Here is a 54,307-nt window from a genome sequence, read left to right as displayed (position 1 = left end):
GTTACATTCCGAACCCGGAAGCTAAGCCTCACAGCGCCGATGGTACTGCAGGGGGGACCCTGTGGGAGAGTAGGACGCCGCCGAACAATTCTTCTGAAGAACCCCCATCCGGATTCCGGATGGGGGTTCTTTGCGTTTGGGCATAGCCCCCTCGCCCGCTCGCCGTGCTGGCGAGCGGGCGAGGCTCAGGTGAGGTGGTCGAACTCGCCGGCCTTGGCGCCGCGGAGGAAGGCGCGGAGCTTGGCAGCGCTAGTGGTGATGACGACGGAGGGATCATCGGATTCGCGGAGGTGGCGATCGTCGGCGCCTCCGGTGGCCAGCTCAACGCAGGTGCTGCCGCCGTCGGCATCGCTGAAGGAAGACTTCTGCCAGGCCAGGTGGGACATGGGATGCCTTTCAGTGCTGGAGCTCGTAAAGAAGGTGTTGAAGTAGCCCCCAGGAGTCGCGAGAGCTGTCACGCCGGGGCTTGCTGGTGTCGACAGCGGGCAACGCGAGATCCCGGGCCTCCTGAAACTTCTGATGGTAGGCCGCGATGTCATCCGGGTCGCCGAGGTGAATCGCCCGTTTCGGTCCGTCCAGGATGATGGTTGAGAGATCCGCGCATCCCGGGTCGCAGATCAGGAATGCGCCAGCGTATGGGGCCCTTCCTGGAGCATCGAACGGCAAGATCTCGATCGTGACATTGGGGAGTTCTGCCATGTCTACGAGGTGGTGGAGCTGGTCGCGCATCACGTGCTTGCCGGCGAACTGCATTCGAAGCGCTGCCTCGTGGATGACATACCGAAACTGCCGCTGCTTGCGGTCGGTCATGATGCGTTGGCGCTGCAGACGGAACTCAATGGCCGTGGCGGTGTCCCAACGGCCGTCCTTGTAAGCGTTTTTGTAGATGGCCTCAACGTAGCCTGGAACCTGGAGCGTTCCAGGGATGTATAGGGCATCGAAGACGGCGAAGGACTCTGCGCGGTCCTCTGCTTCGGCCAAGTCCAGGGCGAGCATGGGGACTTTGCCCTTGAACTCGCTCCACCAGCCTTTGCCGTTGCTCGCGCCGAGATCATGCAGGAGCTTGGTATAGGTCTCATCCGTGCACCCGTAGGCGGCAAGCAACGTCGTGAGCCGTTCCGGGTCGAGCGCCGTTCGAGCGGCCTCGATGTGGCTGAGCTGCGGGCCGAGCATGCCGATGAGAGCACCGGCATCCTTGACCGACAAGCTCGCGGCCTCGCGCAACCTTCTCAGCTCAGCGCCGAACCGCCGCTGCCGCTCGCTGATTTGGGTCCTGAGTGCCAAGGCGGATTCCTTCCGTGTCGGGCCAGTCTCCACCCACACGAGTGAGCTTAGCCAAACTGGGTGGGGTTTCTCCGCGAGCAGGTTGCACGCGTAACACCTACGGCCCTACTCTCAGTGTTGCACCGATCACATGACGGGACGTCAGTGATTCCCCTTCTCCCTCCTTCGGGGGTCTCATGCGTGCTTGCAACCCTCCTGACTGGTCCACGGCTCGTGCCGAGCTCTCCGGCCTCCTCACCTCCGCCGGGTGGCGACCCTCCGTCATCTCCGATGCCGAACTCGCCCTCCACGAAGTCTTCTTCAACGCCTGGCGGCACGGTGACACCGTTGCACCCCTGGTCGTCTTCGCCCTCGCCGACCGCCTCCTCCGGGTCTCGGTCTCGGACAACAGCCCGGTCCTCCCCGAGGCCTCCCTCCCCACCGACCTGCTCGCCCTCTCCGGCCGGGGCCTCTTCCTCGTCCGCGCCCTCACCCACCGCTTCGGCGCCGAGCCCCGCAAGCAGGGCAAGGTCGTCTGGTTCGAGCTGATCAAGGAGTCCGCCGCGTGAAGCCCCGCCGTCGCTACCCCATGCAGCCCACCGACCCGCGGATCCGGGCCTACACCGACGCCCAGGTCCGCAGCCTCCTCGGCGAACTCCACGAGCGCGGCCGTGAGTTCGGCCTGATCTTCCCGTCCGCCACCACGGACAAGACCCTCGACGGCCGAGTCCTCGTCCGCTTCAACACGGCGCCGGCCTCGACCCTCTTCAACCTCCTCACCCTCCTCTTCGACGCCGGCCACAACCCCGAGCACCGGTGACCGCCGCGCTCAACCTTGCAAATCCCCGACGAAGAGGAGCCCTTCCCGTGAGCACCCCCAGTCCCGACCCGGCCGACGACCCCGACGTCAGCAACGCCCTCGCCGCGGCCAACTACGCCGTCGCCGCCGCCTTCAACGCCCTCTTCGGCGTCGCCGTCGCCCCGCCCGTCCCCGACGACTTCGACTGGCCGAAGCTGGACGCCTTCGTCCACCACCTGGGCTTCGCCGCCGACGACTCCGACACCGCCCTCAACCTCTACCGCCTGCTCTTCGCCGTCCAGCGCATCGCCTACCGCGAGGCCGCCGGCCGTAACTCCCCCTGGTCCGCCACCCGCCTCAACCCGCTCCCCCAGTAGCCCCCAGACGCGTCGGAGATTCTTGACGCGTCGGAAATTTCCGACGCATACTGGTCTCATGCCAACGGATGTGTTCGGCGCGCTGGCCAACCCGGTGCGGCGCAGACTGCTCGAAAGCCTGCGGGACGGCCCCCGCTCCACAGGCGAACTGGCCTCGATGTTCGAGCTCGGAAGGCCCGCGGTCTCCGAGCACCTGGCAGTGCTCCGTTCCGTCGGGCTGGTGCGCGAGGAACCGCGCGGCCGGCACCGCTTCCACCACCTCGAACCGGCTCGACTGGCCGAGGTGAGCGAGTGGCTGCATCCGTTCGAGCACTACTGGAAGCAGCGCCTGGACGCGCTGTCCGACCTCCTGGACGAGGACAAGGGGACATGACCGAGAACAACACGATCACCTGCGAGAAGTTCCTGCCCCGCCCGCCGGCGGCGGTGTGGAAGGCCCTCACCGATCCCGAACTGCACGCCCGCTGGTGGGCCGCCGGGGACATCAAGCCCGTCGTCGGGCACCGCTTCACCCTCGACATGGGCAACTTCGGCAGCCAGTCCTGCGAGGTGACCGAGGTGGACGACCAGCGGCTGCTGGCCTACCGGTTCGCCGAGGGCTCGCTCGACACCACCATCACCTGGACGCTCCACCCGGAGGGAACGGGCACCCGCCTCGTCCTCGTCCACGCGGGCTTCGACCTCGACTCCCCGATGGGCCGGCAGGCGTACGACGGCATGGGCAGGGGCTGGCCCCACGTCCTCGACCGCCTCGACTCCGTCCTGGGCGAGACCGCCTAGGGAGAGCACAGGAAGCCCGGCGGGCCGTTCGGCCGCAACCCTCGTTCGGGCGCGTACGGTTGTCGGCCGGGCACGGCCCGTCGAACCTGCTGGTGTGCGACCCCGCACTGACAGCAAGGGAGACCCTCATGTCCGTCCGACGCCTCATCGCCTCCGCGGCCACCGCTGCACTGGCGCTCGTCCCGGTGGCGCTCGCGGCACCCGCCGCCCACGCCCAGGGCACCCCGGCCTACACGTGCGACGTGGTCCAGGAACCGATCGCCGGCCTCGGCCACTGCGTCGCCTCGGACGGTGCTCCCGCGCAGGGGCCGTTCAGCAACGCCCTCATCTCCTCGCGGCTCGGGCCCATCCCCATGAGCTTCTTCTGTGCCGAAGGCTTCGCGGAAACCCCGGAGTCCGTGATCTGCGGCGTTCCCGGGTGATGAGCGCGCTGCGGCCGGAGTTCCTCAACACCCTCGACCGTTAGAGCAGGAAGTCGGCCCGCCCGACTTCCTGCTCCACGTGGCCCCGAAAACCGCAGGACACCCGGGCCCGGTTTCCGGTACGACAACCGGGTGAGACTGCGAACGAAGATCCACCAGGTCCGCCTCGGCCGGGACGAGTACCGGGTGGTCACCCCGCTGCGGCAGACTCCCGGCGCCTTCCTCTCCGCGAGCCCGGGCAGCTGGTTCATGGACATGCACCTCGACCGGCAGGGCGCCGAGGACCTCGCCACCGCCTGGGCCCTGGCCGCCCGCTCCCGGCGCTCGCTGATCCACCTGCCGCTGCGGGCCAACACCGGCCCGGCCGGACTGTACGACGTCCCGCCGGAGGACCGGCTGGACCTCCTGCTCGTCCACCACAGCCTCGGCTTCCCGCCCTCCCGGTGGAAGAAGGTCCGCGCCCGGCTGGGTGGCGGCGGGATCCCGCACACCGTGGACCTTCCGGCCACCGACTTCGACGGTGAGGACGCCGACCGCTCCTTCGCCCACCGGCGCGACGAGCTCCGCTTCGCCGGCGCCGCCCGAACGTTGGTCGTCACCGGCAGCCCCACCGCCTTCCGCCGGACGGGGGCCCGGCTCCACGAACTCAGCCGCGAAGCCCCCGGCCGGCGCTTCGGATGGCGCCCGGACGCGCACCAGTGCGTGACCCTCACCCACGAGGGCTGGGGCTCGGCCCGCGCGGCCAAGGGCGTCCCGGCGAGCCTGCACGTCGTGTACGACCACCGCTGGCGCGCCGCGTGAACAGGAAGTCGGCCCGTCCGACTTCCTGCGCAGCGGCCCCTTACTCCTTCGGTGCGAGCGGCGTCAGCGGCAGGGCGACCCGGCTCTCCCAGGCCTGCTCCAGTGCCCGGGTGAACGTCTCCGCGGGCTGGGCGCCCGAGACGCCCAGCCGCCGGTCCAGGACGACGAACGGCACGCCCGTCGCGCCCATGGCGCTCGCCGTGGCCTCGTCCTCGCGCACCGCCTCCGCGTAGGCCTCCGGGTCGGCCAGGACGGCCGCGGCCGCCTCGCCGTCCAGCCCGGCCCCGACGGCCAGCTCGACCAGCCGGCCCGCCTCGAAGGCCGAGCGCTCCTCGGCGAAGTTCGCCCGGTACAGCGCGTCCAGCAACTGCGCCTGGCGGCCGTGCTCCTTGGCGAAGTGCAGCAGGCGGTGCATGTCGAAGGAGTTCGCGGCGTCGCGGCCCTCGCGCAGGTACGGCAGGCCCTCGGCGTGCGCGTTCTCGGCGATCCGGGCCTCCGCCGCCTCGGCCTGCTCCAGGCTCATCCCGTACTTGGCGGCGAGCAGCGGCACGACCGGACGGGCCTCGTGCGGCGCCCGGGGGTCCAGCTCGAAGGAGCGGTGGACGACCTCCACCTCCTCGCGGTGCGGGAATGCCGCCAGCGCCTGCTCGAACCGGGCCTTGCCGACGTAGCACCACGGACAGTTGATGTCGCTCCAGATCTCCACGCGCACGGCGCCGCACTCCTTCCAGCCTCGCGCGGACCTCCCGCGCCAACGCCCACCGGAACGCCTTCGGGCACCTGGATATTTCTCGCACTGAAACATTCAGGCGAGCCGGTCGGCGGCCTCCCGCCTCAGCGCCGCTCCCACGCCTCGCGTTGCGCGGACACCGTGGGGATGGCGGCGACCGCCTCGGCGAAGCGGCCCTGCCTGCCGAGGATCATGGCCATGGTTCGGAAAGCCTCGTGTTCGGTGGACGACCGGAGCACGTCGAGGGCCTCGTCCTCCCGGCCGTCCCGGGCCAGCATCCAGGCCAGCGTGCTGTCCCAGAGACCGGGCTCCCGCTCGCTCAGGGCCTTCGCCTCCGCGGCGCCCTCGGCGTAGCGCCCCGCCTTCCCGAGCAGGTAGAACCGCGTGTGGTGTACGACGTCGGGATGCCCGTCGACGTACGCGGCGCCGAGGCCGTCCAGGAGCTCCAGCGCCTGGTTCGGGCGGTCGCCGCGGACCAGCAGGTCGATCGCCTCGTGGAGGAGGTTCCCTTCGTCGTCCTCGTACGTGGGCCGTCCGACGTCGACGGCCTCGTCGAGGCGCCCCTGGCGGCCCAGGAACTTCATGAGGCGCGGGCGAGCGAGCCTGCCGTCCGCTTCGAGGGCCTCGCGCAGGACGGCCTCGGCCTCCAGGATCCGCCCCTGTCCCTCCAGCGCGTCCACGTACGCGGTGAGGGCGGCCTCCGCGTGCTCGCCGGCGGCCAGCTCGCGCAGCTGCTCGAACCGGCCCTGGCGGGCGAGGAGTTCCGCGTACAGCCAGGCTATGCGGGGCAGTTCGGAGACGACCGGGCCCAGTACCCGGATCGCCTCGTCCGCCCGGCCCATGCGTTCCAGGACCCTGGTGTACAGCACCAGCACCTCCGACGGCTGGTGCCGGCACCCGCGCTCACCCCCGGCCGCCGGGCACCGGCAGTCCGCCGTGCCGCCCAGGGCGCGCTCGGCGCACGGGGCGAGCAGCTCCAGGACGCGGGCGTCGCGGTGCTGCCCCCTGGTCAGATCGACCAGTGACTCCAGGATCCACGGCTCCCCGAGGTGGGGCGTGAGCACCTCGACGGCCTCGTCCACCCGCCCGGCCTCCACCAGCGCGTCGGCGAACCACCGGCAGTCGAACGGCGACTCCAGGCCGGCCGCGTCCGGGCGCACCAGTGCCAGCCCCTCCTCGATCCGGCCCAGCCGGACCAGGATCGCGGCGGACTCCCGTACGGCGAACGGCCAGCCGACCGCGACGAACGGCTCCAGGACCGCCAGGGCCCGCTCGAGCTCCCCTGCCGCGCACAGCTCACTGACCGCCACCTTGGCGCAGAACCACTCACCGCGGTCCCGGGCGGTCTCGATTAGCAGCTCCAACTGCCCCTGCTCGAGCAGGTACTCCGCCATGGGAGGGTCGATTCCGCCGTCGAACTGCCGCTGCCACGCGAGATCGTCGAGATTCACCGGGGCAGGCTATGCGAGGAGGCCGACGCCCCGCTCGGAGATAGTCGGCGGATGTCCGGAACCTTCGTAGACCTGGGATTCGTCACCGCGCCCTCCGGGGTGGCTGACGGGGGCGAGGGCGTGGAGGAGGCCCGAGGCACCGGGCTACGAGGGCGCCCATCGCCGCCACCCCTTCGTTGGTGTTCGCCGTCGGTCGGCAGTGAAGCAGGCGGCGCTGACGGGGAGTGGGAAGTCGGACCGGCCGACTTCCCACTCCCCGCCGGGGAACCGGTCAGCAGGAGATGTTGCCGCCACCCACGTCGGTGCCCAGGACGCCGACGAACTGCTTGTAGAGGTTGATGCGGCTGTTGCGCTGGTCGGGGTTCTTGCCGTCGCACTCCAGCGCGCCGTTGATGCTGCGGATGGTCTCGCCGAAGCCCTTGTTGTTGACGATGGCGTCGTGCGGGGTCGTCCTCCCGGCGCCGCTCTGGGTGTTCCAGAACCAGAGGGCCGTCTTCCAGGACGTCGCCGGGTTCTTCTCGACCTGGTACGGGTCGTGCAGCAGGTCGATGTGCAGGGCGTCGCCGGCCGCCTTGTAGTTGAAGTTCCAGCTCAGCTGGAGCGGTCCGCGCCCGTAGTAGGCGGACTTCCCGGCCGGGCACCCGTACGCCTGCGAGGTGTCGCAGTAGTGCGGGTAGTTGGCGGTGTTCTGCTCGACCACGTACCGCAGGCCGCCGGTCTCGTGGCTGACGTTGGCGAGGAAGGCCGCCGCCTCGCGCCTGCGGGTGGCGTCGTTGCCGGTGGTGGCGAACTTCGGGAAGGCGCTCAGGGCGTCGGTGAGGCCCTTGTAGCTGTAGAAGGGGTTGCGGCTCGGGAACATCTTGTTGAACTGGGCCTCGCTGACCACGAAGGAGCCGGCGGCGGAGGCCGGGGCGCTCTGGCCGGCGATGGCGAGGGTGCTCAGCACGGCGGCGGAGGCGGCCAGGGACAGGGTGCGAGAGAGCTTCATTGGTCTCCTCGATCTGATTGGCAGGATTGGCACTTCGCTTGCGAAGAACCCCGGCCATCGTGGTGCGCGCCGGCCGTCGGCTGAAGCCCTCGGAGGTCTAAACCACCCGTACGAGTCGTATCCGATCCGAAGGGTGGACGGCGCCGCCGCCGGGGTGATCATCGCGCTGTCGGTGGCACCGGATAGCCTCGTTCGGAGCGGGACGGGACAGGGCGAGGCCGGCGGGGGAGCAGGGGCGAATGAGCGGTCACACCGACGACGAGGGCGCCGAGCGCCTGGCCGCCGAGGGCGAGGTCGCGGTCGCCCGGCTGGCGATCGACTCCGGAGACCTGACGCACGCCGCCGAGCACCTCGGCGACGCGATCCTCGCCGACCCCCAGCTGCCCGAACTGCACGAGGCCCTCGCCGAGTTGTGCGCCGCGGCGGGCGGCCCGGCGGCGGCCCGCGAGCTGTTCCCGCTGGAGGGCCAGGTGTACCTCGGCACCGTGGTCTGCCGGGCCCACGTGGAGGCCGCCGCCGGGGACTGGGACAGCGCCATCGGCCTGCTCGCCTCCGCCGTCCAGTACGAACCGGCCCGGCCCTGGGCGCACGCCGCCTGGCTCGCCCGCGAGGACCTGCCCGGCCTGGTCGACCCGGACGCCGTCGCCCAGGCGGTGGCCCGCGCCGCCGGCGCGCTGCCCGACCCGCTCCCGGCCGAACCGGCGGACGCCGTAAAGCCGTTCCACGACTTCGTGCAGGCCGTGCTGGCCCGCCACCCCGACCACGTGCTGCTGCTGGCGATGGCCTCCGGCCTGACCCGCCGGCTCGGCGACACCGCCCGCGCCGTCGAACTCGCCGACCGCGCCCACCGGTTGGCTCCCGGCTACCTGCCCGCCGTGATGCTCGGCAACGCCCTGCGCTCGGCCGGCCGCCCGGAGCAGGCGCTCGCCGTCTGGGAGGCCGAGCTGGCGAGGACGGCACCCGGCCGCGACGACTCCAGCAGCTACCTCGCCGTCGACGTCGCCGAACTGTACGGCGCCCTCGGCCGCCCCGCCGAGGGCCTGGCCTGGCTGGACAAGGTGCTCGCCGCCGAGCCCGACCACCCCAAGGCGGGCCCGGCCCGGCACGGGCTGCGCCACGCCCTCGACGGCGACCCGGCCCACCTGCTCGCCCTGGCCGACCACCACCGCGCCCACCCCGAGCACGAGTACGCCCTGGAGCTGCTGGAGCGGCTGAGCCACCGGCAGCCCTGGCTCGGCCTGGTCTCCGGCGCCACCGAGGCCACCGTCAACGTGCTGCACCAGGTGCTCTCCGCCCCCGACACCGGCCGCGACACCGAGATCGACTGCACCGCCTCCACCCTGGAGCCGCCCAGCTCGGTGCTGGCCGTCCGGCTCGCGCTGCCGCGCTCCACCGTCGGCTACCAGGCCGTGGGCGAGCCCGACCCCCGGCTGCCGCTGACCGAGCCGACCACCCGGATCTGGGCCTGGGACGGCACCGACCCGCGCCCGGCCGTCGCCCCGCCCGCGCCGCAGAGCGCCGAACTCGTCCGCGCCACCGCCGAGATCTTCTGGCCGACCGTCCCCGCCGCCTACGACCACGCCGTCCGGCTCGCCGGCCTGCCGCTGGACGACCTGCTCGGCGTCCTGGTCCACCCGCCGATGCCGCGCGAGGACGAACTCGGCCGCGCCCTGCTCGCCCACCAGCCCGAACTCTGGGTGCGGGCCGTCCAGGTCTTCGCCTGCCTGGGCATCGCCCACCACCGCACCGACCAGCCCTGGGAGGGCTCCGAGCGCCGCCGGGTGCTGCGCGACCTGCTGCTCGGTCCGGAGGACTGGGTGGTCGAGGCGGCCGGCTTCGCGCTGGTCGCGATCGGCTGGACCGAACCGCAGACCCGGGCCGACGTCGCCGAGCTGCTCCGGCAGCGGCTGCACCACGGCGCCCGGGCCCGCCGCACCCGGGTGGTGACGATCCTGCGCTCGCTCTGCGCGCTGGTGCTCGCCGCGCCCTGGACGTCCGACGAGGACCGGGCGCTCGCCCGGCACCTGACGGCCCGGGAGGACGTCGCCGACGCGGGGGCCGAACCGGAACAGGCGGCGGAACGGGAGCAGACACGGGAGCAGCCGAAGGAGACGGCGCGGGCTCCGAAGGAGGAGCCCCGCCCCGGCCGGCTGCGCCGCCTCTTCGGCCGGGGGCAGGGCAGGTCCTAGACCTCGTCCCGGACCCGTCCTAGACCCCGGGCAGCGGCTCCTGGTCGACGTCGAACCGGGCGACCCGTTCCGCCGGGTCCCGGCACTCCGGGCCCAGCCGCAGCATCCGCGACTCCGGGTCGTGCAGCGGCCGGTGGCAGCGGCGGCAGGTCACCCGCGGGCGGAGGGTCTGCGCGGTGTCCGTCCCGGGCAGCGGTTCGTGGCCGGTCGGGCCGGCCGCGCCGATCGCGCCGGGGGGATTGGTCGGGCTGGTCATGCTGAGACGGTAGCCGCCCGCTCCGTCCGGGCCGCCGCCGGTGCGTGAAACGATGGCCCCATGGCCACCGACCGCAGCAGCGCAGGAGACCCGGCACGCACCCTCGCCCTGCTCTGGGGGCTCACCGCCGAGGAGAAGCCCGGCCGGCGCGGGCCACGCCAGGCGCGTTCGACCGGTGAGATCGCCGCCGCCGCGATCGCCCTCGCCGACGCCGAGGGCGTGGACGCCGTCACCATGCGCCGGGTCGCCCAGGAGCTGGGGCTCTCCCCGATGGCGCTCTACACCTACGTTCCGGGCAAGGCCGAGCTGCTCGACCTGATGCTGGACACCGTCTACGCCACGATGCCCCGCAGCGCCCCCGCCGACGAGGGCTGGCGCGCCCGGGTCACCGCCGTCGCGGACGACAACCGGGCCCTGCACCGCGCCCACCCGTGGGTCGCCGCCGTCTCCACCAGCCGTCCGCCGCTCGGTCCCGGCCTGATGGCCAAGTACGAGTACGAGCTGCGCGCCCTGGAGGGCACCGGGCTGCCCGACGTCGACCTGGACGCGGCGCTGACCCACCTGCTCGGCTTCGTCCAGACCTGCGCCCGGATGGCCGCCGACGAGCGCGCCGCCCGGCAGGACAGCGCGATGACCGACGAGCAGTGGTGGTCCGCCAACGCCGAGCTGCTGGCCCGTGTCTTCGACCCCGAGCGCTACCCGGTCGCCGCCCGGGTCGGGGCCGCGGCCGGTGAGGCGCACGGCGGCGCGTACAGCCCGGACCACGCCTACGACTTCGGCCTGGCCCGGCTGCTCGACGGGCTCGGCGCCCTCATCGCGGGGCGGTAGCCGGGCCGGCGCGCCCTCCCCGGCGCGCGGGGCGCAAGCTCACCGCGCGGCGGCCCGCCCGTCGTACTCCCCGCGCGCCGCCTCGACCTCCGGCACCCGCCGCTCCGACCAGTGGGCCAGGGCCGCGACCAGCTCCGCCGCCTCCCGCCCCAGCGGGGTGAGGCTGTAGTCGACCCGCGGCGGGATCACCGGGTGCGCCTCGCGCAGCACGAAGCCGTCCCGCTCCAGCGTCTGGAGGGTCTGGGCGAGCATCTTCTCGCTGACCCCGGAGACCCTGCGGCGCAGTTCGCTGAACCGGTAGCCGCGCTCGTGCAGCGCGCCCAGCACCAGCACGCCCCAGCGGCTGGTGACGTGCTCCAGCACGCCCCGGGAGGGACACATCCGGTCGAAGACGTCGGCGGGGGGCAACCCGCCGGCCTTTATCTCGCTCACCTTCATGTCAGTACCGTACTTTGAAGTGCGTACTTTCGAAAGGTTAGTGCCGGGCCTAGGGTGAGCTTCGAGGTCGGACCCGCACGGCAATCCCCCTGGCGGTCCCCGCGTAGCAACCCTGAGGAGCACACCATGTACGTCGTCACCGGTGCCACCGGCCAGCTCGGCCGTCTCGTCGTCGAGCGCCTGCTGGCCGAGGTCCCCGCGAGCGAGGTGGCCGTCGCCGTCCGCTCCGCCGAGAAGGCCGCCGACCTGGCCGAGCGCGGCGTGACCGTCCGCGTCGTCGACTACGACGAGCCGCAGACCCTGGCCGGCGCCTTCGCCGAGGGCGACCGGGTGCTGCTGATCTCGGGCAGCGAGGTCGGCCGCCGGATCCCGCAGCACCGGGCCGTGGTGGAGGCCGCCAAGGCCGCCGGGGTCGCGCTGCTCGCCTACACCGGCATCCTGGGGGCGGCCACCTTCCGGCTGGCCGACGAGCACAAGGCGACCGAGGAGCTGATCCTCGCCTCCGGGCTGCCGTACGCGTTCCTGCGCAACGGCTGGTACACCGAGAACTACCTGGGCGACGCGGCCGGCACGGTGGCCCGCGGCGTGGTGCTCGGCAGCGCCGGGGAGGGCCGGATCGCCACCGCCCCGCGCCGGGACTACGCGGACGCGGCGGTCGCCGTCCTGGTCGGCGAGGGTCACGAGGGCGGGGTGTACGAGCTGAGCGGCGACGCCGCCTGGAGCCTGCCCGAGCTGGCCGCCGAGCTGGCGAAGGCCTCCGGCGAGCCGGTCGAGTACCGGGACGTGACCCCGGCCGAGCACCTGGACGCGCTGGTCGGCGCCGGCCTGCCGCAGGGCTTCGCCGAGGCCCTGGTGGACGTGGACGCGGGCATCGCGCGCGGCGAGCTGGCCGGTACCACGGGCGACCTGGCCCGGCTGATCGGCCGTCCGACCACCCCGCTCGCCGAGTCCGTCCGCGCGGCCCTGGGCGCCTGAAACGCCGCAGCTCAGGGCCCCGGAACGGCGGGGCCGTCCGGCATCCAGGCAATGTCATGACCAAAATCCGGAAACGGAGATGACAGTCGCCCCTCCCGCCCGCTACCGTCGCCTCGACACACGCGCGCGGGAGGGCACCAGGCCATGGCGGGAACAGACCAGCAGGACAACGGCCGGGGCCTCTGGTACGGCGTCGCCGCATACGGCATCTGGGGCCTGTTCCCCCTGTTCTGGCCGCTGCTGGAACCGGGCGCCGCCGACGACATCCTGGCCAACCGGATGGTCTGGTCCCTGGTCGCGGTCGTCCTGCTGCTGATAGCCCAGCGGCACTGGGGCTGGATACGCCCGCTGCTGCGCCAACCCCGCCGGCTCGCCATGCTGGCCGGCGCCGCCACCGTGATCTCGGTCAACTGGGGCGTCTACATCTGGGCCGTCAACGCCGGGCACGTGGTCGAGACCAGCCTCGGCTACTTCATCAACCCCCTGGTCACCATCGGCTTCGGCGTCCTGGTGCTCAAGGAGCAGCTGCGCACCGCGCAGTGGACGGCGGTGGGCATCGGCGCCGCCGCCGTCGTGGTGCTGACCGTCGCGTACGGGCAGCTGCCCTGGATCGCGCTCACCCTGGCGCTCTCCTTCGCCACCTACGGCCTGCTGAAGAAGCAGGTCGGGCTGAGCGGGCTGGAGAGCCTGGCGGCCGAGAGCGCCTTCATGTTCCCGTTCGCCCTCGGCTACCTGGTCTACCTGGAGGTCAGCGGGCGCGGCACCTTCGGGCACACGGTGGCCGGCTCGTACGGCTGGGGGCACTCCGGGCTGCTGATGCTCAGCGGGGTGATCACGGCCGTCCCGCTGCTGTTCTTCGGCGCGGCCGCCGTCCGGGTGCCGCTGACCGTGCTCGGCCTGCTGCAGTACCTGGCGCCGGTGTTCCAGTTCCTGATCGGCGTCGCGGTGTTCCACGAGTCCATGCCGCCCGCCCGCTGGGCCGGCTTCGGCCTGGTCTGGGCCGCGCTCGCGCTGCTCACCTGGGACGCGCTGCGCCAGGTGCGGGCCGACCGCGCGGCGCGGGCCGCGGCCGTGCCGCAGCCCGCACCGGTGGCGGCGGCCGCCCCGGGGTCCGTCCCGGAAGCCGCCACCGAGGCCGTCACGCGCTGATGTCCCGGCTGGTGAAGCGGGACCAGGCCGCCGAGCCGAACACGGCGACGTAGGCGGCCTGGAGACCGAGGTCCTTCAGCACCCCGTCCCAGTACATCGGCGCCCGCAGCAGGTCCGCGAAGCTCAGCCAGTAGTGGGAGAACAGGAACGGGCTGACGGCGTCCAGCTGCGGGAAGGCGTCCAGGATCTGGACGGTGACCACCAGCCCGACGGTGGCCGCCATCGCCGCGATGCCGCTGCCGGTGAGGGTGGAGACGAACAGCCCGATCGCCACCAACCCGGCCAGCGAGGCCGCGACCACCAGGGCCACCAGCAGCGCGCGCAGCAGCGCGTCGCCGAGGCCGATGGTGTCCCCGGAGATCAGCGTGACCGGGCCCAGCGGGAACAGCGCGGCGCCCGCGGCGAGCGCCGTCACCGCCACCGCCGCCGTGGCGGCCGCGCAGAACACCAGCCCGGCGGTGAACTTGGCGGCCAGCAGCCTGGTCCGCCCGGCCGGGGCGACCAGCAGGTAGCGCAGCGTCCCGGCGGCCGCCTCACCCGCCACCGCGTCCCCGGCGACCACGCCGACCGTCATCGGCAGGAAGACCGGCAGCGCCACCGCGAGCGCCGTGAAGACCAGGAACAGCCCGTTCTGCGTGGTCTGCGCGATGAAGCTCGGACCGCCGCCGCCCTCGTGCGGACCGTCCGTGTTGAGCTTGACCACCACCCCGATCAGGATCGGCAGCACCGCCAGGATGGCCAGCAGCACCTTGGTGCGCAGCCGGCGGAAGGTCAGGTGCAGCTCGCTGCGGAACAGCGCCAGGAACCCGGCCGCCGTTCGCGGCCGCCGACCCGCCACCGGTGCGAGCGCCTCGGCCGGCGGCAGCGACTCGGCCGGCAGTGACTCAGCCCGCGACATCGAAACCCTCCCCGGTCAGCGCCACGAAGGCGTCCTCCAACGTGCCCCGCTCCAGCCCGAAACCCTGCACCCGCACCCCGGCCCCGACCAGCGCCGCGCACAGCCTGGGCAGCGCCTCCTCGTCCAGGACGCCCGGCTCGCCGTCCACCCGGTCCTCGCCGGGCACCAGCGCGGTGACCCGGTGGGCCGCCAGCACCTCGGCGGCCCGCGCCACGTCCGGGGTGCGGACCACCAGCCGGCCCTGGGCCCGGGCGGCCAGCTCGGCGACGGTGCCCTGCACCACCAGCCGGCCCCGGGACATCACCGCGGCATGGGTGCAGACCTGCTCGATCTCGTCCAGCAGGTGCGAGGAGAGGAACACCGTGGTGCCCTCCGCCGCGACCTCCCGGACCAGCGTCCGGATCTCCCGCATGCCCTGCGGGTCCAGCCCGTTGGTCGGCTCGTCCAGCACCAGCAGCTCGCGCGGCTGCAGCAGGGCGGAGGCCAGGCCCAGGCGCTGCTTCATACCCAGCGAGTACGCGCGGGCCTTCTTGCCCGCCGCTGCGCCCAGGCCGACCCGCTCCAGCGCCGCGTCCACCCGCCGCCGGCGGGTGCGCGGGTCGGCGGTCGGGTCGGCGGCGTCGAAGCGCACCAGGTTGTCCCGTCCGGAGAGGAAGCCGTACAGGGCAGGGCCCTCGATCAGCGCGCCCACCCGGGGCAGCACGGTGGCGACGGACTGCGGCATCGGCTCGCCGAGGACGGCGGCCACGCCCGAGGTGGGGGCGATCAGGCCCATCAGCATGCGGATGGTGGTGGTCTTGCCGGAGCCGTTGGGGCCCAGGAAGCCGAAGACGGAGCCGCGCGGCACGGCGAGGTCCAGGCCGTCCACGGCGAGCTGGCCGCCGCGGAAGCGCTTGGTCAGGCCGCGGGTCCGGATGACGTCGTCGGAGCCGGCCGAGGAGGCGTCGGGGGCGGCGGGGGAAGCGGATGGGACGGGAACGGGGGCCGGGCGCGGCGCGGCGCCCGGACCCCCGGCCGACTCCGTAACGTCCCCCGTTACGGGAGTCTTGGTCATCCGTCAGTTCACCCCGGCGGCGTGCTGGAGGACCGGCAGGGTCACCGCGCCGGCGAAGACCCGGCCGTCGTCGGTGAGCAGGACGTTGAGCACCTTGGTGCTCACCAGGGTGCCGCCTTCGACCGGCTTGCCGAGCGACTTCACCAACGCCTGCGGGTTCATCGACCGGGCCGCTTCGCCTCCGCGGCCGCCGTGCTTGCCGCCCTTGCCGTCGCCCTTGCCGTCTCCGCTGGGCGCCGCGTCCACGGTGCCGGGCACCTGGGCGGAGACGACCGTCGTCCAGCCCTCGCCGATCACGTTCACGCCCTGGTGCCCCTCGGCGCCCGGGTGCGCCCCGGCGCCGCCCGGTGCGCCCTCGGCCGCCGCGTCCGCCTTCCGGTCCGTCACCTTGGCGCCCTTGGGGGCGGTGAACTCGAAGGTCTTGGCGTCCGGCTTGGCGAAGGACACCTCGGTGAAGCGGACCTTCAGCACGGTGCTGCCGTCGACGGACGTCACCGTCACCGCCAGCGGCACCCCGTTGTCGGCGTCCACCGCGATCCGGACCTCGGACAGCGTCGAGCCGGACTGGGTGGGCTTCACGCTCAGCTGGTAGGCGTTCTGCCCGGCCACCTTGGCCGTCCCGGCGACCGTCACCGAGGTGGTGCCGGCGCTCGTGGCCAGGAACTGCCTGGCGGCCTCCTGCGGGGTGGTCGGCAGCTCGGACAGCGGCGCCTCGGCGTGCCGCCCCTCGGCGGCCCGCCCGGTCGTGTGCACCGCGCTGTTGGAGGAGCTGTCCCAGGCCCAGGTCTGGTCGCCGTTGTGGACCAGGGTGTAGCCGGACATCTTCTCCAGCAGGTCCACCCGCTGGCGCTCCGGACCGTCCACCGCGACCCGCAGCGTCTGGTCCCCGCCGAGCAGGCCCATCAGCTTGGCCTGCGGGTCCGCGGCGGAGCCCTGGCCGCTGCCGCCGCCGTGCCCGCCGACCGCCCCGCCGAGACCGCCGGCAGCGCCCAGCAGCTGGCCGGGCACCCCGAGGTCGGTGGAGATCGAGACCGTCCCGGAGAGCGTCTGCGCCTCCGAGCCGAGCACCTTGGCGACCAGCTGCTCCGCCGACACCGCCGGCAGGTCGGGCGCGCCGTCGGCGGCCAGCGCCGGGACCAGCCCCACCCCTGCGGCGATCACCGCGACGACGGCCACCGGCACCCCGGCGCGCATCAGTACGCGCCGCCGGGAGCGGTACGGCACACCGCCGTCCGGATCGGCCCCCGCCGCCTTCTCAATGGTCATGGCGTCCTCAACTCCTCCGTGAACACGTGTGATTGGCCCTGCCCTCCCATTAGAGGCCGCCGCGCCGCCGCCGTCATCGCCCTGTGGGGCCAGATCGGGGTGGCCTTCTTGGGTACGCCGACCCTGAGACGGCCTCAGGGTTCGCTCCATCCGCGGTACCACCCCTGACATAGGCTCGCGCCATGGACGGAACCGCCACGGACTCCAGCACCCCGCCGACCGAGAACGCGATGCGCCGCGCCCTGCGCCGCGCCAGGGACGGCGTCGCCCTCGACGTGACCGAGGCCGCCGTGCTGCTCCAGGCCAGAGGCGACGACCTGCTGGACCTCTGTACGAGCGCCGCCCGGGTCCGGGACGCGGGCCTCGAAGCGGCCGGCCGCCCCGGCGTCATCACCTACTCCAAGAGCGTCTTCATCCCGCTCACCCGGCTCTGCCGCGACAAGTGCCACTACTGCACCTTCGCCACCGTCCCCGGCAAGCTGCGCCGGGAGGGGCACGGGATGTTCATGTCCCCGGACGAGGTGCTGGAGGTGGCCCGCCGGGGCGCCGAACTCGGCTGCAAGGAAGCCCTGATCACGCTCGGCGACAAGCCCGAGGACCGCTGGCCCGAGGCCCGCGAGTGGCTGGACGCGCACGGCTACGACGACACCATCGCCTACGTGCGCGCGATGTCGATCCGGATCCTGGAGGAGACCGGCCTGCTGCCGCACCTCAACCCCGGGGTGCTGGGCTGGACGGACTTCCAGCGCCTCAAGCCGGTCTCCGCCTCCATGGGCATGATGCTGGAGACCACCGCCACCCGGCTGTGGAGCGAGCCCGGCGGCCCGCACTTCGGCTCCCCGGACAAGGAGCCGGCCGTCCGGCTGCGGGTGCTGGAGGACGCCGGGCGCAGCTCCGTCCCGTTCACCAGCGGCCTGCTGATCGGCATCGGCGAGACGTACCAGGAGCGCGCCGAGTCGCTGTTCGCGCTGCGCAGGGTCTCCCGGGCGTACCACGGCGTCCAGGAGCTGATCCTGCAGAACTTCCGGGCCAAGCCGGACACCGCGATGCGCGGCATGCCGGACGCCGAACTGGACGAACTGGTGGCCACGGTGGCCGTGGCCCGGCACCTGATGGGCCCCGCCGCCTGCCTCCAGGCCCCGCCGAACCTCGTGGACGGCGAGTACGAGCGGCTGATCGCGGCCGGCATCGACGACTGGGGCGGGGTCTCCCCGCTGACCCCGGACCACGTCAACCCCGAGCGCCCCTGGCCGCAGATCGAGCGGCTGGCCGAGCGGTCCGCGGCGGCCGGCTTCGAGCTGCGCGAGCGCCTCGCCGTCTACCCCGAGTACGTGCGCCGCGGCGAGCCCTGGCTGGACCCGCGGGTGCTGCCGCACGTCCGCGCCCTCGCCGACCCGGCCACCGGCCTGGCGGACCCGGACGCGGTGGTCCGCGGCCTGCCCTGGCAGGAGCCCGAGGACCTGCCGGAGTCGTACGGCCGCACCGACCTGCACGCCACCATCGACACCGAGGGCCGCACCGGCGACCGCCGGGCCGACTTCGAGGACGTGTACGGCGACTGGGAGGTGCTGCGCGAGCAGGTGCTCGCGAAGGGCGCCCCCGAGCGCCTCGCCGGGGACCTGCGGGAGGCCCTGGCGGTGGCCGCGGACGACCCGACGCGGCTGACCGACGACCAGGCGCTGGCCCTGTTCCACGCGGACGGCCCGGCCCTGGACGCGCTCTGCCGGATCGCCGACGACGTGCGCCGCGACGCGGTCGGGGAGGACGTCACCTACTGCGTTACCCGGAACATCAACTTCACCAACGTCTGCTACACCGGCTGCCGCTTCTGCGCCTTCGCCCAGCGCCGCACCGACGCGGACGCCTACACCCTCTCCCTGGAGCAGGTCGCCGACCGGGCCGCGCAGGCCTGGGAGGTGGGCGCCACCGAGGTCTGCATGCAGGGCGGCATCCACCCGGACCTGCCCGGCACCGCCTACTTCGACATCGCCCGCGCGGTGAAGGAGCGGGTGCCCGGCATCCACGTGCACGCCTTCTCCCCGATGGAGGTGGTCAACGGCGCGACCCGCACCGGGCTGTCGATCCGGGACTGGCTGCAGCGGGCCAAGGAGTCGGGCCTGGACAGCATCCCGGGCACCGCCGCCGAGATCCTGGACGACGAGGTCCGCTGGGTGCTCACCAAGGGCAAGCTGCCGGCCGCCACCTGGGTCGAGGTGGTCACCACCGCGCACGAGCTGGGCCTGCGTTCCTCGTCCACGATGATGTACGGGCACGTGGACACCCCGGCGCACTGGCTGGGCCACCTGCGGCTGCTCGCCCGGATCCAGCAACGGACGGGCGGCTTCACCGAGTTCGTGACCCTGCCGTTCATCCACACCAACGCCCCGGTCTACCTGGCCGGCATCGCCCGGCCCGGCCCGACCGCCCGGGACAACCGCGCCGTGGTCGCCATGGCCCGGCTGCTGCTGCACCCGCACATCCCCAACATCCAGACCAGCTGGGTCAAGCTGGGCGCCGAGGGCGCGGCCGAGATGCTCCGCTCCGGCGCCAACGACCTCGGCGGCACGCTGATGGAGGAGACCATCTCGCGGATGGCCGGCTCGGCGTACGGGAGCTACAAGTCGGTGCGCGACCTCCAGGCGATCGCCGAGGCGGCGGGCCGCCCGCACCGCCAGCGCACCACCACCTACGGCGAGGTGCCGGCCGAGCGGCGGGCCGCGGCGCTGGCCTCGGACGGGCACCTGCCGCAGCTGCTGCCGGTGGTGGACTGACACCCGTGCCGTCCCGGCCGCCCCGCGCGGGCGGCCGGGACGGGGCACCGGACGCCGGGGGAGGGGCCGATCCGATCGGCTCTTCGAATACAGTGCCAGGGCGCGCGGCCGGCCGACCGTCGCGCGGCCCCCACACCCGAGGAAAGGCGCCCCGTCGTGATGCCACTGTGGTCACGCGCCCAGCAGCAGGACTACCGCAGCCGGGTGCGGGGCTGTCTGCTCGGCGGTGCCATCGGCGACGCGCTCGGAGCCGGCGTCGAGTTCGAGTCGCTGGAGAAGATCCGGGCCCAGCACGGCCCGCAGGGCGTCACCGGCTATCTCCCCGCGTACGGCCGCACGGGCGCCGTCACCGACGACACCCAGCTCAGCCTGTTCACCGTCGACGGCCTGATCCGCGCCCACATCCGGCGCGACACCGGCAGCTGGCACCCGCCCACCGACCTGCACCTGGCCTACCTGCGCTGGGCCGCCACCCAGCGCGACTGGGGCCCGGACGAGCGCCGCCCCGACCTCGGCTGGCTCGGCCGCGAGGAGTGGCTGTACGCCCAGCGCGCCCCCGGCCAGGGCTGCCTGTCCGGCCTCAGCGGGGCCGAGGCGGAGCGGCTCGGCACCCTGGCGGCCCCCAAGAACCCGCACTCCAAGGGCTGCGGCACGGTGGTGCGGGCGGCGCCCTTCGGGCTGCTCACCACCTGGGAGCCGGGCCTGGTGTTCCAGCTCGCGGTGGAGTGCTCGGTGCTCACCCACGGCCACCCCACCGGCTACCTCGCGGCGGGCGCGCTCGCGGTGATCGTCCAGTCCGTCGCCCGCGGCGGCACCCTGGAGGAGGGCGTGCACCTCGCCCTCGCGCTGCTCTCCGAGCGGCCGGCGCACGAGGAGACCACCGCCGCGCTGCGGGCCGCCCTGGACGCGGTGCGGGCCGGCGAGCCGTCCGCCGAGCGGGTCGAGGCGCTCGGGGAGGGCTGGGTGGCCGAGGAGGCGCTGGCGATCGGGGTCTACTGCGCCCTGGTCGCGCACGACGTGCGCTCGGGCCTGCTGCTCGCCGTCAACCACTCCGGGGACAGCGACTCCACCGGCGCCGTCTGCGGCAACCTGCTCGGGGCACTGCACGGGGACACCGCGCTGCCGCCGGGCCTGCTGGCCGGGCTCGAAGGGCGCGGGGCGATCCTCGAACTCGCCGACGACTTCGTGCTGGAGCTGGTGCACGGCACCGAACTGCACGACCGGCGGACCCCGGAGGGGGTCAACTGGACCAGCCGCTACCCGGTGGTGAGTTGAACCGGGACTTCCGGAAACCGGGCCCCCGAAACGGGAGTTGCCCGTGGCGCCGCCGCCGCCGAGGGGCGACGGACACCGCTACGGGCAACTGGTCCGAGTGCGGAACCGGGTGGGCGGGTCAGCCCGGGAGCTCACCGAAGAGGCCGCCCGCGGCGGCCGAGGCGAAGGCGTTCCAGGCCTCGGCCGAGAAGCGCAGCTGGGGGCCCCGGGGGTCCTTCGAGTCCCGGACGGCCACCTCCCCCGCTCCTGGGACGGCGATCTCCACGCAGGCGCCCTGGCCTCCGCTGTGACTGCTCTTGCGCCAACCGGCTCCGTACTCGGACGGGGTGATCATTCGTGGAATTCCTTCTCGATGTCGGCTATCAGCGACCGGCTCTCCGCGACACCGAGCGCGGCCGCTCTCAGGTAGTCGTACAGACCGGTATAGCGGCGCACGTCCGCCTCCTTCTCCAGGTAGAGATCGCTCGTCACACCTTCGAAGTAGACAACCGTGGAATCGGCTGACTCGGGGAACTCCAGCAGCGAGAATGTCCCGGTCATGCCGGGATGGGCGCCGTGCGAGAACGGGATCACCTGGATGGTGATGTTCGGGCGCTGGCTGAGCTCCAGCATCTGCCGCAGCTGCTGGGCCATCACCTGCTTGCTGCCGACCTCGCGGCGCAGCACCGCCTCGTCTATGACGGTCCACAGGCTGCCCAGCTGGTTCTCGCCGTGGATGCGCTCCTGGCGCTTCATCCGGACCTGCACCCGGCGCTGCACGGCGACCGCGTCGGTGTCCGGCTGGGTGCCCTCGACCACGGCCTGGGCGTAGTGCTCGGTCTGCAGCAGCCCGGGGACGAAGGAGGACTCGTACGCGCGGATCGAGGAGGCCTCGGCCTCCAGCCCGATGTAGACGCTGTACGGGGTCGGCATGTCGTTGAAGTCGTGCCACCAGCCGCGCTGGCGGGACTCCTTGGCCATCTCCATCAGGCTGGCGCGCAACTGGTCGTCGGGCACCTTGTAGACGTCGCAGAGGTCGCGCACGTCGCGCTGGCTGATGCTGCGGCGGCCGTTCTCCAGTCGGCTGATCTTCGACTGGGAGACCATCAGGCGGCCTGCGACCTCCTCCGCCGTCATGCCCAGGCCCTCGCGGAGCTTGCGCAGCTCCGAACCGAGGCGCCGACGGCGCACGGTGGGATTGACGTTGGCGGACACTTCGACCTCCGGCCGGACCTCTGGTGCTCGTTGGAACGGCAGTCCTCGGAACACTTCGGACATTGGGACCAACCCCCCTGACTCGGAGCAGCATGTCACCTTGGGCCAGGTCGGCGCCGGGGATTCACCGCAGCGCGGTAGAACAGATCATCGGAAAAGCGCTTCCGCGAGACAGCGAAAGCCCCCAGGTGGTAGTGCGGCTCGGTGGCTCGGACAGATGCTGCGCAGACCGCCCCCGGACCGGCCGGCACCTGCCCCGGCCCACGGCACGTGCGGGGGCGGGCGGCTTGCCGGGCGTCCGGGGACGGCGAAGGGGCGGTCGCCGGGCGACTTGCGTCGCGGGGCGACCGCCCCTCGGTGCTGGTGGTGGTGCCGGTGGTGCGTGCGGTGCGTCCAGCGCTCGTCGTACTCCTGGCGCCGGTGGCACCGGTCGTGCGTCGGGTCGCTCGGCGCCCTCGGGCGGTGCGAGCCGAGCGGCCCGCGCCGCCGGGTGCGCGGTCGGTGGTGTCGGGCGCCGTGAGGGCTGCCCGCCGGGCCGCGCGGACCGTGGTGCTCGGTGGACCGTGGTGCTCGGTCGACCGGGGTGCTCAGTGGATCGTGGTGCTCGGTCGACCGTCGTGCTCAGCGGATCGTGGTGCTCAGCGTGCGCCGACCCGGGAGGCGGGAACCCGCCCGCCCGAATCCCGGCCCGCCGCACGGGCACCGGGACGGCCGGCGGCGGCCCCGGGACCCTGGGAAGAACGGTTCTGCTGTGCTGGAAGGCCGTTCTGCACGTCCATGACGGCGTGCGCGACCATCCCGCCCAGCGGGTCGTACCGGATCAGGTCGCGCAGCCGCGACCGCGAGGACCGTCCCTCGTTGCCCGGGTACAGGTGCTTGCCCAGCCCGACCGAGTGGGCCAGCGCGGCCAGCGCGGCCGTCCTCGGGTCCGGCGGGACACCGGTGCGGATCGCGGTGTCCAACCGCTGCTTGATCGCGGCGTTGGTGCAGTCGTCGGACGCCTGGTACCGGGTCGTCGGCAGCACCCCGCACACCTGGCCCGGCACGGCCGTGACCATGCCGCAGCGCTCCAGGTGCGCCAGATAGGTCTGCCGCAGCCCCAGCCGGGGCCCGCCGATCCAGTGCGCCGCGCGGACCGGACTGCCGCGTCGGCGCAGCAGTTCCAGTGCGTGGTCAAGGGTCGGGTCGCCGGTCGGCCGTGCGAGCACGACGGCGATCCGGTCTCCCTCCGGTACGATCCGTCCGGCCAGGGACAGCTCGACGAGCTGCGCCCCGGCGAGTCCGAGGTCGAGGGTCTGCGGCTGCGCCGTGGTACCCGTGGTCGGGTCCAAAGCGAGCAGCAAGAGTTCCTCGGGAACAGTTCTGCGGCTCTTGCCCATCCAAGCCTCCCCGCGTGGATGAGAGACAGGGTGACGCCTCTCACACGGGCTTGTCGAGTACGCCTCCGAATCGTGACCTTGCGGTGAAGGCGCGGAACCGGCGGCGGCGGGCCTGGCGTCTGACCGGTGAACAGGCCGTGGCGCGACCGGGCGACGACAATAAGCGCCGGTCGGGCGGGGTGTGCACGGCCGGAACGGCCGCCGGTGGCGGAGACTGTACAGGTACACGGGGCGGGGCGTCGGCTTCCCGAAATCGGGTTCGCCGGTGCCCCGCCGGGCGTTGAGGAGGCTGGGATACGTGGGCGAGTCCCCCGACAGGGTGCTGAGGGACGGCGACGAGCGGCAGCGGGACCGCGAGCGCGAACGGACCGGTACGGCGGCGGGCGGCGCCGAGCCGGCCGCGGGCGGCTCCGGCCCGGCGGCCGACGGTGCGTCAGGCACGGCCGCCGCCGAGGCGACCGCCGAGACCTCTGCCGAGGCCTCCTCGGACACCTCCTCGGACGGCCCCGCGGAGACCTCCGGCGAGACGGCCCCGAAGGCGTCCGCCGACGCTCCGGCGACGGCCCCCAAGGGCGGCTCGACCGTACAGCTCCGCGTCCACGATGTGGACAGCGAGACGACGATGCTGCGGCTGCCGGTGGACAACAAGACCACCGCGCTGCGGCTGCCCGAGGAGCTGGTGAAGGCCGCCGGCAAGGCGAGTTCCGAAGGTGAGGGGGAGAAGGGGGAGTCTTCGCCGGAGGCCGCGGAGGCGGCCGAGCCCGCCGGGCGTCCGGTCACCGCCGACCCGCGTCTCACCGTGCGGACGGGTGCCGCGGGGGCGGGGAAGGCCGCGGGGAAGGCGGCCGAGTCGTCGGGGGAGACCGGTGCCGAGACCGGCGCCGAGGGCGGTGCCGAGCCGACGGCCGTACCGGACGGGGCCGCTGACGGAGCGGCCGACAAGGCCGACAAGGCCGACAAGGCCGACGAGACGGAGAAGTCGGAGAAGTCGGAGAAGTCGGAGAAGGCCGACGGTGCCGGGACCGAGGACGACCCGGAGGGTACCGGCGAGGCCGAGGACACCGACGCCGAGGACACCCCCACCAACGGCGACGTGACCCTCGCGCTGACCAAGACCGGGCAGCCTGGTCAGCCGTCGGGTCCGGCCGAGAAGCTGGAGAAGCCCGCGCCGCTGCGCGCCTCCGCGGCCGGCACCGTCCCGGAGCCGAAGCCCGAGCCCGCGCCCAAGCCCGAGCCGCGTCCGGAGCCCAGGCCCGCCCCCGAGCCCGAGCCGACCCCCGCTCCGGCGCCGCTGTCGAAGCCGACCCCCGTGCCCGTCCCCGGGCCGGCCCCGAAGCCGCTGCCGCAGCCCGACCCGCGGCCGGTGCCGCCGGTCCCGCCGCTGCCCAAGCCCGAGCCGCTGCCCGCACCGGAGCCGCTGCCGTCGCCGGAGAACACCGCCGAGGCGATGGAGGTCCTGGCCTCCCTCAACGCCCGCCCGGTCTCGCCGCTGCGGCGCGCCCTCAAGCGGGTGACCATCTGGACGGTCTTCCTCGCCGTGGTGCTCGGCGCGCTCGCGGTCGCCCAGCTGCTGCGCCCGCTGCCGGACCCCAAGCTGAAGATGACCGCCGCGGGCGGCTACAGCTTCTCCGGCGACGCGCTCGACCTCGCCTGGCCGGCCAAGGGCCAGTCCGCCGCCGAGGTGGTCGGCATCGGCAGCCTCGGCAGCTCGGGCCCGGAGACGCCGTCCTCGATCGCCAGCGTCACCAAGGTGATGAACGCCTACCTGATCCTGCAGAAGTTCCCGCTGAAGAAGGGGGAGAGCGGGCCGAAGATCACCGTCGACAAGCAGGCCGCGCAGGAGTCCGGCAACGTCGACGAGTCCAAGGTGACGCTCACCGAGGGCCAGGTGCTCACCGAGTACCAGGCGCTGGAACTGCTGATGCTGCCCTCCGCCAACAACGTGGCCCGGCTGCTCGCCCGCTTCCACTCCGGCTCCGAGGCCGAGTTCGTCAAGCTGATGAACGACACCGCGGCCAAGTTCGGCATGGCCAACACCATCTACGCCGACCCGGCGGGCTTCAACGCGGACACCAAGTCCACGGCCAAGGACCAGCTGAAGCTGGCCGAGCAGGTCATGCAGGACGAGATCTTCCGGCAGATCGTCTCCACCCCGGAGACCAACTTCAACAACGCGAAGATCCCCAACACCAACAACCTGATCAACCCGAAGACCGGCGTCATCGGCGTCAAGACCGGCTCCAGCACCCCGGCCGGCGGCTGCCTGATGTGGGCCGCCTACAAGGAGATCGGCGGCGTGAAGCGGCTGATCCTCGGCGTCACGCTGGGCCAGCAGGCCACCTCCTCCGGCCCGGACGGCGGGATCCTGCCGACCGTGCTGAAGGTCAGCGGCAAGCAGATCCAGGCCGCCCAGAACGGCGTCACCGGGCAGACCGTGGTGAAGAAGGGCGACGTCGTCGGCTCGGTGGAGGACGGGCTCGGCCACAAGGTCGCGGTCGTCGCGACCAAGGACCTGGTGGTGGCGGGCTTCCCCGGCATCTCCGGCACGATCACCCTGGACACCCTGAAGATCGGCCACAGCGAGCCGGCCGGCAAGGAGGTCGGCGTGCTGCGGGTCGGCACCGGCGACGACGGCTCGGAGGTCCCGGTGGCCCTCCAGAGCGACCTCAACCCGCCGTCCATCCAGTCCCGGCTGCTGCGCGCGCTGTGAGGCGCTGAGCCCGCCGAGCCGTCGAACGCGGCAAGACGAGGAAAGGGGAGAAGGGGAGCCGGTCCACCGGCTCCCCTTCTCCCCTTTCGTGTCCTAGACGTCCCGGTCGAGCAGCGCGAGCGTGAGCCCGCCGAGCGGGGTCACCCGGTCCGGGACGCCGTACCGGGTGCGGAGCACCTGCGCCTGGTCCGGCGGCATCGTGCCGAGCGGGTCCTCGGTGTCGCCGAGGACGATCAGCCAGATCCGGGACACCTCACCCAGGCAGGCCTCCGGCTGCGGGCAGGGCGCCGGCGAGAGGTCCTCGGCGTCCTCGGCGCTCCGCGCGACGAAGACCGGGTAGGGGTGCACGTCCGAGGGCAGGTAGTAGCTGACGCCCGGCCAGGCCATCGCCCAGGACTGGACACCCAGCGGGGCCGCCATCCCGTCCCCGGCGCGGTAGCCGGCCGAGATCTCCCGGGCCGCCGCCTTGAACGGCTCCACCGAGCGGTTGTGCGACCCCACGTACCGCACCGACTGCTGCTCCGGCAGGGCCTTCACGGCCGGCACCGTGAGCAGCCCGGCGGCCAGCAGCCCGGCCACCGCGGCGGCCCCCCGGGGCGCCCGGCCGAGCCGGCGGGCCAGGCCCGTCACCGCGCCGTACACCGCCCCGGCGCCGCCGCCGGCCAGCGCGGCCCAGGCGGGCACCGTGAACAGCAGGTACCGCCCGAGGAAGTACGAGGTCTCGCCGGACCAGGACACCAGCCAGACGGCCACCACCGGCAGCACCGCGAGCAGCAGCAGCTGCCAGGCCTGGATCCGCCGTCCGGGCAGCAGCAGCGCCAGCAGCGCCAGCGGGAGGAAGGCGTGGAACACGTCCTCCGAACCGAACAGCACCTCGCCGAAGTAGGTGAGGTCCTCCGGGGAGGGGGTCGGTATCCAGCCCAGCTGCCGGTCCGACTGCCGGCTTCCCAGCAGCACCACCGGCAGCACCGGCAGCGCCGCCACCACGACCGCCAGCGGGTACTGCCACAGCAGCCGCCACTCCACCGCCGAACGGGTCCGCCACAGGTGCAGCGCCACCAGCGCCACCTGCCCGGCGACCGTGCTGAAGGAGATCAGGTGCCCGGCGCCGCCCAGCGCCATGGCCAGGCAGTACGGCGCCCAGCGCCGCCAGGACGGCCGGTCCAGCGCCCGCAGCAGGAAGAGCGAGGCCGCCGCGATCGCGCAGGTCACCAGGGCGTAGGAGCGCGCCTCCTGGGCGTACCGGGAGATCTCCGAGGGCACCGCGAGCAGCAGCCCGGCACCGATCGCCGCCACCCGGTTGCCGAACAGCCGCTGGGCGGTGAGCGACACCAGCGCCGCCGCCCCGGCCATCGCCAGCACGGAGGGTGTTCGCAGCGCGATCGTCGAGTCGCCGAACACCGCCGTCCAGCCGTGCATCAGCACGTAGTACGCGCCGTTGCTGGCGTCGATGTGCTGCAGCAGCCGGAACAGGTCGCCCGGCGAGCGGGTGGCCACCGTCCAGGTCGCGATCTCGTCCCGCCACAGGTCCGGCGTCCCCAGCCGGTACCCGCCCACCGCCAGCATGACGAGCGCGGGCCACACCCACACCTGCCCCAACAGCCGACCGACCGGGTGCACAGCAGGTCTCATCGAGTCGTTCGTCTCCTTCAACGTGGTGCGCGGGCGCGTCCCACCATGCCGGGCAGGCTACTGGACCAGCCCTGACGGCCCGTCGGCCCCCCGTATCCCCTCCGTCACCCCGCGACCGACCCCCGATCCGGTACGCTGTGAGCGGCCTGGTGGCATCCGGGCCGCGCCTCAGTAGCTCAGGGGATAGAGCACGGCTCTCCTAAAGCCGGTGTCGCAGGTTCGAATCCTGCCTGGGGCACAGCGAACACGCAGGTCGCAGGCCCTCCTGCCCACACCGGGCAGGAGGGCCTGCGGCGTTCCCGGGCCCTCGTTGCCATTTCCGGGTGACCGTCTCGGGGGCGGCGTACCCCTCCAGGAGGAGGCGGTGGTGGGCGGCCGTCCGCCCACGGAGTGATCATGAAGCAGACCTCGTGCTGACGATGTGCGGCCGCCGCGTTCCTAGGCTCGTCGAGACCCCTGCCGGAGCACCGTTCCCGGTCAGGGCGGACGAGCCGGGGAACCATGACGACGTACCGATACACCGTGGCCGAGCTGCGCGGCCAACTGCGCCAACTGATCCTGAGCGGCGCCGCGATCGCGCTGGGGGTGGCCTTCCTGATCGCCTCCGTCAGCGGCAGTGGGGCACTGGTGGACTCCTACAGCCAGACCGCGGCCGCCGAGGTCGGGCCCGGCGACATCCAGGTGACCCGGGCCGTCAGGACGGGCGGGCTGGACGCGGCCACCGCGGAGCGGGTGCGGCAGACCGCCGGGGTGGCGGCGGTGGCCCCCCGGCTGACCGGCAAGGGCGGTGTGCTGGCCGCCGACGGGCGGCCGCTCGACCACACCGCCGCGGTCAGCGCCGTCGCCGAGGACCCGGCGCTGCGCTGGCAGCTGCTCAAGGACGGCCGCTGGCCCGCCGGCCCCGGCGAGGTGCTGCTCGACACCGGGACCGCGCACCGGCTGGACGCCGCTGTGGGCGCCGAGGTCCACCTGACCCGGGCCGACGGCACCGCCACCACCGCCCGGCTGGTGGGCACCCTGGACGAGCGGGGCGCACCGAGCCTCGCCGGAGTGCCGATCATCGGCGTCCCGGCGAACGCGGTCGCCGGCTACGCGACCGGCGTCACCACCGACCGGCTCGACGTCAGGGTCACCCCCGACGCCTCCCGGACCACGACCGTCGAAGCCCTGCGCACCGCCCTCGGCACCGGCGTCGAGGTGCACACCCACGAGGCCTCGGTCACCGAGGCGACCCGGCAGAGCAGCACGATGTACGGCGTGGTGCTGGTCGCCGCGCTCTCCTTCGTCCTGATCGCGCTCGCGGTGGCGCGGATGGTGGTCGGCAACACCTTCACGGTGGTGCTCGCCCAGCGGACCCGCCAGCTCGCCCTGCTGCGCTGCGTGGGCGCCGACCGGCAGCAGCTGCGCCGACTGATCCGCCGCCAGGGCCTGCTGCTCGGGCTGGGCGCCTCGGCGGTGGGCGTGCTGCTGGGGATCGCCCTCGGCGCGCTCGGCACCGCCGTGGTCGGCGGGCTCGACCTCGGGCCGGTGCACCTGTCGCTGATGCCCTCCCCGCTGACCTGCCTGCTGGCCGGGCTGTTCGGCGTACTGCTGACCCTGCTGGCCGTCCGCGGCCCGGCGAAGGCCGCCGCGGCCGTGCCGCCGATCGCCGCGCTCGGCGGCACCCCCGCGCCGACCGGCGGGGCGGCCAGGATGCGGGCCACGGTGTGGACCTCCGGGCTGCTGATCGGGGGCACGGCGCTGCTGGCGGTCGGGGCGATGACCCCGCCGCCGCTGTCGCTGCTCGCCGTCACCGTCGGCGCCATCGCCAGCTTCTTCGGGGTGCTGCGGCTCTCCCACCGGGTGCTGCCCGCGGTCGTCGCCGTACTGGGCCGGCCCGCCCGAAGGCTCGGCGGTACGGCCGGGCGGCTCGCCACCCAGCAGCTGCGGCTCAACCCGGGCCGCACCGGGGCCACCGGCTCGGCACTGCTGCTCGGCGTGACCGTGATGGTCGGCGCCGTCACCGCGCTGGACATCACCTCGCAGTCGCTGGTGCCCGTGGTGTCGGCGCGCCAGCCCGGGGTCTTCTCGGCGACGGCCACCGGCGGCGCCCTGCCCGCCGGGGCACTCGGCGCGCTCGGCGCCGAGCACGGGCTGACCGTCACCCCGGTCCGCTCGGCCACCGTCGACCTCGACGGCCGGCCCACCGTGGTCGCCGCCGTCGACGCCACCCGGCTCAACTCCTCGACGGACGACGTGGACCGGGCCCGCGGGCTCACCGGGGGCGACGCGCTGAGCGGGCTCGGCGAGACCGGGACGCGTCGGGTCGGCGACGTCGAGTTGCGCCTGCGACCCGGCCGCAGCAGCCTGCCGTTCACCCTGCAGAGCGGCGCCACCCTGCTGGTGACGCCCGCGACCCTGGACCGCCTCGCCCCCGGCGCGCCCGTCACCACGGCCTGGATCAGCCCGGCCACGGGCGACGACCGGCCGACTGCCCGCCGCGCCCTGGACCGCGCCCTCGCCGACCACCCACAGGTGACCGTCGCCGACACGGCCGCCCAGGCCGACACCCTGCGCTCCCTGCTGGACCGGCTGAAGACCGTCAGCATGGCCCTGCTCTCCTTCTCCGTCGCCATCGCCGGCCTCGGCGTCGCGGCCACCCTGATGCTCAGCATCAGCGAACGCTCCCGCGAGATCGGCATGCTGAGGGCGATCGGCATGTCCCGCGAGCAGCTGCGCCGGATGCTCACCCTGGAGGCCCTGCTCCTCTCCCTGGCCGGCGCCCTGGTCGGGACCGCGCTGGGCGTCGGCTACGGGTGGGCTGCCGCGCGTTCGGTCACCTCGACCGTGGGCACGGTCGGCACCCCGCCCGTCCTGCCGGTGCTGGCCGCCCTGGCCCTGACCGTGCTGGTCGGTCTGGCCGCCGCCGTGCTCCCGGCCCGCCGCGTCGGCCGCATGAGCGCGGTGGCCGCCATGCGGGCCTCCTGACCGCGGTCGCGGTCGCGGTCGCGGTCGCGGCCGGGAGTCGGGAGTCGGGAGCCTCAGGCCAGGGTGACCCGGGTCCGGGGCGCGGACGGCCGGCCGGTGTCGAGGGCGAGGTCGGCGAGGAGGGTCTCGGTCTCGCGGGTGGTGCGCAGGACGGCCGGGTCGAGGTCGGCGACGACGAGTTCACGCCGGTCCTCGCTCGCCTCGGCGACCAGTCGGCCGTCGGGGCCCCAGACCGCGCTGGCGCCGCAGGTGTGCCAGCCGCCGGTGTGGCCGATGTGGTTGGCGAGCACCGTGTAGACGGTGTTGTCGAGCGCGCGGGCCGGGAACCAGGTGCGGGACTCGTGGTGGCCGTGGCCCATGCTGAACAGCGCGCCGACCAGGTAGGCGTGGCAGCCGTCGAGCGCGGCGGCCCGGGCGTGCTCCGGGAAGCCGGAGTCGTAGCAGATGCCGAGGCCGAGCCGCCAGCCGTCCAGTTCCACGGTGCAGCCGGCCGCCCCCGGGCGGTAGTGCTCGCGTTCGCTCTTGAACAGGTGCTGCTTGTCGTAGCGAGTGACGAAGCCACCGTCCGGCCCGAGGACGAGGGCGGAGATGCGCAGGTCGGCGCCGTCCTGTACGGCGGCTCCGACGATCGCGGCGGTCCCGGTCTCGCGGCAGGCCTCGGCGATCGGCGCGAGACGCGGATCGCCGGGTTGGACCGCGTACTTGCCGGGGTCGGTGCGGATCAGCTCGGGCTCGTACCCGGAGAGGAACTTCTCCGCGAACAGCACCAGCCGGGCACCGGCCCGGGCGGCCTCGCGGATCAGGTCGGCGGCCTGGGCGACGTTGGCGGGTATGTCGCCGGCCACGGCCTGGGCCTGGACGGTGGCGATCCGCAGCGGCTGCTCGGGGTAGCCGGTGGGCGCGGTGGGGGAAGCGGGAGCGGAGGTGTCGGACATGGCCGTCACGCTAGCGCGGCGGCCCGCAGCGGGCGGCGGGTTGACGGTGGGTCAGCGCTCGGTCCTGCCCGTCCGGTCCGCCCGTGGCCTACGCCCGTGGCCTACGCCCGCGGGTCGTGGGGCCCGTCCTCGTCCGGTGCGGCGGCGGTGCGCGAAGGCCGCCCGGCGGACACCGTGACCCGCTGGACCCGGGGCCTGGTGCGCCAGTTGACCCGGCGTACGTCCCGGGCCAGTGCGCCGGGGCGCCAGACCTGGATCACCGCGGTCACGGCGCCCAGCACGATCCCGGCGGCCAGCCAGCCGGCCAGCACGTCGCTGGGCCAGTGCACCCCGAGCGCGACCCTGGTCCAGCCGATGGTCAGCACCGTCGCCGCCGCCACCACGCAGGCGGCGGTCCGGCCGCGACGGTGGACCCGGTACCAGAGCAGGCCGACCAGGACGGCGCAGGTGATCGCCGAGGCCATGGCGTGTCCGGAGGGGAAGCCCGGGCCGCCGGCGTGCGAGACCGGGTCGGTGAAGGTGGGTCGGCTACGGCCGAAGGCCAGCTTCAGGGCCCACAGGGCGCCCCAGCCGACCAGGGTCTGGGCGGCCACCCAGCCGGCCAGCACCCGGGCGCCGATCAACCAGAGCCACCCGGCGGCGATCCCGAGCAGCGTACGCATCGTGACGGTCCCGCCGATGTCCGAGAGGGTCTGCACCGAGGCGGTCCAGATCCGGTGTTCCCGTGCGTAGGTGTGCAGTTCGCCGATCCACTCCTGGTCGAAGCGGACCAGTGGGCGCCACTGGCCGGTGACCAGGACCGCCAGCAGGCCGAACAGCGCGGCACAGCCCAGCGCGAGCGCGGCGTCCCGAAGGAGACTGCGGTTACGCGCGGTGAGGAGGGTCGTGCTGTTGGTCAGGTGCATGGCTGACACCTTCCCAGTGTCCCGTGCCGAGCAAGAGCCGGAGTGATAGCGATTCGGCATCGTTTGTGAGGAGGACCTGCGTGCGCGGGCGGAAAGGGGGGCGCAGGGGGAACGTCGGCGGCTCCTCGCGGGTTCACACGGGTAGGCGGCGACGGGGTGTGGGTCGGGTGAAGAAGCCGATCCCGCGACGGTCGTCCGATGGCACGGGAAGTGCCCGACTGGTCACCCAGGGTTCGGAATCGGGGTGAAAACCGGCAGGATACTGCATCGCCGGGAAGAATCTGAGTGACTTGGGAATGTTGTCCGGAATCTGTTCGTTGGATCGTTACGTGTGAGCCCCAAGGGGCCGCACATCTTGCCCTCACGAGGCAGGCAGGCAGACCTCGGCAACACCAGCAAAGGGAGCAAGCATGGCCACCCGTGCCGTCGTTCGCGACAGGGCCGACCGGAGTCGCGCGGCCCGCCCGACCAACCTCGAGGCCGACCGCGACCTGGTCGGCATGTACCTCGACGAGATCGCCAGGACACCCCTGCTCGATGCCGCCGAGGAGGTCGAGCTCTCGCTGCGGATCGAGGCCGGTGTGTACGCCCAGCACCTGCTGGAGGAGGGCGGACTCCCCGACGGCGTCACGCGTGAGGAGTTGGAGGCGATAGCCGCCGACGCCGAGCGGGCCAAGGATGTCTTCATCCGCTCCAACCTCCGGCTCGTGGTCGCCGTCGCCCGTCGCTACCCGCGCAGCGGCCTGCCGCTGCTGGACCTCATCCAGGAGGGCAACGCGGGCCTGGTGCGCGCCGTCGAGAAGTTCGACTACGCCAAGGGCTTCAAGTTCTCCACGTACGCGACGTGGTGGATCCGGCAGGCGATCACCCGGTCCATCGCCGACCAGTCCCGCACCATCCGGCTGCCCGTGCACCTGGTGGAGGAGCTGGGGCGGATCCGGCGCGTCCAGCGGGAGAAGTCCAAGGAGCTGGGCCGCGAGGCGGAGCCGGCCGAGATCGCGGCCGAGCTGGACACCACCGAGGCCCGGATCAAGGACGTGCTGGACTGGGCGCGCGACCCGGTCAGCCTCAACATGTCCGTCGACGACGAGGGTGAGACCCAGTTCGGCGACCTCGTCGAGGACACCGGGGCGACGTCCCCCGAGGACGCGGTGATGGTCATGCTCCGCCGCGAGGAACTGGACGACCTGATCGGGCGGTTGGACGACCGCACCGCCTCGATCATCCGCTCCCGCTACGGGATGGAGGACGGCCGCGAGCGCACCCTGACCGAGGTGGGCAAGCAGCACGGCCTCACCCGTGAGCGGATCCGCCAGATCGAGAAGCACGCCCTGGCCGAGCTGAAGAAGATCGCGGACCACGCGGGCTTCGAAGCCGCCTGACGGTCCAGCCGGCCCCACGGGCCGAGCCCCTCACCCGGGCCCTGGCGCGGAGCGCTCCGCACCGGGGCCCGAGGCGTGCCACGGGGCTCTTAGTCTGGAGGGGAGGGACGAGCGGACGGAGTGGACGGCGTGAGCGAGCAGGCACAGGGACAGGAAACGGGCCAGGACCAGGGCCAGGACCAGGCGCGGGAGCCCCGGAAGGCCTCGGCCGCCAAGGCCCGGCTGGTCTTCCGGGACCCGTTCGACCAGCAGTCCAGGGACGACACCGACACGGGCTGGGGCGACCGCCCCGGGGCCGGGGAGAGTGGTGGGCGGGGGCTGGACTGGTACCTGAGCCAGCGCCCGCCGCACCACGGGGGCTGAGGAGCGGGACTGAGGATCGGGGACGGGGGAGCGGGGCCGTGGGCGACGCGCGCCCACCGGTCAGCGCAGTGGCGTGACCAGCGCGTCGCGGATCTCGGTCAGTAGCTGGACCTCCTTGAGCTCGGCCTCCGCCGCCTTCTCGGCGGCGGACTTGCGGTGGGCCGCCAGCTTGTTCATGGGCAGGATCAGAACGAAGTAGACGACCGCCGCGGTGATCAGGAACTGGAGCGTGGCGCTGAGCACGGATCCCCACAGGATGAGGACCCCGGACGTGACCTCGCCGGTCGGGCTCACCTCGCAGGGCCCCTTGAGGCAGGAACTGTAGGACGCGAGGTCCTTCGCTCCGAAGACGCCGACGATCGGATTGATCACGCCTTTGACGAAGGCGTTGATGATGGCGGTGAAGGCCGCGCCGATGACCACGGCCACGGCGAGTTCGACGACATTTCCACGCAGCAGGAATTCCTTGAAGCCCTTCATGCCGCCTCGAACGACGAAGCCGCATTCCGGTTACGGGTGATCTTCCAGAGCCTCGGATTGACAACCCGTCCGGACCAGCGAGCCCCCGTGCGGCGGCGGCAGACCCGCCCGCGCGGGCCCCAGCGCCAGCGCCGCCGCCGTCGCGAGCAGCGCCAGCGCGGGCACCCCGGCCCGCCGTCGCACCGCGCTGCGCCAGCGGTGCCACCCGCCGCACCCGCGCCGGATCGGCGGGAAGCTCGGCAGCTCCTGCCGGGGCGGCACGGCGGGGGCGGGCAGCGGAAGGGAGAAGCTCACGGTCGTCATCGACGCACCTCCGGGTGTCGGCGGGCCGGCCCCTCGCGGACCGGACGAGCCACACGATGGGCGTTTCCGTCGAACTCCGGAAGTCCTTTCCCCAGGCCTGTGGACAACTCGGCCCTGTGGACGAGTTCGTCCACCCACGAGAGTGATGCGGGCCGGTCCGGCTTGACCGGATGCCCGTGCGGAGGCATGCGGAAAGGCCCGCCGCCCCGCGCGGAAGCGGGGTCGACGGGCCTTTCCGAGGACTGCGGGCCGTCCGGGCCGATGCCCGGCGCCGAGGTCAGCTCGCGGCCGGAGCCGGGCTGGACGAGGTCGAGGAGCCGGAGCCCGACGACGACGAAGACGAGGTCGTGGACGTGCTGGACGACGTCGAAGAGGTCGACGACGACCCGGCGCCCACCGAGCTGCTGGAGGAGGAGCGGCTGTCGGTCCGGTAGAAGCCGGAGCCCTTGAACACGACGCCCACGGCTGAGAAGACCTTGCGGAGCCGTCCCTGGCAGTCGGGGCACGTGGTCAGCGCCTCGTCGGTGAACTTCTGCACCGCCTCCAGGCCGCTGCCGCACTCGGTGCACTGGTACTGGTACGTGGGCACTTGTCTTCCTCCTGGCACTCTCGCCTGATGAGTGCTAACGATGGTCAATGATGCGGTATTCCGCGGGATCAGTCCAGCGACTCCGGTGTGAGATGGGCCGGGCCCGGCCGCCGGACCGCCGCCCGCTCAGCCCTTGGCCGCGCCCACCAGCCGCCCGGCACCACCGCGCTCCGTCGAGCCGGAGCCCGAGTCGGAGCCCGAGCCCGCGCCCGAACCGCCGGTCGAGCCGGAGCCCGATCCGGCACCCGAGCCGTCGGCCGGAACGTCCCCCGGCGCCACCAGCAGGTGCCGCAGCGAGAACAGCGCGACCAGCCCCAGCCCCGCCCCGATCACCGGCACCAGGAACCCGGTCGAGGGCCCGTGCCCGTCGATCAGCCGGCCCGCCGCCATCGAGCCGACGGCCAGGCCGAGCCCGATGGCGCCGGTCAGCCAGGTGAAGGCCTCCGTCTTGGCCCCGTCCGCGACCAGCGTCTCGACCAGGGTGTAGCCGCTGATCAGGGTCGGCGCGATGGCCAGCCCGCAGACCAGCCCGGCGACGGTCAGGGCGACCAGGTTCGGCATCGCCCACAGCACCGAGCAGCCCAGCACCAGCAGCGCGTAGCTGATCAGCATCCGCTGCTGCACCGGTCGCCGCCAGGCGACGACGCCGTACAGCACACCGGCCAGCATCGAGCCGCCGGCGAAGATCCCGTACACGGTGCCGCCGGCGTCGTGCTGTCCGACCGAGTCGGCGAAGGCGTTCACCGACACCTGCATGCCGCCGAACACCGCGCCGACCCCGAGGATGGACCCGGCCAGCAGCCGGACGCCGGGGGAGGCGAGCGCCGAGGCGCGCTTGGTGCCGGGCTGGGGCACGATCCGGGCCGGGGCGGTACGCCGCTGGGCGGCGAAGGCCAGGCCGCCGACGAGGGTCAGCCCGGCCTCGGCGACCAGGGCGGTGGCCGGGTTGGCGAGGGCGGCGATGCCGGAGGCCAGGATCGGGCCGACCACGAAGGTGAACTCGTCCGTCACGGACTCGAACGCGAACGCGGTGCTCACCCGGGCCGCGGAGGTCTCGGAGGCGCCGTCCGCGGTGAACCTGGCGACCCAGCGGGCCCGGACCATCGCGCCGACCTGCGGCACGCTCGCACCGGCCGGGACGGCGGCCAGGAACAGGCTCCAGGCGGGCGCGTGGCCGAGCGCCAGCGCGATCAGCACGCCGACCGAGACCGCGTGCACCAGGACGGTCGGCACGAGCACCGCGGCCTGGCCGTAGCGGTCCGCGAGCCGCCCGGTCTGCGGCCCGATCAGGGCCTGGGCGACGGCGGCGACCGCGGTGACCGTACCGGCGGTGCCGTACGAACCGTGGGTCTGGGTGACGAGCAGCAGGATGCCCATGCTGAGCATCGCGTACGGCAGCCGCGCGACGAGGGCGGGGAACAGGAACGTCCAGGCCCCGGGGGTGCGCAGCAGCTCGCCGTACCCGACACGGGCGGGGGCCGGAGCTGCGGGGGTGGTGGCCGCGTGGTCCGCGGCGGTGTCGACCGTTCGGCGCGCCGTCACGGTCGGTCCTTCCTGCTGCCTGGTAGCGCGGCAGGGCATGGTGGAGCCCCGACGGCGCCGAGAGTCGTCCTCTCGCGCGTCGACCGGGGTAGATACCGGGTCGGGCCGGCCTGGTGGCCGGGGACCGGACCGCGGCCGCCGAGCGGTCGCGCCAACTCTGCGTCAGGCAGATGCTGGGGGTGTTCTAACGATGGTTATACGGCTGGTCGGGCCAGCATACAGTTACGCGCGTAGACACCGCCAGCCACCCCCTGCCCCCGGCTCCCGCCCCCCGGCTCCTGGGCGGAAGGCCCGGGAGCCGGGGGGTCGGGGGGTCGGGAGCCGGGGGGCGGCCCAGGCTCACCGCCCGTTCAGCCACCCCGCGAGCTTGCCGCCCTTGTCCACGGCCCGCAGCCGCCGCTCCGCCGCCGCGCCGACCTCGTCCGTGGTGACCACCAGCAGCTCGTCCCCGCCGCGCAGCACCGTCGCCTTGTCCGGCACGAAGGAGTTCCCCTCCCGCACGACCAGGGTGACCGCCGCCCCCTTGGGCAGCCGCAGCTCGCTGATCTCCACGCCCGACATCTTCGAGGCGGGGGATAGCGCGACCGACAGCAGGTGCCCGTGCAGCTTCTCCAGCGGCGCGGACTCGATGCCCAGGTCCTGGCCCATGGCGCCGTCGCCGATCCGCAGCCGCTTGGCCACCCACGGCAGGGTCGGCCCCTGGAGCAGGGTGAAGACGACGACCAGGATGAAGACGATGTTGAAGACGTCCTCGGCCCGGTGCGCGCCGGACACCACCGGGATGGTGGCGAGCACGATGGGCACCGCCCCGCGCAGTCCGGCCCAGCTCAGCAGCGCCTGCTCGCGGGCCGGCACCTTGAAGGGGGTCAGCGAGAGCATCACCGACAGCGGCCGGGCCAGGAAGACCAGCACCGCGCCGATCACCAGCGCGGGCACCACCGCGTCGCCCATGGACTCGGGCGTGACGAGCAGGCCGAGCAGTACGAACATGCCGATCTGCCCGATCCAGGCCAGTCCGTCGGCGAAGCCCCGGACGGCCGGGCCGTGCGGCAGCTTGGAGTTCCCGAGTATCACCGCGCTGACGTAGACGGCGAGGAAACCGGAGCCGTGCAGCAGCGCGCCGCCGGCGTACGCGAGCACGGTGAGCGCCATCACGGCGATCGGGTAGAGGCCCGAGGAGGGCAGCGCGACGTGCTTGAGCCCGTAGGCGCCTATCTTGCCGACGGCGAGGCCTATCGCGGCGCCGATCGCCAGCTCGGCGATGATCGTGCCGATCAGGACGTACCAGGAGTCCAGCTCCCCGGTGGTGGCGAAGGCGACGACCAGGATGACCACGGGCGCGTCGTTGAAGCCGGACTCGGCCTCCAGCAGGCCGGTGAGCCGGTGCGGCAGCGGGACCATCCGCAGCACCGAGAAGACGGCGGCCGCGTCGGTCGAGGAGACGATGGCGCCCAGCAGCAGCGAGGTCCGCCAGTCCAGGCCGACCAGCCAGTGGGCGCCCGCCGCGGTGGCGAAGACGCTGACGCCGACGCCGACGGTGGCGAGCACGGTCGCGGCCGGCATCACCGGCTTGATCTCGTGCCAGCTGGTCTTGAGGCCGCCCTCGGCGAGGATCACCACGAGTGCCGCGTAGCCGAGCACCTGGGTGAGCTCGGCGTTGTTGAAGGTGACACCGATCCCGTTCTGGCCCAGCGCCACACCGATCCCCAGGTAGATCAGCAGGCTGGGCAGCCCTGATCGGGTCGAGAGGCGTACGGCGCCCACCGCGAACAGCAGGATCACGGAGGACTCAAGCAGGAGCTGGTTCAGGTGGGAGACGTTCACGCAGGGGCACCTCGGGCAGGCAGGGGCGGACGGGGTGTCTGGCGGTGCTGTGGGGTCGACGCGTTAAGAAGTCGTCAATACTCCCCTTGTGGATCGTTACGCAGTCTAACATTTTGCCATATCTTTAGCTTGGTCCCCCGTTCACGGTGCTTGGCCCTCTCGGCCTAATGTGGTGCCCTGTCACGGCCGCAGGCCCTGGACACGCCCGCCCGCCCCGAAGTCAGGACCGCAAGGACCCAGATGCCCCGCTCGAAGAAGTTCCGGCGCGCCCGTCTGATCGTGATCGTGCTGGTCGTGCTGCTGGTGGCCGGCGCCGGCTACGGCGGCTACCGCGGGGTCTCCGCGGTCCGCGCCTCCTTCCCGGAGGTCGACGGCAGCGTCAAGGTGGCCGGCCTGAGCGCGCCCGTCGACGTCAAGCGGGACGCCAACGGCATCCCGCAGCTGTACGCCGACACCAACGAGGACCTGTTCCGCGCCCAGGGCTACGTCCAGGCGCAGGACCGTTTCTGGGAGATGGACGTCCGTCGGCACATCACCGCAGGCCGGCTCTCCGAGATGTTCGGGGACGGCCAGGTCGAGACCGACACCTTCATCCGCACCATGGGCTGGCGGCAGGTGGCGCAGAAGGAGTTCGACACCAAGCTGTCGCCGGAGACCAAGAAGTACCTCCAGGCCTACTCGGACGGCGTGAACGCCTGGCTCGCGGAGCACCCCGGCGGCGCGAAGGCCTCGCTGGAGTACGGCCTGCTCGGCGTCGTCAACAGCGGCTACCAGCCCGAGCAGTGGTCCCCGGTCGACTCGGTGGCCTGGCTCAAGGCGATGGCCTGGAACCTCTCCGGGAACCTCCAGGAGGAGATCGACCGCTCGCTGCTGGCCCAGGACTTCGGCCCGGACAAGATCGCCGAGCTGTACCCGGACTACCCGTACGCCCGCAACGGCACGATCGTGAAGACCGGCACGGTGAACGGCGACAACTACCGCCCCGCCGACGGCTCCCCGCAGTCCGGCGCGGCCCCCGGCACCGCCACCGCCCAGGGCGCGGCCACCACCAAGGCGCTGCTGCAGGGCCTGACCGACCGGATCGACGCGATGCCGCAGCTGCTCGGCCGCCCCGGCCAGGGCATCGGCTCCAACTCCTGGGTGGTCGCCGGCTCGCACACCACCACCGGCAAGCCGCTGCTGGCCAACGACCCGCACCTCGGCCCCGGCCTGCCCTCGGTCTGGTACCAGATGGGCCTGCACTGCCGGACCAGCTCCCCGGCCTGCCAGTTCGACGTCTCCGGCTTCACCTTCGCGGGCATGCCCGGCGTGGTGATCGGCCACAACAAGGACATCGCCTGGGGCTTCACCAACCTCGGTGCCGACGTCACCGACCTCTACCTGGAGAAGGTCACCGGCCCGGAGACGTACCAGGTGGACGGCAAGGACGTGAAGTTCGACCTCCGCAAGGAGACCATCAAGGTCGCCGGCGGGGAGGACCGCACCATCACCGTCCGCACCACCCAGACCGGTGCCCCGCTGATCTCCGACCAGAGCAGCGAGCAGCAGAACGTCGGCAAGTACGCCCCCAACGGCCCGTCCGCCCCCGACCGCGGCACCAGCGGCTACGGCGTCGCCCTGCAGTGGACGGCGCTGAACCCCGGCAAGACCATGGACGCCGTCTTCGAGCTGGACAAGGCGAAGAACTGGGACGAGTTCCGCGCCGCCGCCAAGGACTTCACCGTCCCCGCGCAGAACCTGATCTACGCCGACGCCAAGAACATCGGCTACCAGGCCCCGGGCGCCATCCCGGTCCGCGGCAAGGGCGACGGCAGCTACCCCGCGCCGGGCTGGGACTCCACGTACCAGTGGAAGGACCCGATCCCCTTCACCGCGCTGCCCTGGAGCCTCAACCCCTCGGCCGGCTACATCGTCACCGCCAACCAGGCCGTGGTGGACCCGAGCTACAAGTACAACCTGACCAAGGACTGGGAGTACGGCACCCGCGCCAAGGAGATCACCGACCAGATCGAGGGCCTGCTCAAGAACAACGGCAAGATCTCGCCGGACGACATGCAGACCCTCCAGCTGGACAACACCAGCGTGATGGCCAAGACGCTGGTCCCGCTGCTGCTCAAGCAGCCGGTCAGCGACCCGTACGTGCGCGAGGCCCAGGACCTGCTGAAGGACTGGAACTTCCACCAGGACGCCGACTCGGCGGCCGCCGCCTACTACAACGGCGTCTGGCGCCAGCTGCTGATCCTGGCCTTCGGGCAGAAGTTCCCGGCCGACCTGCGGGCCAAGGACAACTGCCTGCTGGTCCGCCAGCAGGACGACCCCACCAAGCCGGACAGCTCCACCAAGATCGTCACCGAGTGCGGCACCCGCGAGCCGGGCAAGGCCCAGCCGGACGGCGGCGACCGCTGGACCGAGGTCGTGCGCCAGCAGCTGGAGAAGCCCGACAGCTCGTGGTGGACGTACATCGACGACCAGCACAAGGAGCAGAAGGGCCTGGACAACCTGCTCCAGGAGGCGATGAAGAACGCCCGCCAGGAGCTGACCTCGCTGCTCAGCAAGGACGTCTCCACCTGGAGCTGGGGCCGCCTGCACAAGCTGGAGCTGCGCGAGCAGACCCTCGGCACCGACGACTCCTCGATCGCCTCCGGCGCGGTGCACAAGCTGCTCAACCGTGGCCCGTACCGGCTCTCCGGCGGCTCGGCGGCGGTCGACGCGGCCGGCTGGAACGCGGCGGCCGGCTACCAGGTGGACTGGATCCCGTCGATGCGCATGGTGGTCGACCTGAACGACCTGGACGCCTCGCGCTGGATCAACGTCGGCGGCGCCTCCGGCCACGCCTTCCACGACAACTACAACGACCAGACCGACCTCTGGCTCAAGGGCAAGCTGCTGACCTGGGCCTACTCACCGGACGCGGTCGAGAAGGCCACCAAGCACAAGCTGGTGCTGACCACCGGCTGACGGCCGTAGAGCCAGTACGGCCCGTACGGCCCGGCCACCGGCGGCCCCGCTCCCCCGAGGGAGCGGGGCCGCCGCCGTTCCCGCCCGCGGCCGCCGGCCTCAGCCGAGCCCGCGCACCCCCGAGGGCAGCACCGCCAGGTCCACCGGCCGGTCGTGCGGTTCGGCCGGCACCCGCTCCAGCAGCTCGTGCTCGTACAGCAGCACCGCCAGCACCGGCCGCACCCCGGCCCGCTCCAGCCGGGCCAGCACCCGGTCGTAACTGCCGCCGCCCCGGCCCAGCCGCAGCCCGGAGCGGTCCACCGCCAGGCCCGGCAGCAGCACCACCGCGGCCTCCGTCACCGCCTGCGGGCCGAGCCGCGGGCCGACCGGCTCCAGCAGCCCGCGCCCGGCCGGGGCCAGCCCGTCGGGGCCCGCGTACTCGGCCCAGTCCAGGTCGTTGTCGGCCAGCAGCACCGGCAGCAGCACCCGCGCCCCGCGCGCCCGCAGTGCGTCCAGCAGCGGCCCCGTCCCGGGCTCGGAGCCCACCGAGACGTAGGCGGCCACCGTGTCGCCCGCGGCGGCCAGCTCACCGGCGTGCCGGGCCAGCGCGTCGGCCACCGCCGAGCGTTCCCCGGCGGCCAGTTCGCGCCGCCGCGCCAACAGCCGTGTCCTCAGGCCGCTCTTCTCGTTGGGCATCCGATCCTCGTTCATCCGATCCTCCTGGCCTGCGCACCGCCGACGCGCAGAGCCTGACACGCGAAGGGGCGCCCCCATTGACCACCCCGCTGCTGGTCCAGGCCCTGGCCGCACTGAGCGTCCCCGCACTGGCCGGCGCCACCGCCCTCGGACTGCGCGGACGGCGGGAACGGGCCGGGGCCGCCGCCGGGGCGCAGCGGCTGCGCGCGCGGATCGCCGAACTGGAGGAGCGCTGCGCCGAACTGGAGCGCACCGCCTCCTGCGACCCGCTCACCGGCGTGTGGAACTACCGCCACCTCCAGCTCACCCTGGACCGCGAGATCGAACGGGCCCGCCGGGCCGAGCACACCGAGCAGGCCGAAGGGCCGCGCCCGCTCGCCGTGCTGATGCTGGCCATCACCGGCTTCGACGCGGTCGTCGCCGAGCACGGCCGGGGCCGGGCGGGCGCGGTGCTGCGCGACCTCGCCCAGCGGCTCGCGATGGAGATCCGCCGGGCCGACACCCTCGGCCGCTACGGTGGCGAGGAGTTCCTGGTGGTGCTGCCGGACACCGGCGCCGAGGGCGCCGCGCAGGTTGCCGAGCGGCTGGTCTGGTCGGTGCGCCGGCACCTGCTGCTGGACTGGTCCTCCGGCCCGCGCGAGGCCCGCCCCGCCGCCGGCAACGGCCTGACCGCCGCCGCCGGCATCGCCGTACTGCCCGAGGACGGCACCCACGCGGCCGTCCTGCTGCGCGCCGCCGACGCCGCGCTCGCCGCGGCCAAGGAGGCCGGCGGCGACTGCTGGCGGCTGTCGACCCGGCCGCCCGAGGAGCCCGACCGGCCCGGCGGTGACCGCCCCGAGCAGGCCACTTGCCCGCCCGGTCACGGAGCGGAGGGCGAAGGTGACCGTTCGGGAAAGGCGGGTAGTCTGTCGGCCTGTGTCGGCGGGGACCTGCTCTCCCAGCCGGTCGTGACCCATACACCAGCCACCGTGGCCGGGCCCCGCGACGCGCTGTCCTAGCCGTCCGACTGCGCTCGGCCGGGCGAAAACGTGCCTGAGTAAGGTAAACGCATGACGACGACCAACTCCCGAGTGCCGGTAACCAAGGCCGTGGTTCCCGCGGCCGGACTGGGCACCCGCTTCCTCCCGGCGACCAAGGCCACCCCGAAGGAGATGCTCCCGGTCGTCGACAAGCCGGCGATCCAGTACGTCGTCGAGGAGGCCTCCGCCGCCGGCCTGTCCGACATACTGATGGTCACCGGCCGCAACAAGCGCGCGCTGGAGGACCACTTCGACCGTGCCTACGAGCTGGAGGAGCTGCTGGTCCGCAAGGGCGACGAGCAGCGTCTGGCCAGGGTCCGGGAGTCCGTCGAGCTGGCCAACATGCACTACGTCCGCCAGGGCGACCCGAAGGGCCTGGGCCACGCCGTCTCCGTCGCCGAGCAGCACGTCGCCGGCCAGCCCTTCGCCGTCCTGCTCGGCGACGACCTGATCGACCCGCGCGACCCGCTGCTCTCCCGGATGATCGAGGTCCAGCAGCAGCTCGGCGGCTCCGTCGTCGCGCTGATGGAGGTCGACCCCTCCCAGATCCACCTCTACGGCTGCGCCGCCGTCAAGGCGAACGGCTTCGGCGAGGACGTCTTCCAGGTGACCGACCTGGTCGAGAAGCCCGAGCCCGGCGAGGCCCCGTCGGCCTACGCCGTGATCGGCCGCTACGTCCTCGACCCGCTGGTCTTCGAGGTGCTGCGGGAGACCCCGCCCGGCCGCGGCGGCGAGATCCAGCTGACCGACGCCCTGCGCGAGCTGACCAACCGCGAGGCCGCGGACGGCGGCCAGGTGCACGGCGTGCTCTTCAAGGGCCGCCGCTACGACACCGGCGACCGCGCCGACTACCTGCGCGCTATCGTCCGTCTGGCCGCCGAACGCGAGGACCTGGGCCCGGAGTTCCGCTCCTGGCTGCGGGAGTTCGTCGACACCGAGATGCAGGACTGACGCAGGACGACCACGACCGAGAGCGAGCCGCCGATGACCGGGTCCACCGAGCACAGCACCATGCCCAGCGCCTGCTGCGACACCGGAACGGACCCGGCCCCGGCGGCCCCGCGGCTCTGGACGGTGGACGAGCACCTCGCCGACGTGCTGGCCGCGGTCGGCCCGCTGCCCGCGATCGAGCTCCCACTGCTCGACGCCCAGGGCTGCCGACTCGACGAGGACGTGGTCGCCGACGGCGACCTGCCGCCCTTCGACAACAGCTCGATGGACGGCTACGCGGTCCGCACCGCCGACACCGAGGGCGCCACCGACACCTACCCGTCGGTGCTCTCGGTGGTCGGCGACATCGCCGCCGGCGCCGCCGAGCTGCCGAAGGTCGGCCCCGGCCAGGCCGCCCGGATCATGACCGGCGCCCCGCTGCCGCCCGGCGCGCAGGCCGTCGCCCCGGTCGAGTGGACCGACGGCGGCACCGGCACCGGGGTCGCCGCCGCCGCGATGACCGCGCCCGTCCCCGACGAGGAGGTCCGGGTGCTGCGCCCGGTCGCCGCGGGCGCGCACATCCGCCGCCGCGGCGGCGACGTCGCGGCCGGCACCCGGGTGCTGGAGGGCGGCACCAGGCTCGGCCCCGCCCAGCTCGGCCTGCTCGCCGCGATCGGCCGGCCCACCGTGAAGGTCCGCCCGCGCCCCCGGGTCGTGGTGCTGTCCACCGGCAGCGAGCTGGTCCAGCCCGGCGAGCCGGTCGGCCCCGGGCAGATCGCCGACTCCAACAGCTTCACCCTCACCGCGGCCGCCCAGGAGGCCGGCGCCATCGCCTACCGGGTCGGCGCCGTCCCGGACGACGCCGACCGGCTGCGCGCCGTCCTGGAGGACCAGCTCGGCCGGGCCGACCTGATCGTCACCAGCGGCGGGGTCAGCGTCGGCGCGTACGACGTGGTCAAGGAGGTCTTCGAGTCCTACGGCGGCGTCGACTTCCGGCGGCTGCGGATGCAGCCGGGCAAGCCGCAGGGCTTCGGCCGGATCGGCGGCGCGGCCGGGGTGCCGCTGCTCGCCCTGCCCGGCAACCCGGTGAGCGCCTACATCTCCTTCGAGCTCTTCGTCCGCCCGGTCGTCCGCACCATGCTCGGCGCCGCCGACGTGCACCGCCCGGTCGTCCGCGCGGTGTGTCCGACGGCGCTGCGCTCCCCGGCCGGCCGCCGGCAGTTCCTGCGCGGCCGTCACTCGGCGGCGGACGGCACGGTCGAGCCGGTGGGCGGCGCCGGATCGCACCTGGTCGGCGCGCTGGCCCGGGCGAACTGCCTGATCACCGTCCCCGAGGAGACCACCGAACTGCCCGCCGGCAGCGAGGTCGACGTGGTGTTGCTGGACTCCTGATCGGCCACCAGGACCCGGGAACGGTACGGTAGCGCGGTATTCGACCTGCGCGCCCCTGGAGTTCCCCGTGACGACACCTCCCCCCGGCGACCGCCTCACCCACGTCGACGACCAGGGCGCGGCCCGGATGGTCGACGTCTCCGAGAAGGCCACCACCGCGCGCACCGCCGTGGCGGCCGGCCGGGTGCGGGTCTCCCCGCAGGTGGTCGAGCTGCTGCGCGGCGAGGGCGTGCCCAAGGGCGACGCCCTCGCGGTGGCCAGGATCGCCGGGATCATGGGCGCCAAGAAGACCCCGGACCTGATCCCGCTCTGCCACCCGATCGCGGTCTCCGGCGTCAAGGTCGACCTCGCCGTCGCGGACGACGCGGTCGAGATCACCGCCACCGTGAAGACCGCCGACCGCACCGGCGTCGAGATGGAGGCGCTGACCGCCGTCGCGGTGGCCGGGCTGACCGTCGTCGACATGGTCAAGGCGGTGGACAAGGCCGCCACGATCGAGTCCGTCCGGGTGCTGAGCAAGACCGGCGGCAAGAGCGGCGACTGGTTCGCCCCGGAGGTGGACGCATGACGGCCCCGGCCGGGAGGGCGCTGGCCGTCACCGTGTCGAACCGGGCCGCGGCCGGGGTCTACGAGGACCGGGGCGGCCCGCTGCTGGTGGCCGGCCTGACCGCGATGGGCTTCACCGCCGACGGCCCCCGGGTCGTCCCGGACGGCGAGCCGGTGGAGGCCGTGCTGCGCGAGGCCGTCGCGGCCGGCTACGACGTGGTGCTGACCACCGGCGGCACCGGCATCTCGCCGATGGACCTCACCCCCGAGATGACCGCCCGGGTGATCGACCGTCAGGTCCCCGGCATCGCCGAGGCGGTCCGCGCGTACGGCCGGGAGAAGGTGCCGACCTCGGCGCTCTCCCGCGGGCTCGCCGGACTCGCCGGACGTACCCTGATCGTCAACCTGCCGGGCTCGACCGGCGGCGTCAGGGACGGCCTGGCCGTCCTGGAGCCGCTGCTCGCCCACGCCGTCGACCAGCTCGGCGGCGGGGACCACCCCCGGGCCGACGCCCCAGCACCCGGGAGAGCGCACTGAACGCCGGTTGGCCGGTAGAACTCCAGGAGGGGGAGGTCGTGCTGCGCCCGATCCGGGCCCGCGACCAGCGCGAGTGGCAGGAGGTCAGCCGCCGCAACCGGGACTGGCTGCGCCGCTGGGAGGCCACCGTGCCGCCCGGCCCGGCGGGTCGGGTGGCCGGCCCCCGGCCGACGTACCGGCAGATGGTCCGCTTCCTGCGCGGCGAGGCCTCGGCCGGCCGGATGCTGCCCTTCGTCGTGGTCCACAAGGGCCAGCTGGTCGGCCAGTTGACCGTCGGCGGGATCACCTGGGGGTCGATGTGCTCGGCCAACATCGGGTACTGGGTGGACGAGGCGGTGGCCGGCCGCGGCATCATCCCGACCGCCGTGGCGCTTTCGGTGGACCACTGCTTCCGCACGCTCGGGCTGCACCGGATCGAGGTCTGCATCCGTCCGGAGAACGCCCCGAGCCGACGGGTGGTGGAAAAGCTCGGCTTCCGCTCGGAGGGAATCCGTCCGCGCTATCTCCACATCGACGGCGACTGGCGCGACCACCTCGTCTACGCGTTGACCGACGAGGAGGTCCCGGAGGGGATGCTGGGGCGCTGGCGGGCGCTCAGTTCCGGGCGCGGCTGAGGTAATTGAATATATGTTCGAAACAAATATCGATATGGCATCGGAGGGGCACCGGACCCCCACAAATAGCGGCAAAATAGTCGGAGAATCAGCTTGATCACACGACACGCCGTGCCAAATTGCTGCCAGGCTTCCCCGGCGCCCGTACGGTGTGAATCGTGAGCAGTAGCGGCCTTATCTACGCCGTCATCGTAGGGGCCTGGGCCGCCTATCTGGTGCCGATGTGGCTCCGCAGGCAGGACGAACTCAACGAGGCGCGCCCGACGGAACGCTTCAGCACCGCCATCCGCCTGCTGGCCGGGCGTTCGGCGCTGGAGCGGCGGGCAGCCCGGGCCCTGGGCGACGAACCGCGTGACGGCGAGCAGAGCAACGACGGTCCTCCCGAACGGGACGCGACCGCCTCCGGCGACCCCGCGCGGGAGCCCGAACCCCCGGCACAGCGCCCGGCCGAACGGCCGGCCCCCGAGCCGCGGGCCGGAGTCGAACGCCGGGCGCGGCTGCTGGCCCGCCGGCGGCGGATGGTCACCGCCCTCTTCCTCTCCTTCGCGCTCGGCGCGGTGGTCGCCGCGGTGGCCGGACTGGCCTTCCTCTGGGTCCCGGCCGTCCCGGCGGTCCTCCTCACCCTGTACATCGGCCACCTGCGCAAGCTGGAGCGCCAGCGGTACGAGGTGAAGCTCGACCGGGTCCGGGCCGCCCAGGCGGCCGAGCGGCTGCGCAAGCGCGAGCAGCAGCGCGCCGCGGCCCCGGCGCCCGGCGACGCCCCGGCCGAGGCCCCCGTCGCAGCGGGGCCGGCCCCGGCCCCGCCCGTCGGGGAGCGGGCCGCGCGCCGTGCGCACCTGCGGCTGGCGGCGGACCCGGAGCAGCCCACCGTCTCGGTGCCCTCCGCCTCCGCGGTGGCCGAGGCGACGGAGCACGAGGAGTGGGTCGACGGCATGCGCGAGCGCGGTGCGGCCGGCCCGGACTCCTGGGAGCCGGTGCCCGTCCCGCTGCCGACCTACGTGACCGCCCCGGTCGCCCCCAGGGTCTCCCGCGGCCTCGACCTGTCGTCCCCCGGCACCTGGACGTCGGGCCGCCCCGCGGAGCCCCGCAAGACCCCGCTGTTCGACCAGTACGCCGAGCCGCAGGCCCCCGAGTCGCGCCCGCGCGCGGCCAACGAATGACCAGGGCCACCCCCCGTCGGCGCCGCCAGCCGGGGGGTGGTCACGGACCCCCTCCGAAAGGTGCTAGAGTTTCTTCTCGTTGGGGCTGTGGCGCAGTCCGGTAGCGCACCTCGTTCGCATCGAGGGGGTCAGGGGTTCGAATCCCCTCAGCTCCACCCAACAGATCGACTCCGGTCGGTCGACGAAATCCCGCCGGGAGGCAACTCCCGGCGGGATTTCGCGTTTTGGGCTTCGGGCCCGCGGTCGGGGCCGGTTCCCGGGTGGCTGTGGGTGAGATCACATCGCCCTTCCGGGCCCGTTTCTGACGCGGTTTGGGGCTCGGAGGGGTCGGTTATGGTGGGTGGGCCCAGACGCTGACGAGGGAACGATCTGGTCTATCTCGACGGGGTGCCATCGCGGTGCGCGAGTTCGGTCTGAAACGGTGGGGGCGGCAGACGGGTCCGGAAGGGGCCGGCGGCGCAGCGGAAACCGGAAGACCGAATTCCTGGACCCTCCCGGCGGCCTGCGTGGCGGCGGTGTCACTGGCGGTGTTCGCCTGGTTCCGGCACACCCACGGGGCCACCATGGTCGACATGCTGGTCTACCGGGCCGAGGGCGAGGCCGTCGTCCGCGGCGAGGACCTGTACGCGATGCGGCTGCCCGGCTGGGACCTGCCGGCCACCTACCCTCCGTTCGCGGCGATGCTGTTCGTGCCGAGCACCTGGTTCGACGTGAGCACCCTGCGCGTCCTGGTGATGCTCCTCAACTACGCGCTGCTCGCCGCGGCCGTCCACCTGTCGCTCAAGCTGGCGGGCTGGCCGAAGCAGCACCGCGCGGCCGTGGTGATCCTGGCGACCGGCCTCGGCATCTGGCTGGAGCCGGTCTTCACGACCTTCCAGTACGGCCAGGTCAACCTCGGCATCCTCTGCCTGGTCCTGTGGGACCTGACCCGCCCGGACGGCCACCGCCTCAAGGGCGTGGGCATCGGCCTGGCCACCGCCATCAAGATCACCCCGGGCCTGTTCGCCGTCTACCTGTTCCTGACCGGAAGGGTCCGGGCCGCCCTGGTCTCGGCCGGCACCTTCCTGGCGGCGGGCCTGATCGGCTGGGCCGCGCTGCCGGACGCCTCGTGGGGGTTCTGGACCACCTACCTCTGGGACCCGAGCCGGGTCGGCGTGACCGTCCTGGTGGACAACCAGTCGCTGCGCGGCGCCGTCTGCCGGCTGCTCGACGTCAACGACCCGGGCCCGGTCGGGCTCGTCGCCTCGGCGCTGGTCGCGGCCCTCGGGCTCGGGGTGGCGGTGCTGGCCGGACGCTCGACGCGGATGCTGCGCCGGGCCGACGCCTGGGGCGCGGTCTGCGCCGCGCTCACCGCGCTGCTGGTCTCGCCGATCAGCTGGACCCACCACTGGGTCTGGTGCGTCCCGCTGCTCGCCCTGCTGGCCGTGGAGGCCAGGACCAGGGGCCGGCAGGTGCTGTTCGGCCTGACCCTGCTGGTGTTCCTCTCCCACGTGATGTGGACGGTGCCGCACCGGTGGGGCCGCGGCGTCGCCTGGTACTGGCAGCTGCCCGGCGCGATCTACCCGCCGATCGCGATCGCCGTCCTGGTCACCCTGGGCGTGCGGCTGTACCGCGCCCGGCGGCAGGCCGCGGACGGCGCCGGGACCCCACTCGCCACCAGGCCGGACCGCGAAGCCGCCCTGACGAACCGGACCTGACGGACCGGACCCACGGACCCAGACCGGACGGATCGGACCCGACGTGACCACCCAGACCGCACCCCCGCCGCCGGCCGCCGCCGGACCGGCCGCCCGCCGACTGGCCGAGGCCGTCCTGCTCGGCCCGGCCCGGCGCACCGCGCTGCTCACCGCGCTCTGCTTCGCGGTGACCTGCGCCATCGGCCTGCAGGGCTGGACGTCCGTGTCGCTCGGCGGCTTCGACCTCGGCATCTTCGACCAGGGCGTGCGCGGCTACGCCCACTTCGGGCTGCCCGTCTCGACGCTGAAGAGCTTCCACCACGAGTTCCCGCCGGGCTTCTCGCTGCTGGGCGACCACTTCTCGCCGGTGCTGGCGCTGCTCGCGCCGCTGTACTGGATCTGGGACGACCCGCGCTCGCTGATCATCGGGCAGGCGCTGCTGTTCGCGGCCGGGGTGCCGCTGGTCCGGCGGATCGCCGGGCACGCCTTCGCCGCCGCTGAGCCGCGCACCGCCCGCCGGGCCGCCGACCTGGCCGGCCTGGTCCACGCGCTCGGCTGGCCGCTGCTGGTGGCTGCCCGGGTGGGCTTCCACGAGGTCGCCTTCGCGGTGCCGCTGACCCTGCTGATGCTGGAGCGCGGCCTGGCCCGCCGGTACGGCACCGTGGTGCTCGCCGCCCTGCTGCTGTGCTGCACCAAGGAGGACCTCGGCCTGATGGTCGGGGCGTACGGCCTGGTGCTGCTGCTGCGCACCCGCCGCACCGGTGACCGGGCGGGCCGCCTCACCGGTCTCGGGCTGCTGCTGGGCGGGCCGGTCGCCTCGGCGGTCGCCATCACCTGGCTGATCCCGGCGATGGGCGGGGAGCCGGGCTACTACTGGAACTACGGCTCGCTCGGCGCGGACGGCGGCGACGCGCTGCGCAACCTGCTGCACGACCCGTTCCTGCTGGTGCAGGCCGCCTTCGACCAGCCACTCAAGCCGCTGCTGCTGCTCTGGCTGTTCGGCACCACGCTGCTGCTGCCGCTGCGCTCGGCCACCGTGCTGTGCGCGCTGCCGCTGCTGGCCGAGCGGATCCTGTCCAGCAACCCCAACCACTGGTCGATCGCCCGGCACTACGACTCGCTGCTGTGGCCGGTCCTGCTCACCGCCGCGATCGAGGTGCTGGGCCGGCTGAGCGCCGTCGGGCGGCCGGAGCGGAGCGTGCGGCGGGCCCGCCGGCTGGGCCTCGGCGCGGCCGGCATCGCCCTGCTGGCCGCGGTGCCGATGGGGCTGCTGCCGCTGGCCGTACCGTCCTCCTGGGCGCCCAAGACGAGCGAGGCGGCGCTGGTGCGGGCGGCCGCGCTGATCCCGGACGGGGCGTTCGTCGAGGCGGACAACCAGATCGCGCCGCGGCTGACCGCCCGGACGGACGTGGTGCTGGTGGACGGCACACCGCGCGGGCGCGAGTACGTGCTCACCCGGGGCGACAAGCGGTCCTTCCCGTTCAAGACGGACAAGGAGCAGGCCGAGCGGATCCGGCTGCTGCTGGCGCACGGCTACCGGCAGGTGTGGGCCGAGGACGGGGTCGTGCTTCTGCACCGGGAGGGCGACGAGCCGATCCCCGGCGAGCACGTACCGGGGCCGGACAGCGAGCCGGTCCAGGACGAGGTCCCGTCCGACGTGGGGCACAACCTGTTCCGCGGCTGACCGACGCCCGCGAACGCGCCGGAGGGCCGGCCGGAACGACGTCCGGCCGGCCCTCCGCGGGTTTCTCGGGGTGCCTCAGGGGCGGTCGGAGCCGGTGTAGCTGCCGCTCGGGTGGGAGCCCTGGGCCGGGACGGAGCCGTAGCGGCCGGGCCGGTGGCCGTGCGGGTGCCGGGTCAGGTTGTAGCCGAGGACGCCGGCCAGCGCGGCCAGGAAGCCGCCGCCGATCGTCCAGTACCAGCGGCTGTTCCAGCCGGAGAACCAGCCGGTGTACCAGTGCTCCTCCTGCGCCACCGGGGCGGCCGCCTTGGCCGTACTGGCACCGCCGCCGGCCGGCGGGACCAGCGGGGCCTTCAGCTCGCCGCCCTCCGGCTGGGCGTTGTCGGCGTCGCCCTTGGCCGCGACGTGCAGCTTGACCGCGGAGGCCAGGCCGAGGTCGGGCTGCGGGACGTCGCTGACCGACAGCCGCACGTAGTAGGTGCCGGGCAGCGGGTCGCCGGACCACGGCTCGGCCCAGGTGCGGACCTCGCGCAGGGTGCAGTCCAGCGCCAGGGAGGCGGCGCCCTGCTCGGCGGTGGCGTTCTGGGTGCCGGCGGTGCACGCCTGGCGGCGGCGCAGCCCGTCGAAGACCTCGACGGACCAGGTCTGCGGGCCGTGCCGGTCGGCCGTGGGGGCCAGGGTGACGGCCAGGCTGATCGTCGGGGTCTGGCCCTCGGAGGCGCCGAACGCCCAGTACAGGTAGTCACCGGTGGAGACGGCGACGTTGGCGTCCTGGCCGGGGGAGAGGTTGACCGCGGTCAGGAAGGAGGTGCCGGCCTTGGTGGCCGGGGCCGGGGTGCCGCTCGCACTGGCCGAGGGGGACGGCGAGGCGGCCGAGGCGGTCGGCGCGCCCAGGGCGCTCAGGGCCAGGGCGGGCAGCAGGGCGAGGGCGGCGAGGGCGCCGCGGATCGTCGTACGCATGGTCAGTTCGCCCTCCAGACGGAGATCCGCCAGCGCGCGATCCAGCCGAAGACCAGGCCGAAGGCCAGGCCGGCCAGGGTGAGGGTGAGCAGCAGGATCCAGCCGCGGCCGAGGCCCATCGCGGCGCCCTCGGGAGCGGGCGAGGCGGAGGCCAGGTCGACGGTCAGCTCCAGCGGCATGCCCGGGTCGGCCTGGACGCCGGCCTGCGGGGCCAGCGCGTTGCTCACGACCAGGCAGACGGTGGTCTCCGGCTTGTCCTTGGCGTCCTTGGAGGCCGTGGGGCTCGCGGTGACGTACCCCTTGGAGTCGGCGGTGGACCAGCGCAGGCCGGTGGAGACCACGTCGGTGCGGGAGCTGCCGGCGTCGGTGCCGCGGACCAGCTCCTGGCCGGTCGCGCTGGTGGCCTGGAGCAGCACCCCGTAGTCGCGGGCCACCGGGCGGTCCAGGGCGACGCTGACCGAGGCGCGCAGCTCCTGGCCGGACTTGACCGGGACCTTGTAGACGCGGTGCTCGGAGAACTTCTCGCGGTCGGTGTAGACGCCCGGGGCGAGGACCGGGGCGTTCTCGCACTTGTCGGTGCCGGTGGTCTTGACCGGGGTCACGGTGTAGGTGTCGTTGGAGCGGTCGACCAGCTGCTTCACCTTGTCGGTGAGCTGCTCCTGGGTGCGGACGTCGGTGTAGGTGCCGCCGGTCGCGTTGGCGATGCAGAGCAGCTGCTGGCGGGTCTTGTCGTCGTGGGCCAGGCCCAGGGTGTCGACCACCAGGTGGATGCCCTGGGAGGCGAGCTCGCGGGCGACGTCACAGGGGTCGGGCGGGGTGCAGGTGTCCTCGCCGTCGGTGATCAGCACCACGCGGCGGGTGGTCTCGCCCTTGCCGAGGTCCTGGGCGGCGCCGCGCAGGGCCAGGCCGATCGGGGTGAACCCGGTGGGCCGCAGGGTGGCGACGGCGGTCTTGGCCTCGACCTTGTCGGTCTTGCCGACCGGGTAGAGCTGCTTGGTGTCCTGGCAGCCCAGGGCCTTGTCGTTGCCGGGGTAGGTCGCGCCCAGGGTGCGGATGCCGAACTCGGTCTCCGCGGGCAGCGCGTCGATCACCTCGTTCAGCGACTGCTGGGCCACCGCGATGCGGCTCTTGCCCTGGATGTCCGCTTCCCGCATGGAGCCGCTGACGTCCAGGACGAGGTCGACCCGGGGGGCCTCCTTGGTCGCGGGAGCGGCCCCGGCTGATGGTTCGTCGGCGTGGGCGGG

At 73.4% G+C, this 54,307-nt stretch carries 51 protein-coding genes, 2 tRNA genes and 1 rRNA gene (1 of these 54 running past the window's edge); 30 read left to right on the top strand and 24 right to left on the bottom strand.

Annotation, left to right across the window (positions count from 1 at the left end):
* Positions 1-86 (top strand): 5S ribosomal RNA (gene rrf, locus ACGF13_RS15445); the annotation flags it as partial.
* A gap of 99 nt (positions 87-185) precedes the next feature.
* Here the strand turns inward: rrf and ACGF13_RS15440 are convergent.
* The gene (locus ACGF13_RS15440; RefSeq protein WP_392874186.1) at positions 186-386 is read right to left on the bottom strand and encodes a DUF397 domain-containing protein; all 201 of its coding nucleotides are present in this window, start codon (positions 384-386) and stop codon (positions 186-188) included.
* Between the two features lie 10 nt (positions 387-396).
* On the bottom strand, positions 397-1,284 hold the full coding sequence (locus ACGF13_RS15435) for a helix-turn-helix domain-containing protein (protein ID WP_392874183.1): 888 nt from the start codon (positions 1,282-1,284) through the stop codon (positions 397-399).
* A 176-nt stretch (positions 1,285-1,460) separates the two neighbouring features.
* On the opposite strand from ACGF13_RS15435, the gene ACGF13_RS15430 reads away from it, so the two are divergent.
* The 7 genes from ACGF13_RS15430 (at position 1,461) to ACGF13_RS15400 (ending at position 4,442) form a co-directional block, all read left to right on the top strand.
* Positions 1,461-1,832, top strand: coding sequence for an ATP-binding protein (locus ACGF13_RS15430; RefSeq protein WP_392874180.1), 372 nt, complete (start codon positions 1,461-1,463; stop codon positions 1,830-1,832).
* Positions 1,829-2,083: a hypothetical protein gene (locus ACGF13_RS15425; RefSeq protein WP_392874177.1), complete on the top strand. Its 255-nt coding sequence runs from the start codon at positions 1,829-1,831 to the stop codon at positions 2,081-2,083. The genes ACGF13_RS15430 and ACGF13_RS15425 overlap by 4 nt, the downstream gene beginning before the upstream one ends.
* Positions 2,084-2,130: 47 nt before the next feature.
* Positions 2,131-2,439, top strand: coding sequence for a hypothetical protein (locus tag ACGF13_RS15420; protein WP_392874174.1), 309 nt, complete (start codon positions 2,131-2,133; stop codon positions 2,437-2,439).
* A gap of 58 nt (positions 2,440-2,497) precedes the next feature.
* Entirely contained in the window at positions 2,498-2,812 is a 315-nt protein-coding gene (locus tag ACGF13_RS15415) for an ArsR/SmtB family transcription factor (RefSeq protein ID WP_392874171.1), read from the top strand.
* Positions 2,809-3,219, top strand: coding sequence for an SRPBCC domain-containing protein (locus tag ACGF13_RS15410; protein ID WP_392874168.1), 411 nt, complete (start codon positions 2,809-2,811; stop codon positions 3,217-3,219). The genes ACGF13_RS15415 and ACGF13_RS15410 overlap by 4 nt, the downstream gene beginning before the upstream one ends.
* Before the next feature lie 128 nt (positions 3,220-3,347).
* Positions 3,348-3,641 (top strand): hypothetical protein, encoded by a 294-nt coding sequence (locus tag ACGF13_RS15405; protein ID WP_392874165.1) that lies wholly within the window; start codon positions 3,348-3,350, stop codon positions 3,639-3,641.
* A gap of 132 nt (positions 3,642-3,773) precedes the next feature.
* Positions 3,774-4,442, top strand: a complete 669-nt coding sequence (locus ACGF13_RS15400) for a hypothetical protein (RefSeq protein WP_392874162.1) — start codon at positions 3,774-3,776, stop codon at positions 4,440-4,442.
* 40 nt (positions 4,443-4,482) lie between these two features.
* On the opposite strand, the gene ACGF13_RS15395 is transcribed toward ACGF13_RS15400, so the two are convergent.
* The 3 genes from ACGF13_RS15395 to ACGF13_RS15385 all read right to left on the bottom strand — a co-directional run bounded on the left by ACGF13_RS15395 (position 4,483) and on the right by ACGF13_RS15385 (position 7,611).
* Positions 4,483-5,154 carry a DsbA family oxidoreductase gene (locus ACGF13_RS15395; RefSeq protein ID WP_392874159.1) on the bottom strand — a complete coding sequence of 224 codons (672 nt, stop codon included), beginning with the start codon at positions 5,152-5,154 and terminating at the stop codon, positions 4,483-4,485.
* A gap of 122 nt (positions 5,155-5,276) precedes the next feature.
* Positions 5,277-6,623, bottom strand: coding sequence for a hypothetical protein (locus ACGF13_RS15390; RefSeq protein WP_392874156.1), 1,347 nt, complete (start codon positions 6,621-6,623; stop codon positions 5,277-5,279).
* A gap of 271 nt (positions 6,624-6,894) precedes the next feature.
* Positions 6,895-7,611, bottom strand: a complete 717-nt coding sequence (locus ACGF13_RS15385) for a chitinase (RefSeq protein WP_392874153.1) — start codon at positions 7,609-7,611, stop codon at positions 6,895-6,897.
* A 239-nt stretch (positions 7,612-7,850) separates the two neighbouring features.
* Between ACGF13_RS15385 and ACGF13_RS15380 the strand changes: the two genes are divergently transcribed.
* On the top strand, positions 7,851-9,800 hold the full coding sequence (locus ACGF13_RS15380; RefSeq protein WP_392874150.1) for a hypothetical protein: 1,950 nt from the start codon (positions 7,851-7,853) through the stop codon (positions 9,798-9,800).
* A gap of 19 nt (positions 9,801-9,819) precedes the next feature.
* On the opposite strand, the gene ACGF13_RS15375 is transcribed toward ACGF13_RS15380, so the two are convergent.
* Positions 9,820-10,056: a DUF6011 domain-containing protein gene (locus ACGF13_RS15375; RefSeq protein ID WP_392874147.1), complete on the bottom strand. Its 237-nt coding sequence runs from the start codon at positions 10,054-10,056 to the stop codon at positions 9,820-9,822.
* Between the two features lie 60 nt (positions 10,057-10,116).
* Here ACGF13_RS15375 and ACGF13_RS15370 point away from each other — a divergent pair, with 60 nt between their 5' ends.
* The gene (locus ACGF13_RS15370) at positions 10,117-10,884 is read left to right on the top strand and encodes a TetR/AcrR family transcriptional regulator (protein WP_392874144.1); all 768 of its coding nucleotides are present in this window, start codon (positions 10,117-10,119) and stop codon (positions 10,882-10,884) included.
* Between the two features lie 39 nt (positions 10,885-10,923).
* Here ACGF13_RS15370 and ACGF13_RS15365 read toward each other — a convergent pair whose 3' ends face one another.
* Positions 10,924-11,322 carry a winged helix-turn-helix transcriptional regulator gene (locus tag ACGF13_RS15365; RefSeq protein WP_392874141.1) on the bottom strand — a complete coding sequence of 133 codons (399 nt, stop codon included), beginning with the start codon at positions 11,320-11,322 and terminating at the stop codon, positions 10,924-10,926.
* 126 nt (positions 11,323-11,448) lie between these two features.
* On the opposite strand from ACGF13_RS15365, the gene ACGF13_RS15360 reads away from it, so the two are divergent.
* Positions 11,449-12,297, top strand: coding sequence for an SDR family oxidoreductase (locus ACGF13_RS15360; RefSeq protein ID WP_392874138.1), 849 nt, complete (start codon positions 11,449-11,451; stop codon positions 12,295-12,297).
* Positions 12,298-12,441: 144 nt separating this feature from the next.
* A complete protein-coding gene (rarD, locus tag ACGF13_RS15355) occupies positions 12,442-13,446 on the top strand; it encodes an EamA family transporter RarD (RefSeq protein ID WP_392874135.1) in 1,005 nt (334 codons plus the stop codon).
* On the opposite strand, the gene ACGF13_RS15350 is transcribed toward rarD, so the two are convergent.
* Genes ACGF13_RS15350 through ACGF13_RS15340 form a run of 3 tightly spaced genes read right to left on the bottom strand, consistent with a single transcriptional unit; the run spans position 13,436 to position 16,664 of the window.
* On the bottom strand, positions 13,436-14,344 hold the full coding sequence (locus ACGF13_RS15350; protein WP_392874132.1) for an ABC transporter permease: 909 nt from the start codon (positions 14,342-14,344) through the stop codon (positions 13,436-13,438). The two genes, rarD and ACGF13_RS15350, sit on opposite strands and share 11 nt — an antisense overlap.
* Positions 14,331-15,398, bottom strand: coding sequence for an ABC transporter ATP-binding protein (locus ACGF13_RS15345; protein WP_392874130.1), 1,068 nt, complete (start codon positions 15,396-15,398; stop codon positions 14,331-14,333). The genes ACGF13_RS15350 and ACGF13_RS15345 overlap by 14 nt, the downstream gene beginning before the upstream one ends.
* 3 nt (positions 15,399-15,401) lie before the next feature.
* The gene (locus ACGF13_RS15340) at positions 15,402-16,664 is read right to left on the bottom strand and encodes an outer membrane lipoprotein carrier protein LolA (protein WP_392874127.1); all 1,263 of its coding nucleotides are present in this window, start codon (positions 16,662-16,664) and stop codon (positions 15,402-15,404) included.
* Positions 16,665-16,846: 182 nt separating this feature from the next.
* Here ACGF13_RS15340 and ACGF13_RS15335 point away from each other — a divergent pair, with 182 nt between their 5' ends.
* Both ACGF13_RS15335 and ACGF13_RS15330 read left to right on the top strand, forming a co-directional pair.
* Positions 16,847-19,435: a bifunctional FO biosynthesis protein CofGH gene (locus ACGF13_RS15335; protein ID WP_392874124.1), complete on the top strand. Its 2,589-nt coding sequence runs from the start codon at positions 16,847-16,849 to the stop codon at positions 19,433-19,435.
* A 159-nt stretch (positions 19,436-19,594) separates the two neighbouring features.
* Entirely contained in the window at positions 19,595-20,710 is a 1,116-nt protein-coding gene (locus tag ACGF13_RS15330) for an ADP-ribosylglycohydrolase family protein (RefSeq protein ID WP_392874121.1), read from the top strand.
* 118 nt (positions 20,711-20,828) lie between these two features.
* On the opposite strand, the gene ACGF13_RS15325 is transcribed toward ACGF13_RS15330, so the two are convergent.
* From ACGF13_RS15325 to ACGF13_RS15315, 3 genes are all read right to left on the bottom strand, one after another.
* Complete coding sequence (locus tag ACGF13_RS15325) at positions 20,829-21,044, bottom strand: DUF397 domain-containing protein (protein ID WP_392874118.1); 216 nt, start codon at positions 21,042-21,044, stop codon at positions 20,829-20,831.
* Complete coding sequence (locus ACGF13_RS15320; RefSeq protein ID WP_392874115.1) at positions 21,041-21,904, bottom strand: helix-turn-helix domain-containing protein; 864 nt, start codon at positions 21,902-21,904, stop codon at positions 21,041-21,043. The genes ACGF13_RS15325 and ACGF13_RS15320 overlap by 4 nt, the downstream gene beginning before the upstream one ends.
* Positions 21,905-22,542: 638 nt before the next feature.
* Positions 22,543-23,283, bottom strand: coding sequence for a GPP34 family phosphoprotein (locus tag ACGF13_RS15315; RefSeq protein ID WP_392874112.1), 741 nt, complete (start codon positions 23,281-23,283; stop codon positions 22,543-22,545).
* A gap of 298 nt (positions 23,284-23,581) precedes the next feature.
* On the opposite strand from ACGF13_RS15315, the gene ACGF13_RS15310 reads away from it, so the two are divergent.
* A complete protein-coding gene (locus tag ACGF13_RS15310; protein ID WP_392874109.1) occupies positions 23,582-25,993 on the top strand; it encodes a D-alanyl-D-alanine carboxypeptidase family protein in 2,412 nt (803 codons plus the stop codon).
* Between the two features lie 93 nt (positions 25,994-26,086).
* On the opposite strand, the gene ACGF13_RS15305 is transcribed toward ACGF13_RS15310, so the two are convergent.
* Positions 26,087-27,625, bottom strand: coding sequence for a glycosyltransferase family 39 protein (locus ACGF13_RS15305; protein ID WP_392874106.1), 1,539 nt, complete (start codon positions 27,623-27,625; stop codon positions 26,087-26,089).
* A 165-nt stretch (positions 27,626-27,790) separates the two neighbouring features.
* On the opposite strand from ACGF13_RS15305, the gene ACGF13_RS15300 reads away from it, so the two are divergent.
* Positions 27,791-27,863 (top strand) — tRNA-Arg (locus ACGF13_RS15300).
* A 263-nt stretch (positions 27,864-28,126) separates the two neighbouring features.
* Positions 28,127-30,592: an ABC transporter permease gene (locus tag ACGF13_RS15295; protein ID WP_392874103.1), complete on the top strand. Its 2,466-nt coding sequence runs from the start codon at positions 28,127-28,129 to the stop codon at positions 30,590-30,592.
* A 53-nt stretch (positions 30,593-30,645) separates the two neighbouring features.
* Here ACGF13_RS15295 and ACGF13_RS15290 read toward each other — a convergent pair whose 3' ends face one another.
* Both ACGF13_RS15290 and ACGF13_RS15285 read right to left on the bottom strand, forming a co-directional pair.
* A complete protein-coding gene (locus tag ACGF13_RS15290; protein WP_392874100.1) occupies positions 30,646-31,527 on the bottom strand; it encodes a carbon-nitrogen hydrolase family protein in 882 nt (293 codons plus the stop codon).
* A 101-nt stretch (positions 31,528-31,628) separates the two neighbouring features.
* Entirely contained in the window at positions 31,629-32,432 is an 804-nt protein-coding gene (locus ACGF13_RS15285; RefSeq protein WP_392874098.1) for a phosphatase PAP2 family protein, read from the bottom strand.
* A gap of 410 nt (positions 32,433-32,842) precedes the next feature.
* On the opposite strand from ACGF13_RS15285, the gene ACGF13_RS15280 reads away from it, so the two are divergent.
* Both ACGF13_RS15280 and ACGF13_RS15275 read left to right on the top strand, forming a co-directional pair.
* Entirely contained in the window at positions 32,843-33,814 is a 972-nt protein-coding gene (locus tag ACGF13_RS15280; protein ID WP_392874095.1) for a sigma-70 family RNA polymerase sigma factor, read from the top strand.
* A 129-nt stretch (positions 33,815-33,943) separates the two neighbouring features.
* Positions 33,944-34,177, top strand: a complete 234-nt coding sequence (locus ACGF13_RS15275) for a hypothetical protein (protein WP_392874092.1) — start codon at positions 33,944-33,946, stop codon at positions 34,175-34,177.
* 60 nt (positions 34,178-34,237) lie between these two features.
* Here ACGF13_RS15275 and mscL read toward each other — a convergent pair whose 3' ends face one another.
* From mscL to ACGF13_RS15250, 5 genes are all read right to left on the bottom strand, one after another.
* Complete coding sequence (gene mscL / locus ACGF13_RS15270) at positions 34,238-34,657, bottom strand: large conductance mechanosensitive channel protein MscL (protein ID WP_392874089.1); 420 nt, start codon at positions 34,655-34,657, stop codon at positions 34,238-34,240.
* Positions 34,658-34,687: 30 nt separating this feature from the next.
* Positions 34,688-34,960 (bottom strand): hypothetical protein, encoded by a 273-nt coding sequence (locus ACGF13_RS15265; protein WP_392874086.1) that lies wholly within the window; start codon positions 34,958-34,960, stop codon positions 34,688-34,690.
* A 277-nt stretch (positions 34,961-35,237) separates the two neighbouring features.
* Positions 35,238-35,549 carry an FmdB family zinc ribbon protein gene (locus ACGF13_RS15260; protein ID WP_392874083.1) on the bottom strand — a complete coding sequence of 104 codons (312 nt, stop codon included), beginning with the start codon at positions 35,547-35,549 and terminating at the stop codon, positions 35,238-35,240.
* A 126-nt stretch (positions 35,550-35,675) separates the two neighbouring features.
* On the bottom strand, positions 35,676-37,091 hold the full coding sequence (locus ACGF13_RS15255; protein ID WP_392874080.1) for an MFS transporter: 1,416 nt from the start codon (positions 37,089-37,091) through the stop codon (positions 35,676-35,678).
* Positions 37,092-37,430: 339 nt separating this feature from the next.
* A complete protein-coding gene (locus ACGF13_RS15250; RefSeq protein ID WP_392874077.1) occupies positions 37,431-38,915 on the bottom strand; it encodes a potassium/proton antiporter in 1,485 nt (494 codons plus the stop codon).
* A gap of 240 nt (positions 38,916-39,155) precedes the next feature.
* On the opposite strand from ACGF13_RS15250, the gene ACGF13_RS15245 reads away from it, so the two are divergent.
* Positions 39,156-41,873 carry a penicillin acylase family protein gene (locus ACGF13_RS15245; protein WP_392874074.1) on the top strand — a complete coding sequence of 906 codons (2,718 nt, stop codon included), beginning with the start codon at positions 39,156-39,158 and terminating at the stop codon, positions 41,871-41,873.
* Between the two features lie 99 nt (positions 41,874-41,972).
* Here the strand turns inward: ACGF13_RS15245 and ACGF13_RS15240 are convergent, their stop codons facing one another.
* Positions 41,973-42,563, bottom strand: coding sequence for a 5-formyltetrahydrofolate cyclo-ligase (locus ACGF13_RS15240; RefSeq protein WP_392874072.1), 591 nt, complete (start codon positions 42,561-42,563; stop codon positions 41,973-41,975).
* Positions 42,564-42,625: 62 nt separating this feature from the next.
* Between ACGF13_RS15240 and ACGF13_RS15235 the strand changes: the two genes are divergently transcribed.
* From ACGF13_RS15235 to ACGF13_RS15190, 10 genes are all read left to right on the top strand, one after another.
* Positions 42,626-43,546: a GGDEF domain-containing protein gene (locus ACGF13_RS15235; protein WP_392874070.1), complete on the top strand. Its 921-nt coding sequence runs from the start codon at positions 42,626-42,628 to the stop codon at positions 43,544-43,546.
* Positions 43,547-43,597: 51 nt separating this feature from the next.
* The gene (gene galU, locus ACGF13_RS15230; protein ID WP_392874068.1) at positions 43,598-44,518 is read left to right on the top strand and encodes a UTP--glucose-1-phosphate uridylyltransferase GalU; all 921 of its coding nucleotides are present in this window, start codon (positions 43,598-43,600) and stop codon (positions 44,516-44,518) included.
* A 60-nt stretch (positions 44,519-44,578) separates the two neighbouring features.
* Complete coding sequence (glp, locus tag ACGF13_RS15225; protein ID WP_392874289.1) at positions 44,579-45,889, top strand: gephyrin-like molybdotransferase Glp; 1,311 nt, start codon at positions 44,579-44,581, stop codon at positions 45,887-45,889.
* 127 nt (positions 45,890-46,016) lie between these two features.
* Positions 46,017-46,457, top strand: a complete 441-nt coding sequence (moaC, locus tag ACGF13_RS15220; RefSeq protein WP_392874286.1) for a cyclic pyranopterin monophosphate synthase MoaC — start codon at positions 46,017-46,019, stop codon at positions 46,455-46,457.
* Complete coding sequence (locus ACGF13_RS15215) at positions 46,454-46,972, top strand: molybdenum cofactor biosynthesis protein B (protein ID WP_392874065.1); 519 nt, start codon at positions 46,454-46,456, stop codon at positions 46,970-46,972. Before moaC ends, ACGF13_RS15215 begins: the two co-directional genes overlap by 4 nt.
* Positions 46,969-47,586: a GNAT family N-acetyltransferase gene (locus ACGF13_RS15210; protein WP_392874283.1), complete on the top strand. Its 618-nt coding sequence runs from the start codon at positions 46,969-46,971 to the stop codon at positions 47,584-47,586. The genes ACGF13_RS15215 and ACGF13_RS15210 overlap by 4 nt, the downstream gene beginning before the upstream one ends.
* Before the next feature lie 158 nt (positions 47,587-47,744).
* On the top strand, positions 47,745-48,746 hold the full coding sequence (locus tag ACGF13_RS15205) for a hypothetical protein (protein ID WP_392874062.1): 1,002 nt from the start codon (positions 47,745-47,747) through the stop codon (positions 48,744-48,746).
* A gap of 81 nt (positions 48,747-48,827) precedes the next feature.
* A tRNA-Ala gene (locus tag ACGF13_RS15200) sits at positions 48,828-48,901 on the top strand.
* 351 nt (positions 48,902-49,252) lie between these two features.
* A complete protein-coding gene (locus ACGF13_RS15195) occupies positions 49,253-50,443 on the top strand; it encodes a glycosyltransferase 87 family protein (protein WP_392874059.1) in 1,191 nt (396 codons plus the stop codon).
* Between the two features lie 43 nt (positions 50,444-50,486).
* Entirely contained in the window at positions 50,487-52,106 is a 1,620-nt protein-coding gene (locus ACGF13_RS15190; RefSeq protein WP_392874056.1) for a DUF2079 domain-containing protein, read from the top strand.
* Between the two features lie 75 nt (positions 52,107-52,181).
* On the opposite strand, the gene ACGF13_RS15185 is transcribed toward ACGF13_RS15190, so the two are convergent.
* Together ACGF13_RS15185 and ACGF13_RS15180 are read right to left on the bottom strand one after the other, a co-directional pair.
* Entirely contained in the window at positions 52,182-53,063 is an 882-nt protein-coding gene (locus ACGF13_RS15185) for a peptidase (protein WP_392874053.1), read from the bottom strand.
* A gap of 2 nt (positions 53,064-53,065) precedes the next feature.
* Positions 53,066-54,307 carry the 3' portion of a VWA domain-containing protein gene (locus ACGF13_RS15180; RefSeq protein ID WP_392874050.1) on the bottom strand. The gene runs 87 nt beyond the window's last position, so the window shows 1,242 of its 1,329 coding nt (coding positions 88-1,329); the start codon falls outside the window, past its right edge; its stop codon occupies positions 53,066-53,068.

The sequence above is a fragment of the Kitasatospora sp. NPDC048286 genome (assembly GCF_043201735.1).
Classification (GTDB): domain Bacteria; phylum Actinomycetota; class Actinomycetes; order Streptomycetales; family Streptomycetaceae; genus Kitasatospora.
Note: the sequence above shows the minus strand (reverse complement) of the source record. Positions and strands in the feature narration are given on the sequence as shown.

Bases quoted from the DNA above. Each gene is read 5' to 3' on its own strand.
- ACGF13_RS15440 (WP_392874186.1), bottom strand. From the start codon at position 386: ATGTCCCACCTGGCCTGGCAGAAGTCTTCCTTCAGCGATGCCGACGGC.
- ACGF13_RS15430 (WP_392874180.1), top strand. From the start codon at position 1,461: ATGCGTGCTTGCAACCCTCCTGACTGGTCCACGGCTCGTGCCGAGCTC.
- ACGF13_RS15415 (WP_392874171.1), top strand. From the start codon at position 2,498: ATGCCAACGGATGTGTTCGGCGCGCTGGCCAACCCGGTGCGGCGCAGA.
- ACGF13_RS15410 (WP_392874168.1), top strand. From the start codon at position 2,809: ATGACCGAGAACAACACGATCACCTGCGAGAAGTTCCTGCCCCGCCCG.
- ACGF13_RS15405 (WP_392874165.1), top strand. From the start codon at position 3,348: ATGTCCGTCCGACGCCTCATCGCCTCCGCGGCCACCGCTGCACTGGCG.
- ACGF13_RS15385 (WP_392874153.1), bottom strand. From the start codon at position 7,611: ATGAAGCTCTCTCGCACCCTGTCCCTGGCCGCCTCCGCCGCCGTGCTG.
- ACGF13_RS15380 (WP_392874150.1), top strand. From the start codon at position 7,851: ATGAGCGGTCACACCGACGACGAGGGCGCCGAGCGCCTGGCCGCCGAG.
- ACGF13_RS15375 (WP_392874147.1), bottom strand. From the start codon at position 10,056: ATGACCAGCCCGACCAATCCCCCCGGCGCGATCGGCGCGGCCGGCCCG.
- ACGF13_RS15370 (WP_392874144.1), top strand. From the start codon at position 10,117: ATGGCCACCGACCGCAGCAGCGCAGGAGACCCGGCACGCACCCTCGCC.
- ACGF13_RS15365 (WP_392874141.1), bottom strand. From the start codon at position 11,322: ATGAAGGTGAGCGAGATAAAGGCCGGCGGGTTGCCCCCCGCCGACGTC.
- ACGF13_RS15360 (WP_392874138.1), top strand. From the start codon at position 11,449: ATGTACGTCGTCACCGGTGCCACCGGCCAGCTCGGCCGTCTCGTCGTC.
- rarD (WP_392874135.1), top strand. From the start codon at position 12,442: ATGGCGGGAACAGACCAGCAGGACAACGGCCGGGGCCTCTGGTACGGC.
- ACGF13_RS15350 (WP_392874132.1), bottom strand. From the start codon at position 14,344: ATGTCGCGGGCTGAGTCACTGCCGGCCGAGTCGCTGCCGCCGGCCGAG.
- ACGF13_RS15345 (WP_392874130.1), bottom strand. From the start codon at position 15,398: ATGACCAAGACTCCCGTAACGGGGGACGTTACGGAGTCGGCCGGGGGT.
- ACGF13_RS15340 (WP_392874127.1), bottom strand. From the start codon at position 16,664: ATGACCATTGAGAAGGCGGCGGGGGCCGATCCGGACGGCGGTGTGCCG.
- ACGF13_RS15335 (WP_392874124.1), top strand. From the start codon at position 16,847: ATGGACGGAACCGCCACGGACTCCAGCACCCCGCCGACCGAGAACGCG.
- ACGF13_RS15330 (WP_392874121.1), top strand. From the start codon at position 19,595: ATGCCACTGTGGTCACGCGCCCAGCAGCAGGACTACCGCAGCCGGGTG.
- ACGF13_RS15325 (WP_392874118.1), bottom strand. From the start codon at position 21,044: ATGATCACCCCGTCCGAGTACGGAGCCGGTTGGCGCAAGAGCAGTCAC.
- ACGF13_RS15315 (WP_392874112.1), bottom strand. From the start codon at position 23,283: ATGGGCAAGAGCCGCAGAACTGTTCCCGAGGAACTCTTGCTGCTCGCT.
- ACGF13_RS15305 (WP_392874106.1), bottom strand. From the start codon at position 27,625: ATGAGACCTGCTGTGCACCCGGTCGGTCGGCTGTTGGGGCAGGTGTGG.
- ACGF13_RS15295 (WP_392874103.1), top strand. From the start codon at position 28,127: ATGACGACGTACCGATACACCGTGGCCGAGCTGCGCGGCCAACTGCGC.
- ACGF13_RS15290 (WP_392874100.1), bottom strand. From the start codon at position 31,527: ATGTCCGACACCTCCGCTCCCGCTTCCCCCACCGCGCCCACCGGCTAC.
- ACGF13_RS15285 (WP_392874098.1), bottom strand. From the start codon at position 32,432: ATGCACCTGACCAACAGCACGACCCTCCTCACCGCGCGTAACCGCAGT.
- ACGF13_RS15280 (WP_392874095.1), top strand. From the start codon at position 32,843: ATGGCCACCCGTGCCGTCGTTCGCGACAGGGCCGACCGGAGTCGCGCG.
- mscL (WP_392874089.1), bottom strand. From the start codon at position 34,657: ATGAAGGGCTTCAAGGAATTCCTGCTGCGTGGAAATGTCGTCGAACTC.
- ACGF13_RS15265 (WP_392874086.1), bottom strand. From the start codon at position 34,960: ATGACGACCGTGAGCTTCTCCCTTCCGCTGCCCGCCCCCGCCGTGCCG.
- ACGF13_RS15245 (WP_392874074.1), top strand. From the start codon at position 39,156: ATGCCCCGCTCGAAGAAGTTCCGGCGCGCCCGTCTGATCGTGATCGTG.
- ACGF13_RS15240 (WP_392874072.1), bottom strand. From the start codon at position 42,563: ATGAACGAGGATCGGATGCCCAACGAGAAGAGCGGCCTGAGGACACGG.
- galU (WP_392874068.1), top strand. From the start codon at position 43,598: ATGACGACGACCAACTCCCGAGTGCCGGTAACCAAGGCCGTGGTTCCC.
- glp (WP_392874289.1), top strand. From the start codon at position 44,579: ATGCCCAGCGCCTGCTGCGACACCGGAACGGACCCGGCCCCGGCGGCC.
- moaC (WP_392874286.1), top strand. From the start codon at position 46,017: ATGGTCGACGTCTCCGAGAAGGCCACCACCGCGCGCACCGCCGTGGCG.
- ACGF13_RS15215 (WP_392874065.1), top strand. From the start codon at position 46,454: ATGACGGCCCCGGCCGGGAGGGCGCTGGCCGTCACCGTGTCGAACCGG.
- ACGF13_RS15185 (WP_392874053.1), bottom strand. From the start codon at position 53,063: ATGCGTACGACGATCCGCGGCGCCCTCGCCGCCCTCGCCCTGCTGCCC.